Here is a 57671-nt window from a genome sequence, read left to right on the forward strand (position 1 = left end):
CCCCCCCCCCCCCCCCCCCCCCCCCCCCCCCCCCCCCCCCCCCCCCCCCCCCCCCCCCCCCCCCCCCCCCCCCCCCCCCCCCCCCCCCCCGCGGCTCCTGAGCCGCTGATTGCCGCTGTCCGGAGGGACGGAGGAGCGCAGGAGCGAGGGGGCCAGGGGGCGAGGGGTGGCGGATCGCCCTCGGCCGGCAGCCCTAGGCCGTGTTGCGAAAGTCCCGCCTGGCCCGCGACGCCTGGCACGCACACTCGCCGCGTTGTCGGAGTCATCCAAGACGTCCAGTACGAGGATGGTCCTCCGCCTTGCGATTGCACGCACCAGACGCCGCGGGCCCCGCCCTGCGGGCGGACGGCGCTACTTTCGCAACACGCCCTAGCGCAGTTCGGTGACGTCCAGCTCGCCCTCCGCGTACTGCCTGCGGATCACCTTCTTGTCGAACTTCCCGACGCTCGTCTTCGGCACCGTCGGGATGATCGCCCAGCGCTCCGGCAGCTGCCACTTCGCGATCTTCCCGGCGAGGAAGTCCTTCAGCGACGCGTAGTCGGCGGTCGAGCCTTCCTTCAACACGACCGTGGCCAGCGGGCGCTCGCCCCACTTCTCGTCCGGTACGGCGACGACCGCCGCCTCCGCGATCTCGGGGTGTGACATCAGGGCGTTCTCCAGCTCGACGCTGGAGATCCACTCACCACCGGACTTGATGACGTCCTTCGCCCGGTCGGTCAGCGTCAGGAAGCCGTCGGGGCCGATGACGCCGACGTCACCGGTCTTCAGCCAGCCGTCCTCGCTGAACTTGTCGACGGGCTTCAGGTCCTCGCCCGAGGCGCCGCCGTAGTACGCCCCCGCGATCCACGGCCCGCGCACCTCCAGCTCACCGGCCGACGCGCCGTCCCACGGCAGGAACTCACCGCCCGGGCCACGCAGCCGGGCCTCGACTCCGGCCGGGAAGCGGCCCTGGGTGAGCCGGTACCCGAACTCCGCCTCCGTACCGACCGCATGGGCCGGCGGCCTGGCCACCGTGCCCAGCGGCGAGGTCTCCGTCATGCCCCAGGCGTGACAGACGCGCATGCCCAGCTTGTCGAACGCCTCCATCAGCGACGGCGGGCAGGCGGAGCCGCCGATGGTCACCTGGGTGAGGGAGCTCACATCGCGGGGGTTCGCCGAGAGTTCGGCGAGAAGGCCCTGCCAGATGGTGGGGACGGCCGCCGCGTGCGTCGGGCGCTCGGTCTCGATCATCTCGGCGAGCGGGGCGGGCTGAAGGAAGCGATCCGGCATGAGCATGTTCACGCCGGTCATCAGCACGGCGTGCGGCAGACCCCAGGCGTTGACGTGGAACTGCGGAACGACGACAAGGCTCGTGTCGGCGTCCGTCAGCCCCATCGACTCCGACATGTTGACCTGCATGGAGTGCAGATAGATCGAACGGTGGGAGTAGACGACGCCCTTGGGGTCGCCGGTGGTGCCGGAGGTGTAACACATGGCCGCGGCCGTGTTCTCGTCCAGCTCCGGCCAGTCGTACGCGGTGGGCTTCCCGGCGAGCAGCTCCTCGTACTCGTGCACCTGGACCTGCGCTCCGTCGAGGAGGGAGCGGTCGCCCGGGCCCGAGACCACGACATGCTCGACGGTCGACAGATGCGGGAGCAGGGGTGCGAGCAACGGCAGCAGGGAGCCGTTGACGATGACCACGCGGTCGGCGGCGTGGTTGACGATGTAGACCAGCTGCTCGACGGGCAGCCGCAGATTGAGGGTGTGCAGGACGGCGCCCATGCAGGGGATGGCGAAGTACGCCTCGACGTGCTCCGCGTTGTTCCACATCAGGGTCGCGACCCGCTGGTCTCCGACGACGCCGAGATCGTCGCGGAGGGCGTGCGCCAGCCGGGCCGAGCGCTCACCGATCTCACGGTAGCTCCGGCGATGCGGCTCGCTCTCCCCGGTCCATGTCGTGACCTGCGACGATCCGTGGATGGTCATCCCGTGATTCAGGATGCGGGTCACGGTCAGTGGTACGTCCTGCATGGTGCTCAGCACGGCGTCCTCCCGGTGGGCGCACGGCGGTAAGGGTGTGCAGATTCTGCGCACATACCACGCGGTATGTCACTACCCCCGGGTACGAAAACCAGGACGAAAACTTGTCGGCGCCCGGCCGTCAGCGCACCGGGGACAGTTCCGGGTCTTCGCGGAGCTTGCCGAGGGCCCGGGAGACCGCGCTCTTGACCGTGCCGACGGAGACCCCGAGCACCTCGGCCGTCTGGGCCTCGCTGAGGTCCTCGTAGTACCGCAGGACGACCATGGCGCGCTGCCGGTCCGGAAGCTTCATCACCGCTCGCCACATCGCGTCGTGCAGCACCTGCTGCTCCGCCGGGTCGGGGGCGGGCACCCCGGACGGCTCCGGCAGCTCCTCGCACGCGAACTCGTCGACCTTGCGCTTGCGCCACTGCGACGTACGGGTGTTGAGCAGTGCGCGGCGGACGTAGCCGTCGAGCGCCCGGTGGTCCTCGATGCGCTCCCAGGCGACATACGTCTTGGTGAGCGCGGTCTGCAGCAGATCCTCGGCGTCGCTCGGGTTCGCCGTGAGGGAGCGGGCGGTGCGCAGCAGGACGGGCCCCCGCGCCCGTACGTACGACGAGAACGACGGGTAGGAGGGCGGCGGCGCGGCGGCCCTGGAAGCGGTCGCGCAGACTGGCGTGGTCATGGCTCCACGCTAGGAGCGGCCCCTGCCCACAGGGATCGGCCCCAGGTCCCGAAACCGGGTCCGCCTCAGGTTGTAGGGGCGAGGCCGGCCCCACCTCCTTTGGGTGGACGAGCCGTGGCCTCCAGGTCAGGGTCCGCGGCCCGGCCGACGAGCCCGGTCGGCGGCCCGGCAAGTGGGTTCGGTCGGCGGGCCCGGCCCCCGGCCCGGCCGACGGGCTCGTCCGCTTCGGCGGGCTGCCCTTGGACCTCCGGTGTCCGTCCTGGGCACCCTGCCTCAGTCGTCCGCGCCGAGGATCAGCCCGGAGGTGGGGACTCCCGTACCCGCCGTGACCAGAGTCCTGGCCGCGCCGGATATCTGGTTCACCGATGTGCCGCGCAGCTGCCTGACCGCTTCCGCGATGCCGTTCATACCGTGCAGATACGCCTCTCCCAGCTGGCCTCCATGTGTGTTGAGGGGAAGGGCGTCCGCGGCCACGAAGTCCGCCGCCTCGCCCGGCCCGCAGAAGCCGAACTCCTCCAGCTGCATGAGCACGAACGGCGTGAAGTGGTCGTAGAGAATGCCCACGTCGATGTCCCCCGGGGCCAGTCCCGAGGTCCGCCAGAGCTGGCGGGCGACCACGCCCATCTCGGGCAGTCCGGTGAGATCGTCGCGGTAGTAGCTGGTCATCTGCTCCTGCGCCCGGCCGGCGCCCTGTGCCGCGGCGACGATGACGGCGGGTGGCTGGGGCAGGTCCCTGGCCCGCTCGGCCGAGGTCACGACGACGGCCTGACCGCCGTCGGTCTCCTGGCAGCAGTCCAGCAGCCGCAGCGGCTCGACGATCCACCGGGAGGCGGCGTGATCGGCGAGGGTGACCGGCTTCCCGTGGAAGTACGCCGCGGGATTGCGGGCGGCATGGCGCCGGTCCGTCACGGCGACATGACCGAACGCCTCAGGAGTCAGCCCATAGGTGTGGAGATAGCGCTGGGCCGTCATCGCCACCCAGGAGGCGGGGGTGAGCAGCCCGAACGGAATGTTCCAGCCGAGCGCCGCGCCCTCCGCCGACGGCTCCCGCTGCTGCACTCCGGAGCCGAATCTCCGGCCCGAGCGCTCGTTGAACGCGCGGTAGCAGACGACGACTTCGGCAACCCCCGTCGCGACGGCGAGAGCGGCCTGCTGGACGGTGGCACAGGCCGCGCCGCCGCCGTAGTGGACCCGGGAGAAGAACGACAGCTCGCCGATGCCCGCCGCCTGCGCCACGGTGATCTCGGGGCTCGTGTCCATGGTGAAGGTGACCATGCCGTCGACGTCCGCGGGGGAGAGCCCCGCGTCGTCGAGGGCGGCCCGGACCGCTTCGACGGCCAGCTTCAGTTCGCTGCGCCCGGAGTCCTTGGAGAACTCGGTCGCCCCGATCCCGACGACCGCCGCCCGGCCGCCGAGCGTGTCGGCCCTGCGCACACTCATGATCGCCCCTCCGGAACTGCCCAGGTCACCGTCACCGTGCCGGTGACGTGGTGTCCGATCCCGTTCGCCCCGACGACCCTCACCTGTGCTGTGTCCCCGTCCACTTGGGTGACCGTGCCGGTCAACGTCATGGTGTCGCCCGGGTAGTTGGGCGCACCGAGCCGTATCGCCACCTTGCGGAGCGTGGAACGCGGCCCGAAGTGGTCCGTGATGAACCGCCCCACCAGGCCGTTGGTCGTCAGTATGTTCATGAAGATGTCCGGGGAGCCCTTCGCCTTCGCGAGCTCCGCGTCATGGTGCACGTCCTGATAGTCCCGGGACGCGACGGCACCCGCGACGATCAGGGTGCGGGTGATGGGGATGGTGAGCGGAGGCAGTTCCTCGCCCACGCGCGGGCCACTGTGTGTCGCGTCGCTCATGCCGTCTCCTCCTTCGCGAGCAACCTGCCGAGTTCTTCGAGGAGTTGGGAGCCGCTGCCCAGATAGGCATCGAGCTGGCGCCCCCACAGGAAGTGCCGGTGGACGGGGTGGTCGATGTCGGCGCCGAGACCGCCGTGCAGATGCTGTCCGGTATGGACGACCCGCTTGCCCGCCTCGGACGCCCACCAGCCGGCGGTCAGCGCGTACGTGACGCACGGCAGGCCTTCGTCGTACCGCCAGGCCGCCTCGTACGCGGTGACCCGGATCGCCTCCGTGTCCATGAACGCGTCGGCGGCGCGGAGCTGTACGGCCTGGTTGGTGGAGAGGGGGCGGCCGAACTGCTCCCGCGTCGACGTGTACGCCACGGTCCTGGCGAGCGAGCCCGCGCACACGCCCGCCTGGAGGCCTGCGAAGGCGGTACGGGCCGCGGCGAGCACCTCCTCGTACGCCCCTTCGTCGCCGACCCGCTCGCCGGGCGTGCCGTCCAGTGTGAGCCGGCCCGCCGCCCAGGGGGCGGTGGTCTCCACCCGTGCGGTCTGCGCGTCGGCCGTCCGTATCAGCCACAGGGCCCGGTCGCCGTCGGGCACGAGCACATGGGTGGCGTCCCTCAGCCACGGCACCCAGGTGACCGTCCCGGTCAGCCGCCCTTCGGCGGCCCGCACCGCACCGCACGCGGGGAACGCGCCGGTCGCGACGGCCGTCCCCTCCCGCAGGGCCGGCAGCAGCCTCGCCCGCTGCTCGTCCGTGCCGTGCCGGACCAGCGCAAGGAGTCCGTAGACACAGCTCGCTGCGAAGGGAACCTGCGCGGTCGTGCGCCCCTGCTCCTCCAGCAGCAGCACAAGGCCGAGCAGCCCGATGTCCTCCACTGCCGCGGTCAGGCCGGCCGCGCACAGCGCCTTCCACAGCTCGGCGTCGGTTCCGGTACCGGCCCCGGTGGCGACGAGCCGCTCATGCGTGGACAGGTCCCCGAAGATCCTCGCGGCGAGATCGCGGGCCGCGGCCTGCTCCTCCGTGGGTGTGAAGTCCATGCCTCAGCCCTCGCTCCCCCGGAACACCGGCAGCTCCAGCTCCTCGTCGACCCGCAGGAACTCGAGCCGGACCGGCATCCCGATCCGCACCTTGTCGTACGGCACCCCGGTCACGTTGCTGACGATCCGCACACCTTCGGCGAGCTCGATGAGCCCCACTGCGTATGGACCCGCCGAGTCAGGACCCGCCGAGTCAGGACCCGCCGGGTCGGCGGCATGATCGGACACGGTGAAGGCCGGGAAGGGCGGGTGGTGCATCACCACGTACGAGTAGACGGTCCCGTCTCCGCCCGCCTCGACCGTGTCCCACTCCGCCGAACCGCACGCACCGCACCCCGGCAGCCAGGGGAAGCGGAGCGTCCCGCACCCTCCGCAGCGCTGTATCAGCAGCTTGTGCTCGGCGACACCGTCCCAGAATCCGGCGTTGTCCCGGTTGATCACCGGGCGGGGCCGTCGGGCCTTGGGCTTCCTTGCGGCGGCCGGTGTGTACTTGAGGATGCGGAAACGGTGCGTCCCCGCGAGCTCCCCGTCCGCGCGGATGTCCATCCTGGTCGTGACGAAGTGCCCCGTCCCCAGCTTGGTCGTCTTGCGCGGCGACACCGACTCGATCACCGAGTCGTAGGTGATCCGGTCGCCCGGCCGCAGCGGTCTCAGATACTCCTGCTCGCAGTCGGTCGCCACCACCGAGGTGAACCCGGCGCCGTCGAGCAGCGCGGACAGCTCCTCGTACGCGCCCGTGCGGTCCGAGTGCCCTGAGAGACCGCCCATGGTCCAGGCCTGGAGCATCGTCGCCGGGGCGATCGCGTCCGGTCCCGCGTACGCCGGATTCGTGTCGCCCATCGCCTCGCACCAATGCCTGATCATCGGCTCGTTGACGAGGTCCTTGCCCGTGCCCGCCGTGGTCGCGACCCGCCGCCCCTCGTACGCCTTCAGCCGCATGTACAGGTCATCCGAATCCGTATTCACCGCTTCCCCCTCCGCATGCCGAGCCGCATCGTCGCGACGATCTCCCGCTGCACCTCGCTCACCCCGCCCCCGAAGGTGTTGATCTGCGCCGCCCGGTTCATCCGCTCCAGCTCCCCGTCGCCGAAGACTCCCGGTGAACCGGCCCTCACCAGTCCCGCCTCCCCCGTGATTTCCTGGCACATTCGATACACCTCAACGGCCGATTCGGTTCCCATGAACTTCACGCCGCTCGCGTCGCCGGGGGCCAGTCGACCGGCCCCCACATCCCCCACCAAACGCCAGTTGAGCAGGCGCGTTGCAGCGAGTCGGGCATGCACTTCGGCGAGCCTGGACCGCACCCACGGATCGTCAACCGGTCGGCCACCCGTCACCGGATCGGGGGTACGGGCATGCTGCAGCGCCGCCGCGGCGAAGTCCTCGGCCTGCATGCCGATCGCCGCGAGCGCAACCCGCTCGTGGTTCAGCTGGTTGGTGATCAGACCCCAGCCGCCGTTCTCCTCGCCGACCAGATTCGCGGCGGGCACGCGAACCGCGTCGTAGTACGTCGACGTCGTCGTCAGCCCGCCGACCGTCTCGATCGGCGTCCAGGAGAAGCCCGGCACGTCCGTCGGCACCAGGATGATCGAGATGCCCTTGTGCTTGGGCGCCTGCGGATCCGTACGGCAGGCGAGCCAGATCCAGTCGGCGTTCTGGGCGTTCGACGTGAAGATCTTCTGCCCGTCGATCAGCCAGCCGCCTGCCTCGCGGCCCGCCTCCCGCCCCGCAGCCCCGACCGGCCCACGGGCCGCACCCCCGACAGGCTCACCCCCGGCTTCCCGGCCCGCCTCGCCGTCGGCCGCACCACCTGCCCGCACCGCCTTCGTCCGCAGCGAGGCGAGATCCGTACCGGCCTCGGGCTCGCTGTACCCGATCGCGAAGACGACATCGCCGCACAGGATCCGCGGCAGGAAGAAGGACTTCTGCTCCTCGGTCCCGTACTTCATCAGCGTCGGGCCGACGGTGTTCAGCGTGACCATGGAGACGGGCGCGCCCGCGCGGTACGCCTCGTCGAAGAAGACGAACTGCTCGTCCGCGCCGCGGCCCTGCCCCCCGTACTCGACGGGCCAGCCGAGCCCGAGCAGCCCGTCCGCGCCGATCCGCCGCAGCAGCCGGCGCTGCTCCGCCGTGTCCTCGGCGGCCGGCGGCCCGCCAGGCATCAGCTCGCGGAAGTACGAACGGAGTTCGGCGCGCAGCCGCTGCTGGCGCTCTGTCGGGGCAAGGTGCACGGCGGCGGCCTCCCGGGCGGCGCAGGAGTGAGGGCCGGCGAGGGGTTCTCGGCTGTCGGGACCCGACTCTGCAGGTTTCTGACTGTCCGTCAGATACGTCGGAGCTGTCAAGGTCATGAACACGGCCAAGGCGTCGCCGACTCCGCCCGGATGCCCGCCCGCGAGGTGGCCCGCGTGCCCGCCCACGGGGAAGCCCGGATGCCCCCCTTGAGCAAAGAACGAGGAACGGCCTGCACGCCGATGCCGTAGCACCGCCGTACAGGCCGTTGTTCACCCCTGCTCACCCCTCAGCCAGGCCCCCTCGGGCCGCGACTCACCAGAGCTCGAAGAAGTTCACCGCGACACTGTCGTCCGATTGGTCGATCGCCGTGAAACCCGAGCCGTTCACGCTCGCCGTGTTGTTCTCGTTGGAGGCCCCGGAACCGGTGGCCACCTGCTGGGTGGTCGTCGAGTTGCCCAGGTTGTCGTTGCCCACACCGCTGCCGCTGATCACGGCCACGGCCGCGTTCGATCCGTCGTCCGCGAAGGCTCCACTGTCGGCGTGCGCCACACCGGTGAAGAGAGCGGCGGCGAGGGGCAGCGCGGCGACAGCGGCCAGGGCGCGGGCGGTACGGATGCTTGCCATGTCAATTCCTCCAGGAATTGGAAGTGCACCAGAGTGCACCGGAAGTTCAGAACTGCGGCTGAAACCCGGGCGGTTGGCCGACCGCCTCGGGTCGTTCTCACGACGTCGCGAGTCCAGAGTTGCCCACCGAATCCCTGGCGAACCACCCCGGAGGCCGCGATTCCTCCTCAAGCGTGAGGACATGTAGATAAACCCCCTCCACGCCGTTGAATCCGCAGCTCAAGCCACTCCGTACCGCCAGAACCGCCAGAACCGCCCACGGCGGCAGGAGAAGCGTTCCGGCACATTTTCCGCCATTCCCTCCCTGCCCCCCTTCCCTTAATCGAACACTCGTACGAACATAGAGCCATGGCCACCACCGACCGGCACAGCGTCACTCTGGCCCTCGCCCACGCTCTCTCCACCGCCGAGCGCGGGCTCCCCGTGATCCCCCTGTCCGCCACCAAGCTCCCTGCCCTCCCCTCACCCCACCGCCGCGACCCGCAGCCGGTCTTCTGCCGCGGCGAGTGCGGACTCCTCGGACACGGCGTGTACGACGCCACCGCCGACCCCGCCGTCGTACGGGCACTCTTCGCCGCCGCGCCCTGGGCCACGGGATACGGCATCGCGTGCGGCCGGCCACCGCACCACCTGATCGGTGTCGATCTCGACACCAAGTCCGCAGCGACGGGCGGCACGGACTCCGTCGCGGCGCTGCGCCAGCTGGCGCTCCAGCATCTGTTCACGGTCCCGGAGACGGTCACCGTGATCACGCCGAGCGGCGGGCGGCATCTGTGGCTGACCGGCCCGCCCGATGTCGTCGTCCCCAATTCGGCGAGCCGCCTCGCGCCCGGTATCGACATCAGGGGGGCCGGGGGCTACCTCGTCGGTCCGGGATCGGTCTCCGCGCACGGTGCGTACCGGCTCGCGCCCGGCTCAGCGCACTTGTCCCCCGCGCCCTGCCCCAGCGCTCTGCTGCACCTGATCGCGCCCCCCGCGCGCCCCCACCACCCGGCGCCGTCCCGCGCGCCCCGGGGCCAGGGCCTGGGCCTCGTCCAATTCGTGCTCGCCGCGCACGAGGGGCAGCGCAACACCCGGCTGTTCTGGGCCGCCTGCCGGGCGTACGAGAACGGCATCGGCGACTCCCTCGCGGACGCGCTGACCGACGCCGCCGTCCGTACCGGTCTGACCGAACACGAGGCACGCGCCACCATCGCGTCGGCGGCCCGCCTCACGAACCGCTGACCGCGCCCGTCGCACCGGACTCCCGTCCCCCACGCCTCCTCGCCCGCTCGGCGATCACGAACGTCACACTGATCAGCAGGGCCCAGGCCCCGAACTTCGCGACCGAAACCGGCTGCCAGCCGTCCAGCTGGTCCGGGTAGCTCCACGCGCCGGCATACGTCGCCGCGTTCTCCGCGACCCAGAGGAAGAAGCCGATCAGTACGAAGCCGAGCGCGAGGGGCATACGGTAACGCCGCGCGCCCACGGTGTAGCCGACCCACGTCCCGGCGGTCGCACACAGCATCGCCGCGGCCAGCACCCAGCGGGCGTCCGGCAGCCAGTGGTGACTGAAGAAGTTCACGTACACGGCGCCCGCGAGCCAGGCCATCACGGACGGCCGGTAGCCGGTCAGCCGAAGATCCAGCAGCTGCCAGGCGCGGCAGACGTAACTCCCCACCGCCGCGTAGAGGAACCCGCCGTACAGCGGCACGCCCAAGACCTTCGTGACCGCGTCCTCCGGGTAACTCCACGACCCGAGCCGCACCTTGACCATTTCGAACAGCAGCCCGACGAGATGGCATCCGGCGATCACCACGGTGTCCCGCGCGCTGTCCCAGCCCACCCAGCGCGCCACCACGGCCAGTCCGACCCCGTACACCAGCACCAGGTCGTAGCGTGCGACGGGCAGCTCGGGCAGCATCCCCGACACGGCGATTCCGCCGACGAGCGCGACCGCGAACGCGCAGCAGCGTGCCTGCAGCAGCCCGAAGCGTACGAGCTGCCGTGCCCCCTCGCCAATCTTCTCCATGCCTTGTGGACGCGCGCCGCGCCTCGGGCGGTTGTACGAGGGGCAGCACCATCTGAAGCACTCCGGTGACATGCCTCACAGGAGAAGCGCAGGAATCGAGAGCAACTGTCCACCTTGGGCGCTTTCACCCACCCTGCGAGTCGGCCTGAGTCGACGCCAACTGCCCCGCAGCCCACATAACTTGCTTCCTACCCCACCCATCCCGGTCATACGATCATCACAATCGCCACACAGTCGCGCGCCGCGTGAACAAACACCGCGGCGGCCGGCCCACGATTCCGGATCCCAGAAAAGGGTGCTCGTGACATTCCGTCGCATTCTGGCAACGACCGTCGCCGCTGCCGTGACCACGCCCGCCGTGCTGCTCTCCGTCACCCCTGCGTTCGCCGACAGCACTCCGGCCACCACCACGCAGGCCGAGAAGCAGGCCGACGAGAAGCGGGCCGCCGCGCCGGCCGGTGACCGGACCGGCAAGCCGCGGGCCGGCACCTCCTCCGTCGAAGAGCTGGAGAAGGCCGCCGCGCAGGCGCAGAAGGCGTACGACGATGCCGTGGCCGCCGAGAAGGCCGCGCGGAAGGCCGTGGATGCCGCCTTCTCGGACGACGCGCCCCACGCTCTTGCGGCCAAGGCCGCCGCGCAGGAGGCGGCCGACGCCGCGACCGCCCTGGCAAACGCCGAGAACACCCTTGCCGGCGCCAAGGCCGCACTCGCCGCGCTGCCCGAGACCGCCACCGAGGAGAGGGCGGCCGCCGAGAAGGCGGTGGCGGATGCCGAGGCCGCCGCCACGACCGCCAGAACCAACAAGATCGCGGCCGATGACAAGGCGGAGAAGGCCCGGACCGCCGCGGACGACGCCCGCGTCGCCGCGCTTCAGGCACTGGCCAAGGCCCAGAAGGCCACGGCCGAGGCCCTGAAGGCGAAGAACGCGGCCGACAAGGCGCTCGCCGACGCCAAGGAAGAGGAAGGGGAAGGCGAGGAGGGCGACTGCTCGTACGAGAACAAGCTGACCACCGTCGCCAGCGGCCTGCCTTCCAAGATCGTCGCCGGCTCCACGGTCGACTTCTCGCTCCGGGTGACCAACGGGACCGGCAAGACGCTCGACAAGGTCCTGCCGTTCGCCTACTTCCACGCGACGGACAAGAGCGGCTACAACGTCACCGACAGCGCCTTCAGCCTGCAGTGGTCCACCGCCGCTTCCCCCACCTGGAAGACGGTCGAGGAGGACAGCTACGCCGGTTCCATCAGCCCGCTGAAGGCCGGCGCCCACGCCGATGTCAAGCTGCGCCTGAAGGTCGACGGCAAGACACCGGCCGGTGAGGGTCTCGCCTTCTTCGCCGGTGACTACGTCAACAAGGACGGCTCGTGCGGCGGGAACGACTTCACCGAGTACTCCTTCGAGCTGCTGGCCGCCGGCACCAAGCCCGGCAAGGCCGACGACGCCAAGCCCGGCAAGACCACGCCGAGCACCTCGGGCACGCAGGCGCAGACCACGTCCACCCAGCCGCTGAACTCGACCACCGGCAGCCTGGCCGACACGGGCTCCGCCTCGGCACTGCCGCAGCTCGCCGCGGCGGCGGGAGCGGCCGTGGCCCTCGGCGCAGGCACCGTCGTCGTGCTGCGCCGCCGCAAGGCAGGCTCCGCCTCCTGACGCACCACCCCTCGTGTACGTGAGCCCGACCTCGCGTACGTGAGGCACGTGAGGCACCCCCTCGCGTACGTGAGGCCCCCCTCGCGTACGCGAGGAAGGGCGCTCCCCGGCAGCGGGGGCGCCCTTTTGCGACGCGGTCGCCGACCTGAGAGTGCGGTGCGTTTCACGGCACAGACGCGAGCCTCACCGCACAGACGCGAGCCTCGCGGCACAGACGCGAGCCTCACCGCACCGGCCCACGGTCACCGCACCGAAGCCGCCGGCGGACGTTCGCGTACGGCGCCGTAAGCGATGAAGTACGCCGGCACCCGGTTCAGCCACCGCGAGGTGGTGAGCAGCTCGGTCACCCGCTGCGCCCGCGCAGGGTTGCCGAACGGCGGGCGGCCCGTCAGCAGCGGTTCGATGACCCGCGCGTGGGCGGTCCGCTGCAGCGCCTGCGTGACGACCGTGGTCGGCCAGCGACGGCGCTGGACGGCGCGTACGTCCCGCAGACCGACCGCGCCTTCGCGCAGCGGTTCGACGAGATACCGGGCGGCGGCCACGGCGTCCTCGACGGCGAGGTTGATGCCGATGCCGAAGACCGGCGACATCGCGTGCGCCGCATCGCCGATGCACAGCAGACCCGGGCGGTGCCAGCGCCGGAGGCGGTCGAGGCGGACATCGAGGAGTTTCACCTCGTCCCACGACCGCAGCGCGTGCACCCGGTCCGCGAGCCATGGGACGGCGGCCGTGAAATCGGCCATGAACCGATCGAGACCGGCGGCGCGGCGCGCGGCGTCGGTGCCCTTCTGGATCAGCGCGGCGACCTGCCAGTAGTCCCCGCGGTCGATCATGGCGCTGAAGAAGCGGTCGCCGACGCCTCCCACCAGCCCGTGCGGATCGTCCTCCCGTCGCGGCAGCCGGAACCACCAGGCGTCCATCGGGCAGGTGAAACTCCGCAGCCCCAGTTCGGGCAGCGACCGGGCCAGCGAGCTCCGGCCGTCGCAGGCCACGGTGAGGGTTGCCCGCAGCTCACCGGTGCGGCCGTCCGGGGTGCGGTACCGCACCCCGGTGACCCGTCCGTGCTCCACCAGGAAGGAGGTCGCCTCGGTGCTCATCCGCACGGAGAAGGAAGGCTCCCGCCCGGCCTCGTCGGCAAGGAGGTTGAGCAGGTCCCACTGCGGCACCATCGCGATGTAGTTGTACGGGCCGCGCAGCACGCCGATGTCTCCGACGGTGACCAGCGAACGGTCCGGGCCGAGCGGCAGCTGGACCGTCGTCACCCGCCGCTGCGGCAGACCGGCGAACCGCTCGGCCAGGCCCAGGTCGTCCAGCAGCGCCAGCGTGGACGGATGCACGGTGTCGCCGCGGAAGTCGCGCAGGAAGTCGCCGTGCTTCTCCAGGACGGTGACCTCGACACCGGCCCGGGCCAGCAGCAGGGCGAGGACCATTCCGGCGGGGCCGCCACCCACCACACAGCACGTGGTCCGCTCCATCGCACCCGCTCCCTTCGGTGAAATCCAGCGATCCACCACACTGGGACATATACCCTCAAGTCCTGATCAATCCGTCGCAAGGGTTCGCGACGCACACCTCACGCGTTCACAACGCACCTCGTGGACTCGCGACGCACCTCAAGCGTTCGCCATGCACGTCAAGCGTTCGCAGCGCACCTCAGGCGTCGCGACGCACTTCGGGAGGCACGATGAGCCAGCAACCGGTCCTTCTGCCCTACGCCGACCCGGCCTTCGTCGCCGACCCCTTCCCGCTCTACCGACAGCTGCGCGAGGAAGGCCCGGTACGCCGCGCCGTCATCGCCGGCGGCCTGGAAGCCTGGCTGGTCACGCGGTACGACGACGGCCTCGCGGCGCTGTCCGACCCGCGGCTGAGCAGCGACATCCACGACGCGTCGGATCCCCGGCTCATGGAGACGCTGCCCGCGACGGAGCGCGAGTCCATGGTGAGCAACATGCTCCGCTCCGACCCGCCCGACCACACCCGCCTGCGCCGCCTGGTCTCGAAGGCGTTCACCGCGCGGAGGGTGGCCGAGCTGCGGCCCCGCGTCCAGGAGATCACCGACCGACTGCTCGACGCGATCGCGCCCACCGGCCGCGCCGACCTCGTCGCGGACTTCGCGCTGCCCCTCCCGGTCACCGTGATCAGCGAACTGCTCGGCGTGCCCGTGGACGACCGGCACGACTTCCAGCGGTGGACCGACCAGATGATCATGCGAGGGGCGAAGCTGCCCGACCCGGCCCTGGTGGACGAGGCCTGGCAGCACATGCGCTCGTACCTGACCAAGCTGCTGGAAGCCAAACGAGCCCGGCCCGGGGACGACCTGCTCAGCGCGCTGATCACCGCCCGGGACGAGGAGCGGCGGCTGGACGAGGACGAACTGATCGCCATGGTGTTCCTGCTGCTCGTGGCGGGGTACATCACCACGGTCAACCTGATCGGCGGCGGCGTCGCCACACTGCTCGCCAACCCCGGCCAGCTGGAGATGCTGCGGGACGATCCGGAACTGATGCCGGGCGCGATCGAGGAGTTCCTCCGCTACGACGGACCGGTCAGCCCCGGCATCGCCCGTTTCGCGCGCGAGGACGTCACCATCGCGGGCGTCACCATCCCGCGCGGCGCGACCGTGCTGATCGCGTCCGCCATCGCCGACCGCGACCCGTCGCGGTTCCCCGATCCCGACCGCCTGGACATCACCCGGCAGGACAACGCCCACCTCGCCTTCGGACACGGCATCCACTACTGCCTGGGAGCACCGCTGGCCCGGCTGGAGGGCCAGATCGCCATCGGCACCGTCCTGCGCCGCCTCCCCGGCCTCGCCCTCGCGGTACCCCCCGGCGAACTGCGCTGGCGCCTCGGCGGCCTCCGCGGCCCCCAGCACCTGCCCGTCACCTTCACCCCGGTCGGCCTGAAACGGTAACCGGGCGTGCTCACGGTCCCGGCGGGCCTCTTCCCGACGGGCCTCGGTCCGGGCGGGTCTCTTCCGGGCGGGCCCCGATCCGGACGGGCCTCGGTCCGGGCCGATCCGGGTCACGGCCCGGACGGAACCCCGGTGATCCCAGTGCGTGTCGCAGGAAGTACGGGACGATCAGCGCGGCGCGATGGGCCCGGACGACCTCCGACGTCCGGGCCCTTCCGCATCTCACGCACGTCCCTTTTGGCTGCTCATAACCGTTTCGCGCACTCGTTCGAATTCTGTCCGTCCGCTGTGTTAGGTTGCGGCGCCTTCCGGAGGACTGTTCCGCGTCGACCCCCGTGTGTCCGCGTCGAACGGCCTTCTTCCCATGCCTTTTTGGAGGTGCCGCGTGGCCGCACGCCACAAGCCGAACCGACGACGACCGCTCGTACGCAGCGGAGTTGCCACCGCCCTGGCCCTCGCTGCCGCCGGCGGATCCCTGCCCTTCCTCCTGTCGGACGCCCACGCCGAGACCCCCTCACTGACGGTCCCGGCCCCGGACCGCTTCCAGCCGGTCGCCAACCCGCTGTACGGCGCGGGGCCCGGCGGAGTCGTGGAGCGCACGGAGGTCAAGGACCAGAGCGCGCTCGGCTACTACCGCTGGACCCCGGACGGCGGTACCCCGGTCGACCTGCCCGCCTCGTCCCCGGCCGACGACGTCAACACGATCGACGGAGCGAGCCACGTCTCGGTCACCAGCGGGGACGTCGTCGCGATCTACGACTTCCCGAACCAGGTGCAGCTCAAGGACATGAAGTCCGGCACCACCACCAAGTACACGCTGCCCAGCGGCCACTTCTACCGTGGCGTCTTCGGCTCCGCCGTGCTCACCGCCACCCGGGACGCGGACGGCAACAAGGACGTCCTGCACGTGCTGCGCATGGCGGACGGTCAACTCACCGACACCCTCGTCACCGGCCTGACCGGCTGGGTCGCCGAGGACGGCATGACGCTCGGCGGCGACGACCGTTCGGTGGCGATCTGGTACGCGCAGCCCGACGGCACCCGGGGTGTCGGTCTGCTGGACCTGACGACGGCCGAGGTCACCCCGGCGTTCCCGGGCGCCACCGGCACGAACGCCCAGGTCGTGTTCTCGGACGCGTACGTCGCCTGGTACTCGCCCGAGGGCGGCAACACCGCAGCTCGCGTACTGCCCCGCGCCACCCCGGAGGCGGCCGACACCAAGGTCGAACTCGGCTCGGACGGTGAGGGCACCCCGCGGCTCGGGCTCGTCGGCGACTGGCTGCTGACCACGCGTCAGTTCGAGCAGAGCCAGGGCGACTTCCTGGCCCGCCAGGGCGCGCCGCTCACCGCCCTGCCGATCGCCGGCGGCGAGCCCAAGACCCTGCTGGAGCACGCCGGCTGGCGTATGGCGCAGGTTCCGGGCGGCGGCGTGACCGTCACCGGCGGCGCCTCGGCCGGGGACTGGGCGGTGCGCAGGGTCTCCGCCGGCGTCGACGAGGCGCCCGTGCTGCGTACGGTGCGCCAGGTGGCGCCCAAGGAGGGGACGCTCACGCGGATGTCGCTCACGGCCGGGCACCTGGTCACGGCCGAGTCCGACACCACGTACCTGCCGGCGCTGTTCCAGCGGCAGATCACCCCCGGCGCCGCCCCGTCGGCGGGCGAGCGGTCGCTGCTCGCGCGGCCGGACGCGCAGACCACCGGCGAGACGGCGCAGCGCGTCTACGACTCGCGGCAGCCGGTCGGCACCGGAGACGGCCGTACCGTCGTCGCCACGACCGACGCGGACGGCGCCCAGGTACTCGTCGTGCTGGCGGCGGACGGCACCAAGACCGTCGTTCCCGCCGTGGACCCGCAGACCGGCGAGAAGATGCCGACGGGCTCCGACCACTACTCGGCCGTGCGGTCGGCCTCCGGCCGCTACGTGGTGTTCGGCGACAGCGGACGCGGCCTGGAGGACCGGCAGTACGTCGTCGACCTGGACGCGTCCGGCGGGCCGAAGGTGGTCCGGGTCCGCCAGGGCCAGGGCGGTCTCGCGGTATGGGGCACCAAGCTGTGGATGCCGGGCGACTCGGAGGGCTCGCTCCAGGCCGTCGATCTCAAGTCCGGCGAGACGACGGCCACGGAGGCGATCACTGACAACGGCTGTCTGCCGCAGCGGCTGCAGACCGCCGGACCGTGGGTGTACTGGGACTGCTACCCCTCGGGTTCGATCAGCTCCGGCCACGGCGTCTACAACACGCAGACCCAGCAGTCGTCGTGGGCCCCCCGCGGCACCCTCGGCGACGGCTACGTGGTGGCGTACGACGGGGACCGCGGCCAGCTCAACCTGACCCCGATCGGGGACGCGTCGCGCACCATCGAGGCCTTCATGGTCCAGTACGCGTACCCGATCGTGGAGGCCGACCGCTTCGGCGGCGCGGTCGCGTACGCGAAGGAGAAGAGCGCCCAGATCACCGTGGTCGACTCGGGCGTCGCCACCTCCCCCGTGGCCGGGATCGAGTCGCGGGTCGATCAGTCCGTGGACCTCAAGTCCGCCACCGACGCCGTGTGGGACGCGGACTGGCAGCTGTCCAAGCCCGTCACCGACGCCCAGGTGACGGTCCGGAACAAGACCGGGCGCGCGGTGTTCACGGGCTCGGCCAAGGAGTACGCCGCCGCCGTCTCGTTCTCGTGGGACGGCCGGACCAGCGACGGCCGGTACGTCAACGACGGCACCTACACCTGGGAGCTCACCGGCACGCCCGCGGACGGCAGCGGCGGCGCCCTGAAGGTTACGGGCACGGTCGCGTTCAGCGGCGGCGAGCGCGCGCGTACCACGAGCTGAACGACGGCGCCGATCACCTGAGCGGCGACGGCAAGGGCATCTTCGCCGAATAGGAAGCCGCTGTGTGGCGCAGGTCATGCCCCCGGTGAGCGAAACGCCGGGGGCATGACCACGCCACCGGCCGGGCGCGCCCGCGCCGGGGATGACTGGCCAGGTCGTGTCTGACAATCGCCAGGCGGGATTTGTCAGACACGGCCTAGGCCGGCCCGGCGGGGTCGTGGGTGATCAGGTCTCCCGGCTGACACCCGAGGACATCGCAGATCCTCGACAGGGTCGAGAAGCGGATGGCCTTGGCCCGCCCGTTCTTGAGCACGGACAGGTTGACGACGGTGATGTCCACTCGCGCGGACAGTTCGGTGAGCGTCATGCCGCGTTCGGCAAGGAGCCGGTCGAGGTGGATCCGGATCGCATGCGGTTCCTCATCGGGCATCAGACGGTCCCTTCGAGGTCCTCTCGCATCCGGACACCCTCGCGCATGATCTTCCCCATGATCACTGCGGCGAGGCCGGCGAGGACGAGCACCAACGGCCCGGAGACCGTCGGCCCAGAACCCACCATCGGCGCCATGCTCCCGACGAGCCAGGACTGCGACCAACCGACGACGAGGCCGGCCAGCGGCGTGCCCACGGCGACGAACCAGCCGAGAGCAGAGAGCCGTTGCGACACCGCATCGGTGAACGGCCCCTGCAGCAGGACGGTCTTCAGCAGCCGGGAGAAGAGAAACAGCGCGAGAGAACCGAACAGCAGCCAGGGCAATTCGCCCCCGAGGTCGGCAGCGCGCTGCCCCGCGGAGGGACTGTCCTGGCAGAGGCGCGCGGCGCTGCTGGAGGCTTCCACGCCCTTGCCGACCGGCAGGTTGTCCGCCAGTGAGGCATTGCGCCAGAAGTCCGTCTGCACGCAGACGGCCCCGTCGTCGAGCATGTGCGTGACACCCGTGCCGATGAAGGCGATCCCGCAGAGCACCGCCAGTGCAAAGGTCACCGAGGCCAGGGTCCTCGTGAGTCGCGTGTTCACCGCATCCCTCCCCATCGATTATCGATATGCCCAAGCCTAGAGCAGCATATCGATAATCGACAAGCTCACGGCCGCCGACGAGGCCGCCCCCGGCGCGCTGAGAAGTCGACTCCCCACACACGGGCACTGCTTCAGGCTGAGGATGCGGGGACGCCTGGGGGACAACGGCAGATCGGAGCCGGGGCACAGGCAAGAAACGGTGGGACAGTGCGCATGCAGAAGGGTGTCCGGAAGATCCGGGCACCCCTTCTCACCTGGCCTTATGTGGCCTGCACGCGGTGGGTGTGGGATTTGAACCCACGGTGACATCGCTGCCACGACGGTTTTCAAGATCGCTCAAGGGGGCCACTCGCCCATTGAGACTTCACCGGCCTTCTCAGGCAAGCTGAGGTACCAGAGACGCTGGCGCAGACGGGCCCGTAAGGTTTCGCCCATGGTGACTGCGACTGTCCGCGAGTGGCGCGATGAAGAAGGGTGGGGCGTGCTCGACTCCCCCGAGACTCCCGGCGGGTGCTGGGGCCACTTCTCCGACATCCAGATGGCAGGGTTCCACACGCTGTCGCCTGGACAGCAGGTAGACCTCAAATGGGAAGCCCCCGGCTTCAAACAGGACGGGTACGACTACCGCGCCGTGAGCATCGTGCCTCGGACCGCCTGACATCCACACCTGACATCAACGACGGCGCACAGCCACGGCCCCGCGCAGATCGCGGCAACCCCGCACCCTTTGCCGGAGCATGCAGTAGCGCCCCATCGATCGAACTCCTAAAGCGGTGGCTTCCTGGCAACCAGCGGCCGCGGCCAGCTAGCGCAGGCCACGAGTGCGCTGCCGTCCTCGGTGAGGAAGAGCAGGGTGAACCGTGTCCGATTGCCAGGATCGATCAGCGCTGAGCGCACAGGCCGGCCATATTCCCTGATGAGCTGCACTGCTCGCTCCAGGCCAGGAGGTTCGAATCCGCACATCCGCATGCGCTGAAGTCGGCGACTGAAGACTCCGGCATGCGCACCAGTGGGTTGTACCCGCTCCTCCACCGAGTAGGGGGCGCCGCTGCGGAGGGCGGCCAGAGCTATCACGGACGCCTCGTCATCACCGATCAACAGCGATTCCAGCACATGCCGTTCCATGGTCACCCCGTTTGGATCGTGCGGTACAGCAGCCAGGTACCGCAACCCTAGTAACCGCCCCCGCACGGTAGCGTCCCTCCGGGCCCGCCCAGCGGCCGGTATGACCCCCGCTGACCGATCGCGCTAGAGCTACGGATCAGAAGTTCCCCGTGCCACAACCGTGCCAGATCGGACGGGGACTCACGGGGAACTGCGGCTGCTGACGGGGCCACAGCCAGTAGACGCCGAAGTCGGCATCCTGCAAGTCAGACCCCAACTCGCCCAACCTCGCTCCTAAAGTGGTTGTCCAGCCCGCTCACCGAGTCCACACCCGTTGGAACTCCGCCCTGTGCGTTAGTTCCTCCGGCGACGCCCCTGCGCATAGGGGCCGTGGCGATCATGTTCCCGCCATTCCTCGTCACGGGGGTCGCGGTCTTCGCCGCCCGCGTTGTCTCCAGGAGTCGAAATGTGTTCCCCATTGTTGACCTTGGCCAGCAGCGAGGCGAGGGGATCAGGGGGATCGTCGCTGAAGCGATCGGAGCCGCGCTCGGACGGCGGCCCCGGCTCTATCCCGTCGTGACGCGACCGTGATGTACCGCTCATGAGCAGCCCTCTCCGACTCGCTGAGATGCACTAGAGATCCTTCCCTGGAAGGTCACCGGCAACCCGACTTCGACCTTGCCAGTGCTGTGCAATCCTGCCGCAAGCCGACCGACTTTGGGCACACTCCAGACCTCAACCTCTGTCCGTGCCATGTGCGTTGGCCTCGCTGGCGAGGCTAGAAATGTGCGCCGTCAACACCGGAAGGCCTCGCGGCTCCGATTGATCGGGCAGACGCAGCACGAACGACAGCATGGGGGCGTTGTCAATCACCTGCTGACTCCGTCCTCACCCGGATCTGATGGACGGCTGACATCCACAGCTGACATCAACGACGCCGGACGGGGGCGTACACCAGCATCTCTGTCCCGCCGTGGCACCAGTCGCCAACCGCAGCCGAAGCGGGCTCGGATCGAACTCCTAAAGCGGGTGTCGCAGTTCGGATTCTCCCCCCACGCCGCAGCATCGCCATGTCGCTCGCTGCGCCACCCCGGCGCCATGGTTCGGGCGGCCTGCGCCCACTCAGTCAGAGCGGTGCCATGACCAGCTCGCCGATCACCCGAAAGCCGACCTGCGCTGCCAGCCAAGGCGCACGCTCCGCCTCGACCTGTTTGACATGGACGAACACGGTGTGAACGTCAGCGGGCTCATCCAGGTACAGGTCATGGGCATGGGCCGCCAGCGTGACGTAGGCGCCCCTGGTCCCGCCCCGGCCGAGATTGACTTCTGGCGCTGCCGGCCATCCGTTGAAGTCCCAGCGGACCATCGCTGGAGCACTTCCCGCGGCCGCCAGGAACACTTCCGCCATATGGATCGGCCGAGACCAGTCGGACAGGAGTACCGGTAGGTGGTCAGCGGCAGCTCCGCCCTCGCGGGAAGAACCTCGCCTGTCGGCTCCGTACGCCCACCAGTCAGCCTCCGGTACAACTTCGGCCAGCCTCTCCAACTCCCGGGGTGTCCGAGCAACAGCCTCCAAGTCCACCTCGACGCTACTGGTGTCAGCCAGGTCCAGAAGCTGCCGGACCACTCGGAGCGCCTCAGCCAGGTCCCCGGTTCTCAGGATCGGCTGTGCGTACGAATTCGACATGCGCGCAGTGTGCCAGTGCGTACCGCTCCTCGGCCTCTCGATTGCGTGGAGGAGCCAAGCGTGGCAAGGACGTGACGCGCCAAGCAAGCGAGTGGCCGATCCGCTCCGTGTGTGTCATCGCCCTCGTGCCCGATGCGTGCCCCACGAGGTGGGAAACCACGGTCAATGGCGGGCACTGAACCATGCGGCCAGGCTTGGATCCAGCGCCCGTTGAGCCTGGCCAGGACGCAGATCGGGCCATCGAAGCGCGGTGATTCCCAAGCTCAACCCGCTACAGGTATCCATGTCAGACCGGCCTGCGACACTGCGGCACATGTCTCTCGCCGATCTCAGTCTTGACCAGTGGCGATCCTTCGACCTGCATACCGCACGTCGCGTCGCCGAGAAGGCGGCGGCCCGAGCCGATGGCCGTGTGACCGTCGTCGAAACCATCGAGCACCTCGGTGCCCCGCTGCACCGCGTCCGCATCGAGCAGAACTCGCAGGAATTCGCGCTCATACCCGGTGGCGCAGTGACACTCGGATTCGACCTCGACGCCTGGCAGCCAACGCCCGAGCAGACCGCCGACTTCCAGGCGAGCCTGGATCAGGGATACGGCTTCGGACCCGATCTTCGAGCCCACCTCGCACAATTGCTCAGTCCACGCCGGAGCGTCGTCCTGGCCGCGGTGCTCATGGCCGTGGAGGACGAGAACCTGACCGAGCCCCCTGCCGACATGCCGGCTGTCCTCGCGGCTCGCGGCCTGCGGATGCCGACCTCCGACGAGTGGGAGCACGCCTGCGGGGCCGACGCGGACACGCTGTTCCGGTGGGGCGACACCTGCCCCATGGACCGCATCCCGTACGGGGACCGAACCGGCCCGCACGCTCAGCCGAACGCCTTCGGCCTGCGCATCGCCTACGACACCTACCGCTCGGAGCTGACGAGCGACGTCACCGCGGTCCACGGCGGAGACGGCGGCGAGTCGGTGTGCGGTGGATACGGCACTCTGCTGGCCTGGCTGCCCCTGGCCACCGCGAACCGCAACCCCTTCATGGCCGAGTTCGTGTACGGCGAGGACGGCGAAGACATGTACGAGGATTTCTCTACTCGGCCTGTGCTCACGCTCTGATCCTCAGGGCACGCTTCTGGGCCACAGCTGGGCCACACGCCCTGGTCAGAAGCGGGGCACGGGCGAGAAACCGTGAGACAGTTCGAATACGAGAGGGGTGCCCCGGAATTCCGGAGCACCCCTTCTCACCTGGCCTTATGTGGCCTGCAAGCGGTGGGTGTGGGATTTGAACCCACGGTGACTCGCGCCACGACGGTTTTCAAGACCGTTCCCTTAGGCCGCTCGGGCAACCCACCCCGCGCCGCCCCGATCATCGGGATGGCGCGTGCACAGCCTAGCCCGTCAGCCGTCGCCCTTGCGCTCGCCCAGGGTGATCGTGGTCGTGACCTCGCGGCCGTCGCGTTCATAGGTGAGGGTGACCTTGTCGCCGGGCCTGTGGTTCCAGATCTCGCTGATCAGGGTCGGGCCGCTGTCGACCGGCTTGCCGTTGAACTTGGTGATGACGTCGCCGGGCTTGAGACCCGCCTTGGCCGCAGGGCCGTTCGGGGTGACCGCGGGGGTGCCGCCCGTGCCCTGTTCGGCGATGGTGGCGCCGGTGCTCTTCTCGGTCATGTTCACCGTCGCGCCGATGACGGGGTAGACGGGCTGGCCGGTCTTGATGAGCTGATCTGCGACGTTCCTGGCCTGGTTTATGGGGATGGCGAAGCCGAGGCCGATGGAGCCCGCCGGGGACTGCTGGCCGAAGCCGTTGTTGCCGGCGGACTGGATGGCCGAGTTGATGCCGATCACGGCGCCGCTCGCGTCGAGCAGCGGGCCGCCGGAGTTGCCAGGGTTGATCGAGGCGTCTGTCTGCAGGGCGCTCATGTACGAGTTCTTGCCGCCGGAGCCGTCACCCGAGGCGACCGGGCGGTTCTTGGCGCTGATGATGCCGGTGGTCACCGTGTTGGAGAGGCCGAAGGGCGCACCGATCGCGATGGTCGAGTCACCGACGGCGACCCGGTCGGAGTTGCCCAGCGGCAGCGGTGTCAGACCGGAGGGGGCGTTCTTCAGCTTCAGTACGGCGACGTCGTAGCCCTGGGCCCGGCCGACGACCTCGGCGTCGTACTTCTTGCCGTCGGAGAAGGTGGCGGAGAGCGTGCCGCCGTCGGCCGCGGAGGCCACCACGTGGTTGTTGGTGAGGATGTGGCCTTCCTTGTCGTACACGAATCCGGTGCCCGTGCCGCCTTCGCCCTGGCCGGCCGCCCCGGACTGCGCCTCGATCGTGACGACGCTCGGCAGGGCCTTGTTCGCGACGGCGGCGACCGTGCCCGGATCGCGCTTGAAGTCGGCCGGGGCCTGGCCGGTCGCGACGGTCGTCGAGATTCCGTCGGCGTCGTTGCGCTCGGCGGCCCAGTAGCCGATCCCGCCGCCGACGCCACCGGCGACGAGCGCGGCGACGAGTACGGCGGCAATCAGTCCGCCGGATCGCCTGCGCGGGGCCGCGGGCCCGGGTACGGGCGCGCCCCAGGGGGCCGCGGGCGGCGGCGGAGGCCACCCGGCGTCGGCGCCCCGCACCCCGGCCTGCTGTCCGCCGTCGTGCTGCACCGCCGCCGGAGAGGGCGTCGGGGAGGACGCCGGGGCAGCTGTCGGTGCGGGCGGCATCTGGTGAGTCGACCGAGTCGACTCCGTCGACCGCATCGGCTGAGTCGGCGCCTCCGCCCCGGTGCGCTCCTGCGCGGCCGCGCCTTCGGGAGCGGCCGCCGGCACAGGAGGTACGGACGGGGCGGCCTGAGCCCCAGTGCCAGTGCCCTCGTTTTCAGTGCTCACAGCGTTTCTCTCCTCGATTTCACGATCACTCGTCGGCGCGTCCGGACGCGTCCGGGCGTTGCGGTTGGCTCCGATCAGCTCCGATCAGCTTTTCCCACAGGCTGTCAGGCCACTGTAAGCAGGACCTGTGCGTATTGGGGCCATCCTTTATCACGGACAATACGGACACACCCACGGCGTCCGCTTTCAGACGGTGGCACCATGACGCGGTGACCCAACTCCCGATCCAGGTCGTCGCCCACCGAGGTGCCTCGGAGGACGCTCCCGAACACACCCTGGCCGCATACATCAAGGCTATAGAGGACGGGGCGGACGCCCTCGAGTGCGATGTGCGGCTGACTGCGGACGGTCATCTCGTCTGTGTCCACGACCGCCGTGTGAACCGGACCTCCAACGGTCGCGGCGCCGTCTCCGCCCTGGAGCTCGCGGACCTCGCCGCGCTCGACTTCGGTTCATGGAAGGACCGCGAGGAGAGCCCGGACTGGAAGGACCGCGAGTTCACCTCCGTACTGACCCTGGAGCGACTGCTGGAGCTGGTCGCGGACGCCGGGCGGCGGATCGAGCTGGCGATCGAGACCAAGCACCCCACCCGCTGGGCAGGCCAGGTCGAGGAGCGGCTGCTGCAACTGCTGAAGCGGTTCGGCCTCGACGCCCCGGCCTCGCCGGCCGAGTCGCCCGTACGCGTCATGAGCTTCTCGGCGCGCTCGCTGCACCGGATCTCGGCCGCCGCGCCGGGCATCCCCACGGTCTATCTGCTGCAGTTCCTCTCGCCGCGGCTGCGCGACGGACGGCTGCCGGCCGGCGCCCGGATCGCGGGCCCCGGCATCCGGATCGTCCGCAATCACCCCTCCTACGTCGACCGACTGCACGCCGCGGGCCACCAGGTGCACGTCTGGACGGTGAACGAGCCCGAGGACGTCGATCTCTGCGCCCAGCTCGGCGTCGAGGCGATCATCACCAACCGCCCCAGGCAGGTGCTGTCTCAATTGGGTCGCCTGCAAGGGCCCTCATAGCAGCCCTCGCAGCTCTGGCAGCGGCCCTCGCGGCGGCTTTCGCAGCCCCTTGCGAGGGCGGCTCCTGCAGCGCTCCCGGCAACGCCTCACGTTCGTTACGGGGAGTGCACCGGCGCGTTCGGACCGTGTTCGATCGTTACGAGTGCGTCACCAGACACGGATTGGCCGGTTTCCGGTCCAGGCCATTGGGGCATCCACACCGTGGCGTGGGGCGAAGGAGGTCTCGGGGGTGGCGTTGGTGGTGGCACAGGAGGTGCCCACGTCGTCGAGCATGGCCGTACCCCATGGCCCTGCGGGCGTGGGTGAGGCAAGGCACCGGATGCGTGAGCAGCTGCGACGCAGCGGGGTGTCCGAATCGGTCGTCGACGATGCTGTTCTGATCCTTTCCGAACTGCTGAGCAATGCCTGCCGGCACGGCAGACCGCTCGGGCATTCGGAGATCGGGGACGGCGACATCCGCGCCGCATGGCGTGTCGACACGCAAGGCCGACTGACCGTCGAAGTGACGGACGGAGGCGGTCCTACCCGCCCGGTTCCGGCCACGCCCTCGGTCACGGCGCACGGCGGCCGTGGGCTCAACATCATCAGTGCGCTCGCCCAGGACTGGGGCGTACGGGACAGCGCGTCCGGCGAGGTCACCGTGTGGGTGCTCGTAACGGAAGGGCATCGTCGCGACGATTTCGCTACGCGCGTCACAGGCCCCCGATTCGATTTCGCGGACGCCTACGACGACGTGGACTGAGGCGAGGTGCGCCGTCTCGGGCGAGTGGCGACGAGGCGCAAGAAGGTGGCGTCCGGCGACGTGGACCACGCACTGCGGCCGCCACCACGGCCGTAACGGCTAGGCTCGCGCCCTAGACAAGCACGCCGTCATCGGGAGAAAGCCACACCATGGCCAAGAAGCGCCCCCAGACGAAGGCCACACAGCGTCGATCAGCGCCTGCGGCGCAGGCCCAGCTCACCGACGGTGAGATCCCTGTGGTGGGGGCCCGTGAGCCCTGCCCCTGTGGTTCGGGCCGCCGCTACAAGGCCTGCCACGGCCGGGCCGCCGCGCACGCCGTGACCGAGCTGGTTCAGCGCCCCTTCGAGGGGATGACCGCCGAGTGCGACTGGGTCGCCCTCCGCGAGCTGGTTCCGGCAGCGACCGTCGCACTGACCCTGAAGGACCCGCTGCCCGACGACGTCCCGTCCGTCACGCTCGCGACCGTCCTTCCGATGGCCTGGCCCGCACTGCGCCGCGAGGACGGCTCCGTCCTGCTCGCCGTGCAGAACGACATGACCTCCGGAGACCTGAGCCGCGATATCGCGCACACGCTGCAGCGCGCGCTGACCGCGAAGCCCGGCACGCCGGTCACCGGCGCGAGGACGTCCGCGGAAGGGCCCCGGCTGCAGGATCTGATCGATGCGGACGCGCCGTTCGAGCCGGTCGTCCACAGCGGCTTCGAGTTCTGGATCCCGAACTCGTCTGAGAACGCGAACCCTGAAGTGGCCGCTTCGCTGGAGCGGGCCAACGCGGCCGCGATCCCGACCATCAGGCTGACCGGCGTCGAGGCGGCGTACTGGTGCGAGACCCCGGAGAAGAACCATCTGCGCTGGGTCATGCCGCACCCTGAGGAGCGCCTGCTGGACGCGCTCGCGCGGCTGCACGCCGCGGGGACGTCGAGCCTCGGCGAGGGGACCCGACTCGTCGGTTCGTTCCGTGCGCACGGGCTGATGGTCCCCGTCTGGGACCTGCCGGCCGGGATGAGCGCCGACGAGTGCGAGAAGCCGGCCGCGGAGCTCGTGGAGCGACTGGCGGAGGCGCTCGCGGTGGACGAGCCACTGACCCCCGAGGAGCGCCGGGCGCGTGGAGGGCTCACCAACCGCCAGGTGACCCTCAGCTGAGCCGGCCGGCCCGACCGCGGTCGGCCGGACCCGGTAGACCCGGCTGACCCGGCCGCAACCGTCGCCGTCCGTACGGGCGGCGACGGTTTCTGTCACGTGACAGGTGATACCTGTCACAACGGCCCGTACGGACCAGTAATTCCTTGTCCGAATACCCGAGATCGAATTTGCGAACAGCAGATCTCTTGTTACGGTTCTTGAAGCCCGGTCGCTGGTGCATCCCCCGTCGCCAGCGACCGGGCGTTGCCATTTCCGGAATTCGGCCTACCGCCTCGCCGGGCGTCAACCGCTCGCAGCACCGGCGGAGTTGCTCCCCGATCGCAGCAGCAACGGACCGTCGGCGTGATCTCCGGAACCCGCGAACTCCGCCACCGCCGAATACTCGTCCGCTGCACCACGGGCCTTCTCACGCGGTGTTTCACAGGTTGCGGGCTCATCTCCCGCCTCGATCCCACAATGCGTCTGTACGGCTCTGCCGCCGGGGCCCATGAGGCTCAGCGCGGCACTCAGCGGCTCACTCGTGGCGTTGCGGAAGTACGTTCGCGCCCAGACGTCGGGACCCTCGCTCAGTACGCATGTCTGGGCCTCGACGCCCTCGGGTGAGCTGAGTTCCGGGCCGCAGCGTTCGCTTGTGCGTTGCCCGCCGACGGCCTCATCGGCCGCCTCTGCGGGGTCCTCGAGTGCATGAATTCCAGCCAGAATTCCCGGCCGCTCGGCCCCCTTGTGATCCGCCGTTTCGGGATCGGGCGAGCCCGCCGGTCCCGCGGAGGCGGCCAGCGGCAGCAAGGAAGCAGATACGACGGCGACCGTGAGCCCGGTCATACGCAGATTCATGGTGGGCCGAAGATATCGACGGTCACGGCATGCCCGGGCGCCGCGCGCCCAATTCCCGTACAACTGGGCCCGGCTCACACCCGTACGAGTGAGTCGCCGAGCCCGGATGCTCCGCACGTACGCGAGCCGTGTACACGAACCGTGCACGCAAGGCGTACTGGAGCCGCGTACGCGAACCTGGTGCCCGGTAAGCGAGGTGCCCGGTAAGCGGAGTGCCCGGTGAGCGAAACGCTCAGTAGGCGAGCCGCGAGCCTTCCCCGGTCTCCGGTGGTGTCATCCCGCCGGACGGCGTGCTGACGCTCGCCTCGACGAGCGCGTCGACGACCGCCTCGACGTCCGGCAGCCAGGGCGCGGCCGACCCGGGCAGCGGTGCGCGCTCCCAGCGGACCTGCCCCGTACCGGTCTCCGAGGGAGGCAGCATCAGATAGCCGCCCTCGCCGTGGAAGCGCAGTGAACTCGGCACCCGGTCCTTGGCGTAGAGCAGATCGCCGAGCTGCTCCATCGAGTACGGAGCGACGAGCAGTGACCAACGGGTCGGGGTGGCGACGACCGGGCCGAGCCGCATGCCCATGCGGTCGAGCGCGGCCAGCGCCCGGGCCCCGGCCACCGCGGGCAGACTCACCGCGCAGGGCGCGCGGCCTCCCGTGGCGAGCACGATCGGAGCCGTGGGCCGCTGGGTCCACCACCAGCGCACCATGCGCTCATCGGTGGTCGCCGCGAGGAGTCCCGGGTCGAAGGGGTGCGCGCCGGGTACGACGCACTCGGTATCGGGGCAGGCGCAGCCGCGCCCGCGATCGGCCCGCCCGCCGGCCGCCTTGAGTCCCACACCGGGAAGTACGGGCCACTGCCACGCTGTGGCGCAGGTGAGCGCCGCGTCGAGCTGAGGAGCAGGCCTCCTCTTGCGCCGGAACCGGAGCCTGCGTCGCCTTCCGAGGATCTCGCGCATGAGCGCTCGTTCCTTTCCGTTGAACGCCGAGGTCCACATCACACCCAGGTGTGCATCGCTTCACTGTGCGTACAAAGCGGCGTCTCGCCGCCCTTGCCGTAGGCATGGGTGATCCCATGGGCTGTGTCCATTTAACGCATGGCGAGGGGTGGCGCGCCCCTGGCGCTTGCTGTCCCGCTGTACTCGTCCCGCCACATGGGATGGGGGCGGCGGCCTACGGCGGTTAAGACGCCCGGGCTCCCCGCCAGGTTCCGGGGCTGTCCCAACTGCCCCTGGCCATCACCGTTTACGTACCCATCACGTCCGAAATGACTCCCCTTCGGGCTTCTACCCTGAGGGGATCGCCATGCCGAACACCCCCTAGTCGACCGCAAAACGTTGCCATGGGGGGCATTTTTTGGCCAAGTTAGCTACCGGCCGGACACCAGCAACCCCACTAGGACAATGCTGGACATCCCCCTTTGTGTGCGTGTAGATGTGGATGCAGTGATAGCGGCGCAGATTGACATGGGGGTTTGCGATGCTATTGGCCGAAACGCACCAGCGGGAAAGCCTGCTGCCATGAGCGCCCCTCACCTGCCGAAAGTGGCTGGAATCGATTCCGCGGTTCCAGCCCCCGCGCACACTGCCGCGTCCCTCACGTCCGCCCGCGTCCCGACAGCCGCGCCCGGCGCGGTGATCCAGGACCGGCTGGCCGGCTGGGTCTCCGACCTGACCACCCTCCACGAACTCACCGAGCGCCTGGCCAGAACCGCGGTCCTGGACGACGCACTCCATGAACTTCTGCGCGCGGGCGCCGCCCTGGTCGGCGCCCGCCGTGGCATGGTCGTCTTCGAACCGGCCGACGGCCAGGGGCCCGCCAGCACCGTCGGGCTCGGCCTGGCCCACGCCGACCTCGGCCATATCGAGACCGTCCCCCGCAGCGCCACCGCGTACGGCCGGATCCTCGACGGAACGAGCGCCGCCCTGGCCGACGGGGTCGCGCAGGGCGATCTGTTCCACGACGAGCCCCTCGACCCGCGCCACCGCGAGGTCGCCGCACGTCTCGGCTACGCCGCGAGCTACGCCCTGCCGCTCGCCACCGCCGAGGCCGGCAGGCTGGGCGTCGCCGTCTGGTTCTACGACGAGCCGGCCGAGCCGGTGGACCGCCAGCGCCATCTCGTCGGCCTCTACGGGCGGTACGCCACCGAGCACCTGGCCCGGCTGCTGGAGCTGGACCGGGCGCGCCACCAGATGGCCGTCATCGCCGAGGAACTGATGCCCACCCGGCTGCCCCGGGTGCCCGGGGTGCGGCTCGCCGCCCGCCATCTCGGCGGACCGCGCGGCGGCGGCGAGTGGTACGACGCGCTGCCGCTGCCCGAGGGCGCGCTGGGGCTCGCCGTCGGCTCGGTCTCCGGCTCGGGGCCGAGCGCGCTGGCCGCGATGGGCCGGCTCCGGGCGAGCCTGCGGGCGTACGCGGTGATGGAGGGTGAGGATCCCGTCGCCGTACTGTCCGATCTGGAGCTGCTGCTGCGGCTGACGGAGCCGGCCCGTTCGGCGACCGCGCTCTTCGCTTACTGCGAACCCGCCGCGATCACCCCCACCGGCGGCCAGGAGAGGAAGATCGTCCTGGCCGGCGCCGGGCACACCCCGCCGCTGATCGTCGGCGAACGGCGCACCGAGTTCGTCGAGACCTCGCTTTCGGCTCCGCTGGGGATGCTCGCCTGCTGGGAGGCGCCGAGCGTGGAGTTCTCCCCCGCATCCGGAGAAACGGTGCTGCTCTACACCGACGGGCTGCTGCGGCGCACCGGCGACCCCATGGACCGGGCGTTCGCACGGCTGCACAGCGCCGCGGCGAGCGTGCCGAGGACCGCCCGGGACGATCCGGCGGCGATCGCGGACCACGTGCTGCGGACGGTGCTGCCCGACGGGCTCGACGCGGGTGACGACGGCGAGGACGTGGTGATGCTGGCCGCCTGGTTCGAGTGACGCTCCAGTGACTCACGGGTCATGGGCCGTGCGGCCCTGGGCCCCTTCCGTACGACCGTACGATGGGTAGGGGTTCAGCGTCGTACCAACAAGGAGGCAGGCCCGTGGCAGAGGAGCTCACCCCGGAGACCCCGGAAGAGTCCGAAGAACAGCCGATCGGTCAGCGCAAGAACACGGTGTACCCGGGAGTCTCCGACGAGCTCGCGGAGAACATGAAGTCCGGCTGGGCCGACACCGAGCTGCACGGCCTCGAGCCGATCGCGCAGGCCGCGCACACCGCGCGTCGTCGCGCCGCACTCTCCGCCCGTTTCCCGGGCGAGCGTCTCGTGATCCCGGCGGGCAACCTGAAGACCCGCTCCAACGACACCGAGTACGCATTCCGCGCCTCGACCGAGTACGCGTACCTCACCGGCGACCAGACCCAGGACGGCGTCCTGGTCCTGGAGCCGGCGGAGGACGGCCACCGGGCGACCGTCTACCTGCTGCCGCGCTCCAACCGGGAGAACGGCGAGTTCTGGCTGGACGGCCAGGGGGAGCTGTGGGTCGGCCGCCGTCATTCGCTGGCCGAGGCCGAGCAGCTGCTGGGTCTCCCGGCCAAGGACGTCCGCGAGCTGCCGGCGCAGCTGCGCGAGGCGACCGGCCCGGTCCGCAACGTCCGCGGGCACGACGCCGCCATCGAGGCGGCCCTGACCGACAAGGTCACCGCCGAGCGGGACGAGGAGCTGCGGGTCTTCCTCTCCGAGGCCCGCCTCGTCAAGGACGAGTTCGAGATCGCCGAGCTGCGGAAGGCGTGCGACGCGACCGCCCGCGGCTTCGAGGATGTCGTCAAGGTCCTCGACAAGGCCGAGGCCACCAGCGAGCGCTACATCGAGGGAACGTTCTTCCTGCGCGCCCGCGTCGATGGCAACGACATCGGCTACGGCTCGATCTGCGCCGCCGGCCCGCACGCCACCACCCTGCACTGGGTGCGCAACGACGGCGAGGTGCGCGCCGGCGAGCTGCTCCTGCTCGACGCCGGTGTGGAGACCTCCGAGCTCTACACCGCCGACGTGACCCGGACGCTGCCGATCAACGGCCGCTTCACCGAGCTGCAGCGCAAGATCTACGACGCGGTGTACGAGGCCCAGGAGGCCGGCATCGCCGCGGTGAAGCCCGGCGCGGGCTACCTCGACTTCCACAACGCCGCGCAGCGCGTCCTCGCCACCAGGCTGGTGGAGTGGGGCCTGCTGGGCGACCTCGACGTCGAGAAGGTGCTGGAGCTGGGGCTGCAGCGCCGCTGGACCCTGCACGGCACCGGCCACATGCTCGGCATGGACGTCCACGACTGCGCGGTCGCGCGCCGCGAGATGTACGTGGATGCCACGCTGGAGCCCGGCATGTGCCTGACCGTCGAGCCGGGTCTGTACTTCCAGGCCGACGACCTGACCGTGCCCGAGGAGTACCGCGGCATCGGCGTCCGGATCGAGGACGACATCCTCGTCACCGAGGACGGCAACGTGAACCTGTCGGCCGCGCTGCCGCGCCAGGCCGACGAGGTCGAGGCCTGGATGGCGCAGCTCAAGAGCTGATGGACCCTCACGGGACGGAGTGCCGGCCCCAGGGCTGATCCCCGGACCGCACTCCAGGTGCCGTACGGCGAGGGCGCCCCGCTCAGACCACTCTGAGCAGGGCGCCCTCCCGCCATTTCAGCATCTTGTCGAAGCTCACCACCGCGCCCCTGCCCGGCCTGTTCCGGAGGTACACGTGATCGGCGAGCTCCTCGATGAGGCAGAGCCCGCGGCCGCCCTCGGCGGAGAGGGCGGGAGCGGCGGCGTGCCGGCAGTCCGGGAATCCGGGCCCCGCGTCGGCCACCTCGATACGGCACTTCTCGTCGTCCAGATACGCCGTCACCCTGTACGCGTCCGAAGAGGAACCGGCTGCGGCGCTCCCACCGTGTTCGACGGCGTTGGCACACGCCTCGCTCAGCGCGACCGAGAGATCGTAGGAGATGTCGGGGTCGACGCCCGCGGTTTCCATGGCACCGAGCAGAAGACGTCGGGCGAGCGGAACGCTCGCTGCCTCGCGCCGCAAATGGAGTGTCCACCAGATGCTCATGCTCCAGCCTCCTGGCTGCGGCTCGACATACCGTTACGTATTGCCGCAGGGCCGCGTTCGTAAGCGTGGAGTTGACGTGATTGCCCTCATTCGGCGGATGCGTGAATCACCTGTCCCGGTGTATGCCCACGCCAGGCGCCCGGAGCGGCGCCAAACGTGACCTTCCGGACCTGCCGCACGAAGGTGATGCGGGCAGTGCGATGATGTCCCGGCCATGTCTGCCCAACCGTCGGCCGCACTCGCCGACGCACCCGCCGGAGCCGGTCTGCGGCTGCTGAGGGCCGCGGTGTTCGCCGCGGTCTGCGTCGTGCTGTCCGCGCTGGGGCACGTACTGGCCGCGTGCGCGACCGTCCCCTGGTGGACGCTGCTCGCCGGGTTTCTGATCGTCTTGTCGGTGACGGCGCCGCTCGCCGGGCGTACGCGCTCGCTCCCGGCCGTCGTGGCCTTCCTGGCCGGCGGACAGCTCGCGCTGCATGCCCTCTTCGGCCTCGGCCAGCGGCACCTCACCGTGTCGCCGAGCGCCGACGACGCACTGATCAGGATGGCGGCCAAGCTCGTCTGCGGCGCGGGCGGCAGCGCGCTGAGCGCCGCCGACGCCCACCGGATCGTCACCGGCGCGGGCCTCGACCCGGCCACGGTGGCCCGGGCCGCGCATCCTGGACACGCCGGACACACCGCGGCCGACCCGGCCGTGGCCGTCACCTCCGCCGGGCTGCTGCCCAGCCTCCCGATGCTGCTCGGCCATCTGCTGGCCGCGCTCGCCACCGGCTGGCTGCTGCGGCGCGGCGACATCGCGCTGCTCCGGCTGGCCGCGCTCTCCGCGCAGGGTGCGCACGGCGCCACCGAGGTGGTGGCCGAGGCGGGGCTCGTCCGTGCCCTGCGGGCCGCCCTCGTGCTCGTACGGGCGCTGCTCGCCGGACTGCCGGGGGCGCCCGGCGCCGGTCCGCCCCCCTTCCGTACGTCGCTCGACGCACCCCCGCCACCGGCGGCCGGGGCACTCCAGCACACGGTGATCAGGCGCGGGCCTCCCGTGCCGTATTCGCTCGCAGCCTGACGCGGCCCACTCGACAGGAGTGGTGTCGCGCCGTACCCGCGCACGCGCGCGGGGACCGGTCACCTTCCTGCTTCTCACGTGGAGTGTTCTCTGCCATGAACCACGTCTCTCGTCTCGCCGCCGCCGGCGCTGTCGCCACCTCGTCCGTGTTCCTGCTCTGCGGCACCGCCTTCGCGCACGTCAGCGTGCAGCCGCAGGGCGAGGCCGCCAAGGGCGGCTACGCCACGGTCAACTTCAAGGTCCCGAACGAGCGCGACAACGCGTCGACCGTGAAGCTCGAGGTCACCGTCCCCGCCGAGCACCCGCTCTCCTCCGTGATGCCGCAGCCCGTGCCGGGCTGGAAGGCCGAGGTCACCAAGACCAAGCTCGCCAAGCCGCTCACCGTGCACGGCAAGCAGATCACCGAGGCCGTCTCGAAGATCACCTGGACCGCGGACGGCGGCAAGATCGGCCCGGGCGAGTTCCAGCAGTTCCCGGTCTCGCTGGGACGGCTGCCGGAGGACACCGACCAGCTCGTCTTCAAGGCCCTCCAGACGTACGACAACAAGGAGGTGGTGCGCTGGATCGAGGAGCCGAAGGAGGGCGCCGCGGAGCCGGAGAGCCCCGCGCCCGTGCTCAAGCTCTCGGCCGCGACCGGTGATCACCACGGCGGCGGCGCCGCGAGCGACGACAAGAACGCCGCGCACGGCAAGGGGCACGAGGCGGAGAAGGAGACCGAAGCGGCCTCCGCCGGCTCCACCGACACCACGGCCCGGGTCCTGGGCGTCGTCGGCATTCTCGTCGGCGTGGCCGGTGTCGCCTTCGGCGTGCTGGCCGGCCGCCGTCGCTCCGCCTGACGCCCGCCCCGTACCTCACATCGCAACATCTGGGACATATCTCCATGCGTATCAAGACTCTGACGGCTGCCGCCCTGGCGCTGGCGGCCGCGCTCACCCTCTCCGCCTGCGGTTCCGACGGCGACACAGCGGACGCGGCCCACCACTCCGTCGCCGACGTGTCGGCCGCGCCGAAGGACAAGGCCGCGACCGTGCTCGACCGGCCCTTCGAGAAGCCGAACTTCGTCCTGACGGACACCAAGGGCAAGAAGTACGACTTCCGCGAGCAGACCAAGGGCAGGCCGACGCTGATCTACTTCGGCTACACGCACTGTCCGGACGTGTGCCCGCTGACGATGAGCAACATCGCCATCGCCAAGAAGAAGCTCCCCAAGGCCGACCAGGACAAGCTCCAGGTCGTCTTCGTCACCACCGACCCCGAGCGGGACACCTCCGCCGAGCTCGGCAAGTGGCTGCCCGCGGCGGGCGACCCGTCCTTCGTCGGCCTCACCGGCGACTTCCCGACCATCCAGGCAGGCGCGCGCCAGCTCGGCATCGGCATCGATCCGGCGAAGAAGGAGAAGGACGGTTCCGTCGTCTCCATGCACGGCGCGCAGGTGATCGCCTTCTCCCCCAAGACCGACCAGGGCTATGTCCTGTACGGGGAGGACACCACCGCGGACGACTACGCCAAGGACCTGCCGAAGATCATCAAGGGGGAGAACCCGTGATCCGCCCCACCGCCCACCCGTCGCCCGGCCACCGCCCCTCAAGGAGCTTCGCGCGGCGTCCGATCGCCTCCGTCATAGCCCTCGCCGCGGGCCTGGCGCTGGCGGGCTGCTCCTCCGAGTCCGCGCCCGAGCTGAAGGTCAGCGGTGCGTTCATGCCGCAGCCCGTGGGCGACATGGCGGGCGGCTTCCTCACCGTCAAGAACAGCGGTGACACGGCGGACAAGCTCACTTCGGTCACCAGCAGCCTCTCGGACGACGTCCAGATCCATGAGACGAAGAACCAGAAGATGCAGCAGGTGGAGTCCTTCGACATCCCCGCCAATGGTGAGCTGACGCTGGAACGCGGCGGCAGCCACATCATGTTCATGGCCCTCAAGAAGCACCCCAAGCAGGGCGAAAAGGTAGAGATCGAGCTGCACTTCGAGAAGGCCGACCCGATCAAGGTCGAGCTTCCCGTGGAGGCGCAGACCCACAACCCGAAGAAGCACTGAGCTACTTGAGGGACTGACGACACACCATGACAGCCACCGCCCCGCGCTTCGGAGCCGCAACTCTTCTGCGGCTGCTGCTCATCACCGCCGCGCTGCTCGGCACCGTGCTCGCCGGCACGGCGAGTGCGCACGCCGCGCTGACCGGCAGCAACCCGAAGGACGGGGCGGTGCTCGCCACCGCCCCGAAGGACGTCACACTCACGTTCTCCGAGCAGGTCGCCATGGGGAACGACTCGATCCGGGTCCTCGACCCCAGCAGCAAGCGCGTCGACACGGGCGAGCTGAACAACCTGTGCAGCGGAAACCTGGTCAAGTACGGCGTCACGCTGCACGCGGGCCTGCCGAAAGGCACGTACACGGTCGCCTGGCAGGCCGTCTCCGCCGACAGCCACCCGATCGCGGGCGCGTTCACCTTCTCCATCGGCGCGCCGTCGAAGACGGCTGTGGAGCTGCCGAAGCAGGAGGCGGGCGGGGGACTCGTCGGCACGCTCTACGGCATCGCGCGGTACGCGGCGTACGCGGGGTTCGTCGTGCTCGTCGGCGGCGCCGCGTTCGTCCTGGCCTGCTGGCCGCGGGGCGCGGGCGCGCGGCCGATGCAGCGGCTGGTGGTGCGGGGCTGGGTGACGCTGACGGCGGCCACGCTCGCCATGCTGCTGCTGCGGAACCCGTACACCGGCTCGGGTGAGCTGGGCGACGTGTTCGACCTGGCCGGACTGCAGGCCGTACTGGAGACCAAGACCGGGGCTGCGCTGGTGTCGCGGCTGCTGCTGCTCGGTGCGGCGGCGCTGTTCGTCGCGGTGCTGTTCGGGGCGTACGCGAAGCGGGACGCGGAGGGAGAAACGGGAGACGCGGAGAGGGACGCGGAGGGAGACGCGGAGGGTTCGGTCGCGGCGTCCGAGGAGCGCGCCGAGGAACTCGCCGAGGAACTCTCCAAGGAGAAGAAGGACCTCACCTTCGGGCTCTCCATCGGCGGCACGGTCGTCGCGGCCGGGATCGCCTGCACCTGGGCGCTCTCCGAGCACGCCTCGACCGGTGTCCAGCCGGGCATCGCGATGCCCGTGGACGTACTGCATCTGCTGGCCGTGGCGGCCTGGCTCGGCGGCCTGGTGGCCCTGCTCGTGGCGCTCCACCGGACGCCTGCCGTCGAGCGTACGGCGGCGCTCCGCTTCTCCCGGGTGGCCTTCTGGTCGGTCGTGGTGCTGGCCGCCACCGGGCTCTACCAGTCCTGGCGGCAGGTCGGCTCCTGGTCGGCGCTGACCGGCACGTCGTACGGTCGGCTGCTGCTGCTCAAGGTGGGGCTGGTCGCCGTACTGGTCGGCGTCGCGTGGATCTCGCGGCGCTGGACGGCGCGGCTGTCGGAAGGTACGGCTCCGGTGGAAACCGAGGCCGAGGCCGATGGCCGGAACAGGACCAAGACCAAGGCCGGGGCCGGGGCCGGGACGGACGTGGCCGAGAGCAGCTCCGGGGCCGGGAGCGGCTCCGGGACGAAGGAAGCGCAGCCGGAAACGGACGCGTCGGGACCGGCCGACCCCGAGCGGGCCGCCCAGCTTGCCCGGCAGAAGGCCGCGGTGGCGACTGCCGCGCGCAAGCGGATCAAGGACGCCGACCCGGCGCGCTCCGGACTGCGCCGTTCCGTACTGGCGGAGGCGGGTGTCGCCGTCGTGCTGCTCGCGGTGACGACCATCCTCACGTCGACCGAGCCCGGGCGTACGGAGGAGCAGGCGGCAAAGGCCGGCGACTCCGGGGCCGCCTCCACCGCCGTACCCGACCGGCCCGTCGACATCACCCTCCCCTTCGACACGGGCGGCAAGGACGGCAAGGGCACCGCCCGGCTGAGCATCGACCCGGGCAGCTCCGGCGCCAACGAACTGCAGCTCCGGGTCAACCGCCCCAACGGGCGCCCGCTGGACGTTCCCGAGGTGAAGGTCGCCTTCACCCTGACCGCCGAGAAGATCGGCCCGCTGCCGGTCGTGCCCGACCGGATCGCGACCGGCCACTGGAGCGCGAGCAACATCCAGATCCCGCTGCCCGGTGAGTGGCGGATCCAAGTCACGGTACGGACGTCCGACATCGATCAGGCGACCATCGAGAAGAACGTGAAGATCGGCTGACGTGAGCAGCGACATGGACGTGAGCAAGGGCATGGGCGACATCGAGATCTCGCGGCGAAGGCTGCTCGGCACAGTGGGCGCCGCCGGCGCGACCGGGCTGGTCCTGGGCGCGGCGGGCGGCGCCGCCGGATACGCGGCGGCTGACGGCGACCCGGCGACCGCACTGGAGACCGTCGGCTCCGCCTCGGAGGCCTTCTACGGCGACCACCAGGCGGGCATCACCACGCCCATGCAGTCCCGCGGCCATCTGGTCGCCTTCGACCTGGCGCCGGGGGCGGGCCGCAAGGAAGCGGTCGCGCTGATGCGCCGCTGGTCCGCGACCGCGGCCCGGCTGATGGCGGGCGAACCGGCCGGGGACGGCGACACGGGCGTCGCGCTTGACGCCGGACCGTCCTCGCTGACGGTCACCTTCGGCTTCGGCCGGACCTTCTTCGACCGTACGGGCCTGGCGGCGCAGCGGCCCGTGGAGCTGGACCCGCTGCCCGCCTTCTCCGCCGACCAGCTGGACGCGCGGCGTTCCAACGGCGATCTGTGGGTGCAGATCGGCGCGAACGACGCACTGGTCGCCTTCCACGCGCTGCGTACGGTCCAGAAGGACGCGGGCGAGGCAGCGCGGGTGCGCTGGCAGATGAACGGCTTCAACCGTTCGCCGGGTGCCACGGCGCAGCCGATGACCGCGCGCAATCTGATGGGCCAGATCGACGGCACCGGCAACCCGAAGCCGTCCGAGCCGGACTTCGACCGCCGGATCTTCGTCCCGGCCGGCGGCACCGGTGGACAGCACCCGTGGATGGCGGGCGGCTCGTACGCCGTGGTCCGCCGTATCCGCATGCTGCTCGACGACTGGGAGAAGCTGCCGCTGAAGAAGCAGGAGCAGGTGATCGGCCGGCGCAAGTCGGACGGCGCCCCGCTGACCGGCGGCAGCGAGGCGACCGAGCTCGATCTGAACAAGACCGGTCCTGATGGACATCTGGTCATTCCCGACAACGCCCATGCGCGTATCTCCGCGCCCGAACAGAACGGGGGCGCGGCGATGCTGCGCCGGCCGTACTCCTTCCACGACGGAATCGCCGCGGACGGTACGCCCGACGCCGGGCTGCTCTTCATCTGCTGGCAGGCGGACCCGCTGAAGGGCTTCGTGCCGGTGCAGCGCAAGCTCGACCGCGGCGATGCCCTGTCCACGTTCATACGCCACGAGGCCAGCGGCCTCTTCGCCGTGCCGGGCGGTCCGAAGAAGGGCGAGTACGTGGGCCAGCGGCTGCTGGAGCAGTGAGCACACATCGCATTCGTCGCACCCGTCGCCGGGAGCAGCGAGGTACGCGGGCGCACTAGGGTGACTGGTATGTCCGCGACTCGCTACACGTATCTCGGCCCCGAGGGCACCTTCACCGAGGCCGCCCTGCGTACGCTCCCGGAGGCCGCGACCCGGGAGCTCGTCCCGATGGTGTCCGTGCCGGCCGCACTCGACGCCGTACGCAATGGGGAGGCCGCGGCCGCGCTCGTACCGATCGAGAACTCGGTGGAGGGCGGCGTCACCGCGACCCTCGACGAACTGGCCTCGGGCGAGCCGCTGATGATCTACCGCGAGGTGCTGCTGCCGATCACCTTCGCGCTGCTGGTGCGGCCCGGCACGAAACTCTCCGACGTGAAGACGGTAACCGGCCACCCGGTCGCACAGCCGCAGGTACGGAACTGGCTGCGCGCCCATCTGCCCGACGCCGTGTGGGAGTCGGCGGCGTCGAACGCGGACGGAGCACGGCTGGTGCAGGAGGGCCGGTTCGACGCGGCCTTCGCCGGTGAGTTCGCGGCGGCGACGTACGGCCTCGAAGCACTGGTCACCGAGATCCACGACGCGGAGAACGCGGAGACGCGTTTCGTACTGGTCGGCCGTCCGGCCCGGCCCGCGGCCCCGACCGGCGCGGACAAGACGTCGGTGGTCATCTGGCAGCGCGACGACCACCCGGGTGCCCTGCTGGAGCTGCTCCAGGAATTCGCGGTGCGCGGCGTGAACCTGATGCTGCTCCAGTCCCGGCCGACCGGTGCGGGGATCGGGAACTACTGCTTCGCCATCGACGCCGAGGGCCATATCTCGGACCGGCGGGTGGGCGAGGCGCTGATGGGTCTGAAGCGGATCTGCCCGAAGGTGCGGTTCCTGGGGTCGTATCCGCGGGCGGGCGTGTCCTCGCCGGAGCACGCCGCGCGCGTACTGAGGCCCGGGACGTCGGACGCGGAGTTCGTGGACGCGGCGGAGTGGCTGGCGCGCTGCCAGGACGGCCGCGCGTAACCCTGCGTTTTCTTTGATCCGTTCTGTCCCCGCTTTCTTCCTACTTTTTGTTACCCACAGAAGTTATCCACAGGCGTGCTTCTCGACCTGGGGACAAGTCGACAACGTAAATCGACATGGTCGACAAATCACCCCAGTCACCCCACATACATCCACAGCACGTCCGGGAGTCCGGGTCAGCCCAATTCCTTTGATCAACTCTTTGGAGCGAGGAATTCCCACCCGAACGAGTGCGTGGACCAGGTTTGGAAGGGGAATCCTCTGATCCGCATGCGACTTTCGGAATGATCAATTCCGTAGTCCACAGATCTTCCTCACACCCTGTGGATAACCCCATGAAGTGGCCCGCCCCTGTGGACAACGGACTCCAAGTTCCGCACCCCACAAGGGGAGCAGGTCAAGCAAGAAGCGGCACTTGCCCCATTTCGGCGATCGGCATCCCGTTCATTGACAGATGTCGGTCCGGATTCACCGCGACGTTCCTTAATTCCGACAACTGGGGCAAAGCGGAACGCAAACCAATATCAACTGGGGAGGTGGGAGCACGCACCGGTAGCCTGGTGGGGTGATTGACCTTCGCCTGCTCCGTGAGGACCCCGACCGTGTTCGCGCCTCCCAGCGCGCCCGTGGAGAGGACGTCGAGCTCGTCGACGCCCTGCTCTCCGCCGATGAACGGCGCAGGTCGTCCGGCGTCCGCTTCGACGAACTCCGCTCCGAGCAGAAGTCGCTCGGCAAGCTCATCCCCAAGGCTTCTCCGGACGAGCGCACCGAGCTGCTGCAGAAGGCCGAGCAGCTGAAGACCGACGTCAAGGCCGCCGACGCCGAGCAGAACGAGGCCGACGAGGAAACCCGCCGGCTGCTGCTCCAGCTGGGCAACCTGGTCCACCCGGACGTCCCGGTCGGCGGCGAGGAGGACTTCGTCGTCCTGGAGACACACGGCACGATCCGCGACTTCGCGGCCGAGGGCTTCGAGCCCAAGGACCACCTGGAGCTCGGTGAGGCGCTGGGCGCCATCGACGTCGAGCGCGGTGCCAAGGTGTCGGGCTCCCGCTTCTACTACCTGACGGGCGTCGGCGCGCTGCTGGAGCTCGCCCTCGTCAACGCGGCGATCGCCCAGGCGACGGAGGCCGGCTTCGTCCCGATGCTGACCCCGGCGCTGGTCCGCCCGCGCGCCATGGAGGGCACGGGCTTCCTCGGCCAGGCCGCCGAGAACGTGTACCACCTGGAGAAGGACGACTTCTATCTCGTCGGCACGTCCGAGGTCCCGCTCGCGGCGTACCACATGGACGAGATCATCGAGGCCGACAAGCTGCCGCTGCGGTACGCGGGCTTCTCCCCCTGCTTCCGCCGCGAGGCCGGTACGTACGGCAAGGACACGCGTGGCATCTTCCGCGTCCACCAGTTCGACAAGGTCGAGATGTTCTCGTACGTCGACCCGGACGACGCGGAGAACGAGCACAAGCGTCTCCTGGAGTGGGAGAAGCAGTGGCTGACCGGCCTGGAGCTGCCGTTCCAGGTGATCGACGTGGCGTCCGGCGACCTCGGCGCGTCCGCCTCGCGGAAGTACGACTGCGAGGCGTGGATCCCGACCCAGGGCAAGTACCGCGAGCTGACGTCGGCGTCGAACTGCGACGGCTTCCAGGCGCGCCGGCTGTCGGTGCGGATGCGTGACGGCAAGCAGGTCAAGCCGCTCGCGACGCTGAACGGCACGCTGTGCGCCGTACCGCGCACGATCGTCGCGATCCTGGAGAACCACCAGCTGGCGGACGGTTCGGTGCGGGTGCCCGAGGTACTGCGTCCGTATCTGGGCGGCCGTGAGGTCCTGGAGCCGGTCGCCAAGTGAGTTTTCCGTACCGGCTGATCGCTACGGACCTCGACGGGACGCTGCTGCGCTCCGACGACACCGTCTCGCAGCGCACGCGCGACGCGCTCGCCGCCGCCACGGCGGCGGGCGCCGCGCACATCATCGTCACGGGGCGGGCCGTCCCGTGGACCCGGCACATACTGGACGACCTGGGCTATCAAGGCCTCGCGGTGTGCGGTCAGGGCGCGCAGGTCTACCACGCGGGCGAGCACAAGCTGCTGACCTCGGTGACCCTTGACCGCCAGCTGGCTGGGCTCGCCCTCTCCAAGATCGAGGCCGAGGTCGGCCCGCTGTCGCTCGCCGCCAGCCGCGACGGCCTCGACGGCGAGGTCCTCGTCGGCGCCGGCTACCGGTTCCAGGACGGCCCGCTCCCCGCCGTCGCCTTCGACGACCCGGCCGAGCTGTGGTCCGCCCCGCTCAACAAGGTCTACATCCAGCACCCGGGCCTCGACGACGACGCCCTCACCCGGATCGCCCGCGAGACGGTCGGCAACCTGGTGGACGTGGTGATGGCCGGCCCCGGCATCGTCGAGATCCTCCCGCTGGGCCTCAGCAAGGCCACGGGCCTCTCCCTGGCCGCGCGGCGCCTCGGGGTGAAGGGCGCCCAGACCATCGCCTTCGGCGACATGCCCAACGACATCCCCATGTTCGCCTGGTCCGCCCACGGCGTGGCCATGGCCAACGCCCACGACGATCTCAAGGCCGTGGCCCACGAAATCACGGCTTCGAACGAGCACGACGGCATCGCCGTGGTGCTTGAGGAGCTGCTGGGCCGGTAGCCGTTGCGGGCGGCCGGCCCGCTGGGCCGGGGGCACCCCCGGCCCAGGCAAAGCTCTGGGGGAGAGGGGGCACAACGCCCCGGTACCAGGTGCCGCTACGGTCCGGGCCACCCTGACGGGCCCAGGACCGCCGGAGGCGAAACGCGGAGGATGCGCGGATCGAACGCGCGCGGGGTTGACCCCGACCACGGCTTAGCAAGCCGGTGCCTTACCACTCGGCCAATCCTCCGGGAGGGCGGCCCGCGCTGATGCGCGCTCGAAGCGGCCGCCCGGGCAGCAGTCTCGCGGCGGCTCGACGGAGTCCGATGATTACTCCGAAGCCTGCCGTGCGCTGCCCTGCTGGGAGCTCGACGGACTCGTACTCTCGGTCATCGCCGCACCCCTCCCCGGTCTCGGAACAGCACTCGCACGTTTGCGCGACTGCCTCAACTACTGTGCCCGCCCCGTCAGTTCCGCGCGACTGAATTTCGGGCCGTTGCGGGACGACAGCCCCGTCAGCCCTTCCGCCGCCACCACCGTCTGCGCGCCCGGCTCCAGAACCATCCCGCGGGTGGCTCGTCGGACCGCCACGGCTGCGGCTCGGGCGCCGAGCCCCGCCAGCGGGCGGCGAGCATCCGCGCCCGCGCGGACGGCTCCGCCGTCTCAGCGGCCCGTACGAAGTCCTCATCGAGGACAGCGTCGTCCCAGAACCGCGACCCTTCCGGCCCGGGGGCCCCTTCCGGCCCGGGCGCCCCTTCCGGCCCGGGCGCCCCTTCCGGTTCCTCGGCCATGGCGGCTCCTCCTCTCGCCCTCCACCCAGTGTCCTCACAGACTCGTCAGGCGGGCGTGAGAACAGGAACGCCCCCGAGGGCAGTCCCCCGGGGGCCGCCCCGGCTACTCCTCGCCCGCCAGCGTCAGTGTCCGCAGCTTCTGCCCCGCGTACCCCGTCGCCAGCAGCGTGACGCCCACGAGCAGCGCCACCGCGAGCGGCAGGCCCACGTCGGAGGCGATCATCCCCTCGCCGCCGATCTTCTCGGCGAGGGACAGCGACCACTGCTGCACGCTGAGTGTCCGCGCGCCCGGCACGAGGCTGCCGAAGAGCGTCTCCCACACCAGGGCGTAGACGAGTCCGATCACGACCGCATGCCGGCTGACCGTACCGAGCAGCAGGAACAGCGCGCTGTACGCGATCGACGCGACCAGCGCAGCGACCGTGTAGGCAATCGCGATCTGCTGACCGTTGCCGTTGAGGATGTATCCCGCGATGAAGGTGGGGATCGCGGAGAACGCCATGGTCACGGCGATCGCCACGATCAGCTTGGTGACGATGATCGTCGGCCGCTTCACCGGCTTGGCGAGCAGATAGACGATCGAGCCGTCGTCGATCTCCGGCCCGATCGCTCCCGTACCGGCGATCACACCGATCAGCGGCACCATCGTGGCGATGGCGAAGCCGCCGAGCACATCGGAGGCAATCTGGTCGTCCACTCCGTTGAACGCCCGCACCGCCGCCGCGATGAGCAGCAGCAGCCCGGGGAGGACGAAGAGGACCGCGGCCCGGCGCCGGCCGAGCAAGGCCCGGTAGGTGAGCCGGGCGACTGTCGGGTTGTACATGTCGAAGGCTCCTTTCAGGCCGCTACGAGGTACGAGAAGACCGACTCGAGGGACTCGTCCGAGGGCGAGACCGTCAGCAGCCGGATGGAGTGCTCACGGGCGACCTTCGGCAGCAGTTCCGTGAACCGCCCGAAGTCGACCGCCTGGATCCGCAACGCGCCTTCCTGCAGATCCACTTCGATGCCGGCCGTCGAGGGGTCGGCGATCAGCGCGGCGGCCAGCGCCCGGTCGTCGCTGGAGCGCACCAGATACCGGTGCGGCCGGTCGGTCATGAGCCGGCGGATCCTGCGGAAGTCGCCGCTCGCCGCGTGCCGTCCCGCCACGATCACCTCGATGTGCGAGGCGAGTTGCTCGACCTCCTCCAGGATGTGGGACGAGAACAGGACCGTGCGGCCCTCGGCACCCATCCGCCGGAGCAGTTCCATGAGCTGCATGCGCTGGCGCGGGTCCATGCCGTTGAAGGGCTCGTCGAGGAGCAGCACGCTCGGCTCGTGTACGAGCGCGGACGCCATCTTGACGCGCTGGCGCATTCCCTTGCTGTACGTCGCGATCTTGCGATCCTGCGCGTACTCCATCTCCACCGTGGCCAGCGCGCGCTGGGCCTCCTTGGCGCCCAGTCCGTGCAATTCGGCGTTGGCGACGACGAATTCCCGCCCCGTCAGGAAGTCGTACATCGCCTCGCGCTCGGGCACGACGCCGATCTGCCGGTACACCGCTTCGTTGCGCCAGATCGTCTGCCCGTCGAGGGTGACACTGCCCGTCGAGGGGGCGAGAAAACCAGCCATCATGTTGATGAGCGTGGACTTGCCGGCTCCGTTGGGGCCGAGCAGTCCGGTGACGCCCGGGCCGACCGCCATGGTCACGTCGTTGACGGCGACCACGTTGCCGAACCAGCGGGACGTGTGGTCGATAAGCAGAGTGCTCATGGGCGCAGCCCATTCCTTGGAAGGGTGGTGGTGGGTGACGGGAGGGCGATTGTCACAGCCCGACCTTTCGGTAGCGGCGCATCAGCACGGCGTACGAGCCGGCGATGAGCGCGAGGACGACCAGCAGATAGACCACGCCGGCTCCGGTGCCGGGGCCCTGTCCTCCGGGGAAGGAGGAGGTCGCGCCGAGGAAGGCGGTCTGCACGCCGTCGATGAGGGTGATGGGCGAGAAGAGGCCCAGCCACTCCACGGCTCCGCCCGAGCCGGTCTCGTGTGCGATGGCCTGGACCGTCGACACCGCGCCGTAGGTGATGGTCAGGGTGGCGATGACGGCGGCGACGCCGAAGCCGCGGCGCGGGGTGAGCGCGGCCATGACGAGGCCGAGGCCGCCGAAGAAGAGCGAAAGGAGCGCCACGGAGACCAGCCCCTGCACGAATCCCTTGGTCTGGTCGGAGAAGTCCATCTTCGCCAGCAGCGAGCCGATGTAGAGGATCAGCAGCGGGGCGCCGGTGAGGACGAACAGGGCGGAGGCCATCGCACCGAGCTTGGCGACGACGTAGTCGACTCGCTCGATGGGCCGCGAGAAGTACAGCGGCACGGTCTTGAAGCGCAGGTCCCGGGAGACGGACTGCGGGGCCTGGGCCGCCAGGAAGAGGCCGATGACCGCCTGCGTGACGATCGCATAGCGGGTGTAGTCGAGCGGCAGATCCTTCATCTTGGTGGCGACCGCGACGGCCACGATGATGGCCGCGGGCACGCACATCACTGCGAAGAGGATCATCGGCAGCACCTTGGACTTGGCGGAGCGGCCGAGTCCGTAAGCGCCGCGCAGCGACTGCGAGTAGAGCGAGCGGCGGGCGTAGGCCCGGCCGAGGCGCGCGCCTTCGTAGTTGCGGTATCCGATGTTGTGGATACGTGTGGTCTCGGTGCGGGGTGTCTCGGTGTGGGTCGTCCCGTTGCTCATCGCGCCGGCACCTCCATGGGCTGGGCCGCTGCTTGCGGGCGGAAGACCTCCGCGATGTGGTGGCGGCGCTGTTCCATCCGTACGAGGCCGAGGCCCAGGGTGGCGACGGTGTCGCGGACGGTGTCGTACGTCTCCTCGCCGGTCGCCTCCAGCAGGAGGATGTGACCGGCTCCCGGCAGCCCCTCCTCGACGCCCTCGTGCAGCGTGATGCCGGCGGCCGCCAGGGCCTCTCGGAGTGCCGCCGTCCCGTCTGGGTGGGCGTCGGAGTCGGTGACCTCGACCGCGAGCGTGGTCGTGATCTGGGTGAAGTCGCTGGTGGAGCTGGAGCGCAGCAGAGTTCCGCCGTCCACGACCACTACGTGGTCACAGGTGCGCTCGAGTTCGCCGAGCAGGTGGGACGTGACCAGGACCGAGATGCCGAAGTCGGTGTACACGCGGCGGATCAGGCCGAGCATCTCGTCTCGGCCGACCGGGTCGAGGCCGTTGGTCGGCTCGTCGAGGAGCACCAGCTGCGGGTCGTGGACCAGCGCCTGCGCGAGCTTCACGCGCTGCTTCATGCCGGTCGAGTAGCCGCCGATGGGGCGGTACCGCTCCTCGTAGAGGCCGACGTGGCGCAGGGTGTCGGCGGTGCGCTCACGTGCCGCGGTCGGCGGGAGTCCGGACATGCGCGCCATGTGGACCACGAACTCGGTGGCCGAGACATCGGGCGGCAGGCAGTCGTGCTCGGGCATGTAGCCGACGCGCTCACGGATGGCGGCGCCGGAGGTGGCGACGTCCAGGCCGAGCACCTCGGCCCGGCCTTCCGTGGCGGGGGACAGACCCAGCAGGATCTTGATCAGTGTGGACTTGCCGGCTCCGTTGGCGCCCACGAGTCCGGTCACACCGGGCCCGATGTCCAGGGAGAGCCGGTCAAGCGCGGTCACCCGGGGGAACCGCTTGCTCAGGCTTTCGGTCACGATCACAGTCACGGTTCGACGGTAGTGGCGCAGACCACACGCGACGTCAACCCTGGCGGCTGGATCCGCATCCGACTCCAGGCGTACGGGCCCGTAGGGGGCCACGCCGAAGGAGGACTTGCGCGGAGTCGTCCACAGGCCGGTGCATGACCCTTGACGCAGCCGCCGGGCATTGTCACATTCATCAGTGTCAAGTTACGGGCACTCCCCCGTGACTCTCGTACGGGGGCACCCCCCATCGCACACGAACGAGGGACGGACGGTGGCATGGCCGGCAAGACCTCAGCAGTGACCACAGAACTCGCGGCCGAGCTGCGGGGGTTCCGGGAAGTGCAGCGCCTGGCGTACGAGTGCGCGGAGGCCGTCGCGGCGCAGCTCAAGCCCGGAGTGACCGAGCGCGAGGCGGCGCGGATGCAGCGGGAATGGCTGCGCGGGCGCGGCGTGCGCGACTGGTTCCATCTCCCCTTCGCCTGGTTCGGCGACCGTACGGCGTTCGTCGGCTTCCGCATACCGCTGCAGTTCTTTCCGACCAACCGGCGGCTGGAGGCAGGAATGCCCTTCATCCTCGACATGGCTCCGGTCTACAAGGGCTTCACTGCCGACATCGGCTATTCGGGCTGCCTGGGCCTCCACCCCGTGCACGACAAGCTGCTCGACGATCTTCAGGCGCACCGCGAGCTGATTCTGCGCGAGGTGCGCGAGCGACGCTCACTCCGCGAGATCTATGAGGACGTCGACCGGCTGATGGTCCGGCAGGGGTATGCCAACCGGCATCGCGCGTACCCCTTCGGCGTCATCGCCCACAAGGTCGACCGGGTCAAGGAGCGCTCCTGGTCGCCGACGCTCTTCGGGTTCGGCACGCAGTCGCTGAAGGGGCTCGCGAGCGACGCGCTGCACGGCCACCGGGACGGCTGGTCGCCGCTGTGGTCGCCGTACAAGTTCTCCGACCACCCGCCCCAGCCGGGGCTGTGGGCGGTCGAGCCGCACCTCGGCTTCCGGGGTACGGGCGCCAAGTTCGAGGAGATCCTGGTCGTCACCGACTCCAAGGACCCGGAGCAGAGTGCGTTCTGGCTGGACGACGACCTGCCGCATGTGCGGCGCTGGAGCGAGGAGGGGTCGTGAGCGACGCACGCGAGGCCGCCGGGCCGCGGACAGAAGTGATGGCCGAGCCTCTGCGCCGAGCGGGCGGAGAAGCGAACAACCGGGAGGCGGCGTGAAGACGGGAATCGAGGGCGCGCGCCGGCGATGGGTGCGTACGGGCGGGATCGAGCTGTGTGTCGCGGAGCTCGGTGACGAGATGCAGCCGACGGTGCTGCTCGTGCACGGCTACCCGGACAGCAAGGAGGTGTGGTCCGAGGTCGCGGCCCGGCTCGCGGAGCGCTTCCATGTGGTGCTGTACGACGTACGGGGGCACGGCCGCTCGACAGCGCCGGTGCCGCTGCGCGGCGGTTTCACCCTGGAGAAGCTGACGGACGACTTCCTGGCGGTCGCGGACGCGGTCAGTCCGGACCGTCCGGTGCATCTGGTCGGGCACGACTGGGGATCCGTGCAGTCCTGGGAATTCGTCACGGTGAAGCGGACCGAGGGCCGGATCGCCTCGTTCACCTCGATGTCAGGGCCCTCGCTCGACCACTTCGGGCACTGGATCAAGCAGCGCATGACCCGGCCGACCCCGCGCCGTGTCGGTCAGCTCCTCGGTCAGGGCGCCAAGTCCTGGTACGTGTACATGCTGCATACGCCGGTACTGCCCGAGCTGGCCTGGCGCGGGCCGCTGGGCAAGCAGTGGCCGAAGATCCTTCAGCGGGTCGAAAAGGTACCGGCCGGCGACTACCCGACACCGTCGCTGCCTTCCGACGCGGCGAACGGCGCCTGGCTCTACCGCGACAACGTCCGCGCCCGGCTGCGCCGTCCCCGCTCCGACGCGTACGCCCACGCACCGGTCCAGCTGATCACACCGACCGGGGACGCCTTCCTCTCCGAGCGGCTCTACGACGATCTGGCCCAGTGGGCGCCGCAGTTGGTGCGCCGCACGCTGCCTGCCAAGCACTGGGTTCCGCGCACCCGCCCGGACCAACTGGCTGTGTGGATCACCGAGTTCGTGACGGCGCACGAGGAAGGAGGGCCGGCCTGGCCGGCTCCCGCAAGCGCGGCCGCCGGTCCGCACACCGAGCGGTTCGGCGGGCAGCTCGTGCTGGTGACGGGCGCGGCCAGCGGCATCGGGCGGGCTACGGCCTTCGCCTTCGCCGAGGCTGGGGCGCGGGTCGTCGCCGTGGACCGGGACGCGGAGGGCGCGGCGAGGACCGCGGAGTTGGCGCGGCTGATCGGCGCACCGGCGGCCTGGGGCGAGACGGTGGACGTCAGCGACGAGCAGGCCATGGAAAAGCTCGCAGAGAAGGTCGCCACCGAGTACGGCATCGTGGACGTGCTGGTCAACAATGCCGGGATCGGTCTCTCCGGCTCGTTCTTCGACACCACGAGCGAGGACTGGCGCAGGGTCCTCGACGTCAATCTGTGGGGCGTCATCCACGGCTGCCGCATCTTCGGCAAGCAGATGGCCGAGCGCGGCCAGGGCGGCCATATCGTCAACACGGCCTCGGCCGCCGCCTATCAGCCCTCCAAGGCACTCCCCGCGTACTCGACGTCGAAGGCCGCGGTACTGATGCTCAGCGAGTGCCTGCGGGCGGAACTGGCCGGCCAGGGCATCGGGGTCTCGGCGATCTGCCCGGGCATTGTGAACACGAACATCACGGCGACAGCGCGCTTCGCCGGCGTCTCCGAGGAGGAGCAGCAGCGCCGCCAGCGGAAGTCCTCCCGGCTGTACGGGCTGCGCAACTACCCGCCGGAGAAGGTCGCTGAGGCGGTCCTGCGCGCCGTCGTGAAGAACCAGGCGGTGGTTCCGGTGACTCCGGAGGCCCGCGGCGCCCGGCTCCTGTCCCGCTTCACGCCCAAGGCGCTGCGGGCGATAGCCCGGCTGGAGCCTCCACTGTGAGCGAGCGCCATGTGATCGCGCCGCGACGCAGGGTGTCGTTCGGCGCCGCGATACCCCGCTGCTTCCGGCGGTCGTACCATCCCTCGCAGGAGGGCTCGCTCCGCAGGGCCGTCGGGTATTTCGCGACATCGCCGGTGGCCCGTGCGGCGGCGGGGGCGGTGGGCCGCGCCGCCATCGGGCAGTAGGGAGTGATCGTGTCCGGGGATCAGGCAGTCGAGTACCGGATCGAGGACCTCGCGCATCACAGCGGCGCCACGGTCCGGACGATCCGTGCCTACCAGGACCGCGGACTGCTGCCCAAGCCGGAACGGCGCGGCCGGGCCAATGTGTACGGGGTCTCGCACCTCGCCCGGCTGCGGCAGATCGCCGATCTCCTCGACCGGGGGTACACACTGGCCTCGATCAAGGAACTGCTGGAGGCCTGGGACGCGGGGCGAGGGCTCGGCGGGGTGCTCGGTCTGGTCGCCGAGGTCCAGGGTCCGTGGACGGACGAGGAGGCGGACAGGATCAGTCGCGCGGACCTGGACGAGACCTTCGGGGGGAAGCCCGACGAGGACGCCATCGCCGAGGCGGTGGAGCTCGGAGTACTGGAGCGCATCCCCGGCCGGGACGACGAGTTCCTCGTTCCGAGCCCCCAGGAGCTTGCCGTGGCCGCCGAGTTGTACGCGGCGGGCGTGCCACTGCTCGCAATCTCCGGCCATCTGAGGGAACTTCGAGGCCAGGTGGAGCACATCGCCTCTCGTTTCCTGGAGTTCACCACCGAGCATGTCTTCGCCCGCTATCTCGGGCATCGGCCGCCGACGGAGGTGGACGCGGCGGAGGCTGCGGCGATGGTGCGCCGGCTGAGGCCGCTCGCACAGCAGACGGTCGATGCCGAACTGGCCCGGGCGATGCGGCTGTTCGCGACCCGGCACCTTCAGCACCACCTGAGCGCGGAAGGTCCGGTGCCACAGGGCACCGAAGCCCGATCAGTGGCACTGCCCGCCGGGACAATCCGGGCTGTACAGCGGCTGGTCGGCCCGGAGAACGCCGCAGCGTTCATCACGGCCGCGACCGAACGGGAGGTTCATGCACGGACATTGGACGCACTTACCGCAATTCATCCAGAACAAGGTGAAGTTGATCAAAAGAAGTAAATTGCCTGGCCGTTGTCCACAGAGACGCCAATTCCCTTGTGGATAACCGCACTTGGTTGTGGAACAAACATTTCGATCACTGTCGTCCGGATGAAAATCACGTGGCGGCACACCGACCTTCCACGGGACTCTGACGGCATGGACGAACAGCGCACCGTCAAGGTGTCGAAGTACCTGTCGAGACATCTGCGTCATCAGCCGGAGCAGATCGGACTCACTCTGGACGCGAACGGCTGGGTCGAGATCGGCGAGCTGATGCGGGCCGCGGCCGCGCACGGCTTCCGGTTCACCCGGGCCGAGCTGGACCACGTCGTCGCCGTCAACGACAAGCGGCGCTTCACGATCGACGGCCCGCGGATCCGCGCCAACCAGGGCCACACCGTCGAAGTCGACCTGGACCTGCCGCCCGCCGAGCCGCCCGCGTATCTCTACCACGGCACCGTCGCCCGCAGCCTGGACGCGATCCGTGCCGAAGGACTGCGCCCGATGGCCCGCCACCATGTCCACCTCTCGCCCGACCGGGAGACCGCGACCCGCGTCGGCGCACGCCGCGGCCGTCCCGTCGTCCTCTCCGTGGACGCGGGAGCGATGCACCGTGCGGGCCATGTGTTCCATGTCAGCGCCAATGGCGTCTGGCTCACGGACGCGGTCCCGCCGGCGTTCCTGCGCTTCCCGACTGATCCCGGCTGATCCCCGACTGACCTCGGCTGACCCCGACTGACCCTGCCCCGCCCCCCGGCCGCCCCCGCCTGATCCCCGGATTCAGCGGACGACCACGGCACACCACGGCTGACCTGCACATACCCCGGCTGATGCGCACAGCGGCGAGGCCGGTGACAGGACCACCGTACGCTGGAGGGCATGACGTCTCCTCTGCGCCTGAGCACCGTGATCCTTCCTGTGCACCGCTGGAACGAGAGGGGCCGGGCACTCTGGCAGCGCGCCGAGGAGCTTGGTTTCCACGCCGCCTACACCTACGACCACCTGGCCTGGCGGACCTTCCGCGACGGTCCGTGGTTCGGAGCCGTGCCCACCCTGACGGCCGCCGCCGCGGCCACCGACAGGCTGCGTCTGGGCACCCTGGTGACCTCGCCGAACTTCCGGCACCCGGTCACCCTCGCCAAGGAACTGATCACCCTCGACGACATCTCCGACGGCCGGATCACCCTCGGCATCGGCGCGGGCGGCAACGGCTTCGACGCGAACACGCTGCTGAAGAGCGACGAGGAGCCCTGGACCCCGCGCGAGCGCGCGGACCGCTTCGGCGAGTTCGTACCCCTGCTGGACAAGCTGCTGCGCGAGCCGGCCGGGACGACGTACGAGGGCACCTTCTACTCGGCGACCGAGGCGCGGAACGTGCCCGGCTGCGTCCAGCGGCCCCGGCTCCCCTTCGCCGTCGCCGCCACCGGCCCTCGCGGGCTGAAGCTCGCCGCCCGGTACGGACAGGCTTGGGTGACGACGGGCGACCCGAAGCTGTACGAGGCGGGCACCCCTGAGCAGTCGGTCGAGGCCATCGCCGGGCAGTTCACGAAGCTGGGCAAGGCCTGCGCTGACGCCGGCCGGGATGCGGCGGAACTCGACAAGATCCTGCTCACCGGATTCACCCCCGACTTCAACCCGGCCACCGCCGCCCCCCGGCTGGGCCGCCCGCTGGAGTCCGTGGACGCGTTCGTCGACTTCGCCGGCCGGCACGTCGATCTCGGCTTCACCGAGATCGTCATCCACTGGCCCATCGCCGACTCGGTCTTCGCAGCCGACGAGAAGGTCTTCGAGCAGATCGCGACGGAGGGCCTGGCACAGCTGCGCTGAGCGGCCGGGTGGTCGGTACTCAAATGTGCGCCCGCCCGCACGGCCGTGCGCCTGGTACGGAAGAATGCGTGCGTGACCTCAGCTAACGATCCTCTGCCGCTCCCCGCCAATGTCCGGCTGATCGCCACCGACCTCGACGGCACCCTGCTGCGCGACGACAAGTCGGTCTCCGACCGCACCGTCGCGGCGCTCGCCGCCGCCGAGGAGGCAGGGATCGAGGTCTTCTTCGTCACCGGCCGCCCGGCCCGCTGGATGGACGTCGTCAGCGATCATGTCCACGGCCACGGCCTGGCGATCTGCGCCAACGGGGCGGCGGTCGTCGATCTGCACGCCGGCGGGGAGCTGCTGGAGGTCCGCCCGCTGGAGCGCGGGACCGCGCTCGATGTCGTAGAAAGGCTGCGGGAGGCGGCACCCGGCACGTCGTTCGCGGTCGAGACCGCCACGGGCATCCACTACGAGCCGGCCTACCCGCCGTTCCATCTCGACCCGGGCGCCACCGTCGCCACCGCCGAGAAGCTGCTTCACGAGGAAGAGCCGGGTTCCGGCGCTCCGGTGCTCAAGCTGCTCGCCCACCACGCGGAACTGACCCCCGACGGTTTCCTCACGCTGGCCCGCACGGCCGCCGGCGAAGTCGCGACAATCACCCGCTCCAGCCCGAGCGCGCTGCTGGAGGTCAGCGGTCTCGGCGTCTCCAAGGCCTCCACGCTCGCCCTGTGCTGTGCCGAGCGCGGAATCTCTGCGGACGAGGTCGTCGCGTTCGGGGACATGCCCAACGATGTGGAAATGCTGACCTGGTCAGGCACGTCGTACGCGATGGGCAACGCCCACCCGGACGTCATCGCCGCCGCGTCCGGCCGGACCGTCGCGAACAACGAGGACGGCGTAGCGGTCGTCATCGAGCAGATCCTGGCCGCGCGCCGGGCCTAGGTCCTGTCCGGTGGATCAGGTCCAAGGGCCTGGCGGGCCGGGCCCGACGGCGCCGGCCCCAGGCCCACGGCCCGCTGGCCACGGCCCACCACCCACGGCTACAGCCAGACACCGCGCTCCCTCAGCCAGCCCACCGGGTCCACCCCCGACCCCAGATACGGAGTGAGTCGCGCCTCGAAGTGCAGGTGCGGTCCGGTCGAGTTGCCGGTGGTGCCGGTCTGACCGACCCACTCGCCGGTACCGACCCAGTCCCCCTGGTCGACCGTGACCGCGGCGAGGTGCGCATACTGCGTGTACCAGCCGTCGAGGTGCTGGACGACGACCTGCATCCCGAAGCCACCGCCGCAGGAGACGGAGACCACCCGTCCCTCGCCGACCGACCGCACCGGTGTGCCGATGCCGACGGCGAAGTCCTGCCCCGTGTGCCTGCTCGCCCAGTGCGTGCCCGAGCTGTTGAAACCGGCCGACAGTGTGTAGTGCTCGACCGGCGCCACCCAGGCCGACCCATGCGGTGGTTCCGGCTGGCTGAGCCGGACCGCGCCCGCACACTGCCCGGCGGCCGCACTGCGGTTCGCCTGCGCCTGCAGCGTCCACTGCGCCGACTCCAGCTTGGTCTCGACGCCCCGCTTGATCCGCGCCAACTCCGCGGTGCGCGCATCCAGGCGCTCCCAGGCCTCGCGGGCCTTCTCCTCCATCGCGGCGGTCCGGCGCTCGGCCTTCTCCGCCTCGCCCATCAGCTGGTTCACGGCCATCTCGGCCTTCCGGGCGACCTGACCCCCACTCAGCATCGCGTCCGGGTCGTCGGCGAGCAGCAGCTGAACGGAGAGGGGGAGCGAACCGCCACTGCGGTACTGGGCACGAGCCACCACACCGATCTCGTCGCGGATCGCCTCGAGCTCGTACCGCACGTCCGCCAACTCCTCCTCGAGCTGGTCGACTCGTACCCGCTCGGCGTCCGCGGCGCGCCGCCCCTGCTCGTACGCCTGGGTGGCCTGCGCCGCCTCCTGGTACAGCCGGGCCACCTGGGCGCTGACGCTCGGCCCGTCGCTCGCTATGGCCGGCGACGCGGGCAGCAGAGTGAAGGAGGCCAGCAGCACGCACAGCAACGGCATGAACAGGCTCCGCTGGAAGTGGTTTTGTTCGTGTCGCATGCTCGGATCGTCACATCGGATATGTCCGGTGTGCTACATTTCGCCGTTTTCATGCCGCCATCCGGCCCAGTCTGCCCGGAGGGGCGGAGGCCTCTGCCCGGAAGAGGCGGGGTCCGACGCGGCGTCAGATCCGCGACGTTCATCAGATCCCGCATCAGATCCCCGACTCCGCATCAGATTCCCGGCGGGCGCTGCGGGCGGGGCAGCCTACGGCTGGAGCGGGGCTTCCCGGATCACGGTGAGCTCGGTGGACAAGCCCTCGAGGCTTCGGGTCGCCTGTGTGGCGGCTTCGAGGCGGTCCTTCGGATCCTCAGGATCTCCGACGGAGCCCGCGGGATCCTTCGCTTCGGGCGCTGTCATGCCCCCGAGAGCAGTAATTCCTATGTGGCGTGGAAAGTCAGCTCCTTGAGCCGGCTTCCCAGGAGATCAGCGGCCCGCTCGCGCTCCAGCATGCGGCGCAGCGGGCCCTCCGCCTCCGCAAGCTCGGCGTAGGGGCCGCGCTGCACCGTCCGGCCGTCGTCCAGCACCAGCACCTCGTCGACCGCTTCGAGGCCCCGGAGCCGGTGGGTGATCAGCACCGTCGTACGTCCTTCGGTGGCGGTCAGCAGATCCGCGGTGAGCGCATCCGCCGTCGCCTGGTCGAGGTGCTCGGCCGGCTCGTCGAGCAGCAGTACGGGGAACTCGGCAAGGAGCGCACGGGCCAGGGCGAGGCGCTGGCGCTGGCCCCCGGAGAGCTGGGCGCCGTGCTCGCCGACATGGGTGTCGAGGCCGTACTGCAGTCCGTCGGCCCACTCCAGCAGCCGGGCGGCGGCGAGCGCTGCACGCAGTTCGTCCTCGGACGCTCCGGTACGGGCGAGCCGCAGGTTCTCGCGGATGGAGCTGTCGAAGAGGTGGGCGTCCTGTGCGCAGAGCCCGACGAACTGCCGCACGGTGTCCCCGTCCAGCGCCGCCGCGTCCACTCCACCGATCGTGTACGTCCCTGCCCGCGCGTCCAGGAAGCGCAACAGCACCTGGGCAAGAGTGGTCTTGCCCGAACCGGAGGCGCCGACCACCGCGATCCGCCGGCCCGCCGTGAGCGTCAGATCGAACCCGGTGAGCGCGTCCCGCTCCTGGCCCGCGTGGCGGGCCGCGAGCCCACGGACCTCCAGCGGGAACGCGGACGCGGGCGCCGGGGCCGGCGCCGAAGGCTCGTGCACCGGCGCGGGAGCGTCGATCACCTCGAAGACCCGCTCGGCGCTCCGCTTCACCCGCTGCCGGTACTGCACGGCGAGCGGAAGCCCGGTGACCGCCTCGAACGCGGCGAGCGGCGTCAGGACGACGACGGCGAGCTCGACACCCTCGATCCGGCCCGCGTGCACGGCCATGACGCCCGCGTACGCGGCGAACGCGACGGTCAGTCCACAGGCCACGGCGGACAGCCCACCGCCGAGCGCGGTGGCGGTCGCTGCGCGCGACGCGATCCGGGTGAGTCCGTGATCGGCCTTCCGTACCGCGGCCATCCGGTCCTTCAGCGCCCCGGCGACGGTCAGCTCGGCCGTACCGCGGAGCAGATCGACGACCCGGGTGGCGAGCACACCGCGGGCGGGGGCGAGCCGCCGCTCGGCATTCCGCGCGCACGCCCAGCTGACCATCGGCACGGCCACCCCGGCGACGAGCAGGCCCACGGTCAGTACCGCACCGGCCTCCGGCAGGAGCCAGGCAGTGAACCCGACCGAACCTGCCCCGACGAGGACCGCGGCCCCCGCGGGCAGCAGCCATCGCAGCCAGTAGTCCTGGAGTGCGTCGACATCCGCGACGAGCCGCGACAGCAGGTCACCCCGGCGGGTACGGCGCAGCCCGGCCGGCGCGATCCGCTCCAGCCGCC

50 protein-coding genes, 2 tRNA genes and 1 pseudogene (1 of these 53 running past the window's edge) are annotated in these 57671 nt (G+C 70.3%); 27 read left to right on the forward strand and 26 right to left on the reverse strand.

The features are described from left to right. Nucleotides 1-369: 369 nt before the first annotated feature. The 8 genes from AC0699_RS11450 to AC0699_RS11485 all read right to left on the reverse strand — a co-directional run bounded on the left by AC0699_RS11450 (nt 370) and on the right by AC0699_RS11485 (nt 8429). Nucleotides 370-2022, reverse strand: a complete 1653-nt coding sequence (locus AC0699_RS11450) for a long-chain fatty acid--CoA ligase (protein WP_478658592.1) — start codon at nt 2020-2022, stop codon at nt 370-372. A gap of 118 nt (nt 2023-2140) precedes the next feature. Then, a complete protein-coding gene (locus tag AC0699_RS11455) occupies nt 2141-2686 on the reverse strand; it encodes a SigE family RNA polymerase sigma factor (RefSeq protein WP_478658595.1) in 546 nt (181 codons plus the stop codon). A 273-nt stretch (nt 2687-2959) separates the two neighbouring features. Continuing rightward, on the reverse strand, nt 2960-4126 hold the full coding sequence (locus AC0699_RS11460) for a lipid-transfer protein (protein ID WP_478658598.1): 1167 nt from the start codon (nt 4124-4126) through the stop codon (nt 2960-2962). Further along, nucleotides 4123-4545 carry a MaoC family dehydratase gene (locus AC0699_RS11465; RefSeq protein ID WP_478658601.1) on the reverse strand — a complete coding sequence of 141 codons (423 nt, stop codon included), beginning with the start codon at nt 4543-4545 and terminating at the stop codon, nt 4123-4125. Before AC0699_RS11465 ends, AC0699_RS11460 begins: the two co-directional genes overlap by 4 nt. Then, nucleotides 4542-5573: an acyl-CoA dehydrogenase family protein gene (locus tag AC0699_RS11470; RefSeq protein ID WP_478658604.1), complete on the reverse strand. Its 1032-nt coding sequence runs from the start codon at nt 5571-5573 to the stop codon at nt 4542-4544. Before AC0699_RS11470 ends, AC0699_RS11465 begins: the two co-directional genes overlap by 4 nt. 3 nt (nt 5574-5576) lie before the next feature. Beyond that, on the reverse strand, nt 5577-6512 hold the full coding sequence (locus tag AC0699_RS11475; RefSeq protein WP_478659091.1) for a bifunctional MaoC family dehydratase N-terminal/OB-fold nucleic acid binding domain-containing protein: 936 nt from the start codon (nt 6510-6512) through the stop codon (nt 5577-5579). Nucleotides 6513-6535: 23 nt separating this feature from the next. After that, nucleotides 6536-7804: an acyl-CoA dehydrogenase family protein gene (locus tag AC0699_RS11480; protein ID WP_478658607.1), complete on the reverse strand. Its 1269-nt coding sequence runs from the start codon at nt 7802-7804 to the stop codon at nt 6536-6538. Between the two features lie 313 nt (nt 7805-8117). Beyond that, complete coding sequence (locus AC0699_RS11485) at nt 8118-8429, reverse strand: hypothetical protein (protein WP_478658610.1); 312 nt, start codon at nt 8427-8429, stop codon at nt 8118-8120. Nucleotides 8430-8777: 348 nt separating this feature from the next. On the opposite strand from AC0699_RS11485, the gene AC0699_RS11490 reads away from it, so the two are divergent. Beyond that, complete coding sequence (locus AC0699_RS11490; RefSeq protein ID WP_478658613.1) at nt 8778-9653, forward strand: bifunctional DNA primase/polymerase; 876 nt, start codon at nt 8778-8780, stop codon at nt 9651-9653. Here AC0699_RS11490 and AC0699_RS11495 read toward each other — a convergent pair. Next, nucleotides 9640-10440 (reverse strand): DUF817 domain-containing protein, encoded by an 801-nt coding sequence (locus AC0699_RS11495; protein ID WP_478658615.1) that lies wholly within the window; start codon nt 10438-10440, stop codon nt 9640-9642. The genes AC0699_RS11490 and AC0699_RS11495 overlap by 14 nt on opposite strands. Nucleotides 10441-10741: 301 nt before the next feature. Here AC0699_RS11495 and AC0699_RS11500 point away from each other — a divergent pair, with 301 nt between their 5' ends. Further along, nucleotides 10742-12088: a hypothetical protein gene (locus tag AC0699_RS11500; protein WP_478658617.1), complete on the forward strand. Its 1347-nt coding sequence runs from the start codon at nt 10742-10744 to the stop codon at nt 12086-12088. A gap of 242 nt (nt 12089-12330) precedes the next feature. On the opposite strand, the gene AC0699_RS11505 is transcribed toward AC0699_RS11500, so the two are convergent. Then, the gene (locus AC0699_RS11505; protein ID WP_478658619.1) at nt 12331-13563 is read right to left on the reverse strand and encodes an FAD-dependent oxidoreductase; all 1233 of its coding nucleotides are present in this window, start codon (nt 13561-13563) and stop codon (nt 12331-12333) included. 209 nt (nt 13564-13772) lie between these two features. Between AC0699_RS11505 and AC0699_RS11510 the strand changes: the two genes are divergently transcribed. Both AC0699_RS11510 and AC0699_RS11515 read left to right on the forward strand, forming a co-directional pair. Then, entirely contained in the window at nt 13773-15002 is a 1230-nt protein-coding gene (locus AC0699_RS11510) for a cytochrome P450 family protein (protein ID WP_478658621.1), read from the forward strand. Between the two features lie 385 nt (nt 15003-15387). Next, on the forward strand, nt 15388-17826 hold the full coding sequence (locus AC0699_RS11515) for a FlgD immunoglobulin-like domain containing protein (RefSeq protein WP_478658623.1): 2439 nt from the start codon (nt 15388-15390) through the stop codon (nt 17824-17826). A gap of 196 nt (nt 17827-18022) precedes the next feature. Here the strand turns inward: AC0699_RS11515 and AC0699_RS11520 are convergent, their stop codons facing one another. Together AC0699_RS11520 and AC0699_RS11525 are read right to left on the reverse strand one after the other, a co-directional pair. Then, on the reverse strand, nt 18023-18256 hold the full coding sequence (locus AC0699_RS11520) for a helix-turn-helix domain-containing protein (protein WP_453664807.1): 234 nt from the start codon (nt 18254-18256) through the stop codon (nt 18023-18025). Next, the gene (locus AC0699_RS11525; protein WP_478658625.1) at nt 18256-18840 is read right to left on the reverse strand and encodes a DUF2975 domain-containing protein; all 585 of its coding nucleotides are present in this window, start codon (nt 18838-18840) and stop codon (nt 18256-18258) included. The genes AC0699_RS11520 and AC0699_RS11525 overlap by 1 nt, the downstream gene beginning before the upstream one ends. Nucleotides 18841-19273: 433 nt before the next feature. On the opposite strand from AC0699_RS11525, the gene AC0699_RS11530 reads away from it, so the two are divergent. After that, nucleotides 19274-19498, forward strand: coding sequence for a cold-shock protein (locus tag AC0699_RS11530; RefSeq protein WP_478658627.1), 225 nt, complete (start codon nt 19274-19276; stop codon nt 19496-19498). Nucleotides 19499-21070: 1572 nt separating this feature from the next. Here the strand turns inward: AC0699_RS11530 and AC0699_RS11535 are convergent. Further along, the gene (locus AC0699_RS11535; protein WP_478658629.1) at nt 21071-21631 is read right to left on the reverse strand and encodes a hypothetical protein; all 561 of its coding nucleotides are present in this window, start codon (nt 21629-21631) and stop codon (nt 21071-21073) included. A gap of 313 nt (nt 21632-21944) precedes the next feature. On the opposite strand from AC0699_RS11535, the gene AC0699_RS11540 reads away from it, so the two are divergent. Beyond that, a complete protein-coding gene (locus tag AC0699_RS11540; RefSeq protein WP_478658632.1) occupies nt 21945-22742 on the forward strand; it encodes a hypothetical protein in 798 nt (265 codons plus the stop codon). A gap of 151 nt (nt 22743-22893) precedes the next feature. On the opposite strand, the gene AC0699_RS11545 is transcribed toward AC0699_RS11540, so the two are convergent. After that, nucleotides 22894-22978: transfer RNA gene (locus AC0699_RS11545), tRNA-Ser, on the reverse strand. A gap of 46 nt (nt 22979-23024) precedes the next feature. Then, nucleotides 23025-24488, reverse strand: a complete 1464-nt coding sequence (locus tag AC0699_RS11550) for a S1C family serine protease (RefSeq protein ID WP_478658634.1) — start codon at nt 24486-24488, stop codon at nt 23025-23027. A 209-nt stretch (nt 24489-24697) separates the two neighbouring features. Here AC0699_RS11550 and AC0699_RS11555 point away from each other — a divergent pair, with 209 nt between their 5' ends. The 3 genes from AC0699_RS11555 (at nt 24698) to AC0699_RS11565 (ending at nt 27385) form a co-directional block, all read left to right on the forward strand. Then, a complete protein-coding gene (locus AC0699_RS11555) occupies nt 24698-25501 on the forward strand; it encodes a glycerophosphodiester phosphodiesterase (RefSeq protein WP_478658636.1) in 804 nt (267 codons plus the stop codon). 142 nt (nt 25502-25643) lie between these two features. Continuing rightward, the gene (locus tag AC0699_RS11560; RefSeq protein WP_478658639.1) at nt 25644-26243 is read left to right on the forward strand and encodes an ATP-binding protein; all 600 of its coding nucleotides are present in this window, start codon (nt 25644-25646) and stop codon (nt 26241-26243) included. 149 nt (nt 26244-26392) lie between these two features. Next, nucleotides 26393-27385, forward strand: coding sequence for a DUF5926 family protein (locus AC0699_RS11565; protein WP_478658641.1), 993 nt, complete (start codon nt 26393-26395; stop codon nt 27383-27385). Between the two features lie 1066 nt (nt 27386-28451). Here AC0699_RS11565 and AC0699_RS11570 read toward each other — a convergent pair. Continuing rightward, the gene (locus AC0699_RS11570; RefSeq protein ID WP_478658644.1) at nt 28452-29165 is read right to left on the reverse strand and encodes a bifunctional DNA primase/polymerase; all 714 of its coding nucleotides are present in this window, start codon (nt 29163-29165) and stop codon (nt 28452-28454) included. 444 nt (nt 29166-29609) lie between these two features. On the opposite strand from AC0699_RS11570, the gene AC0699_RS11575 reads away from it, so the two are divergent. Both AC0699_RS11575 and AC0699_RS11580 read left to right on the forward strand, forming a co-directional pair. Then, the gene (locus tag AC0699_RS11575; RefSeq protein WP_478658646.1) at nt 29610-31133 is read left to right on the forward strand and encodes a PP2C family protein-serine/threonine phosphatase; all 1524 of its coding nucleotides are present in this window, start codon (nt 29610-29612) and stop codon (nt 31131-31133) included. Nucleotides 31134-31237: 104 nt separating this feature from the next. After that, on the forward strand, nt 31238-32701 hold the full coding sequence (locus AC0699_RS11580) for an aminopeptidase P family protein (protein ID WP_478658649.1): 1464 nt from the start codon (nt 31238-31240) through the stop codon (nt 32699-32701). A gap of 82 nt (nt 32702-32783) precedes the next feature. Here the strand turns inward: AC0699_RS11580 and AC0699_RS11585 are convergent, their stop codons facing one another. Next, a complete protein-coding gene (locus AC0699_RS11585) occupies nt 32784-33227 on the reverse strand; it encodes an ATP-binding protein (RefSeq protein ID WP_453657677.1) in 444 nt (147 codons plus the stop codon). Nucleotides 33228-33441: 214 nt separating this feature from the next. Between AC0699_RS11585 and AC0699_RS11590 the strand changes: the two genes are divergently transcribed. The 9 genes from AC0699_RS11590 (at nt 33442) to AC0699_RS11630 (ending at nt 43356) form a co-directional block, all read left to right on the forward strand. After that, nucleotides 33442-34281, forward strand: a complete 840-nt coding sequence (locus AC0699_RS11590) for a hypothetical protein (RefSeq protein ID WP_478658652.1) — start codon at nt 33442-33444, stop codon at nt 34279-34281. Between the two features lie 95 nt (nt 34282-34376). Continuing rightward, nucleotides 34377-35117, forward strand: a complete 741-nt coding sequence (locus AC0699_RS11595; protein WP_478658655.1) for a YcnI family copper-binding membrane protein — start codon at nt 34377-34379, stop codon at nt 35115-35117. 44 nt (nt 35118-35161) lie between these two features. Next, nucleotides 35162-35827, forward strand: coding sequence for an SCO family protein (locus AC0699_RS11600; RefSeq protein ID WP_478658658.1), 666 nt, complete (start codon nt 35162-35164; stop codon nt 35825-35827). Between the two features lie 62 nt (nt 35828-35889). Then, a complete protein-coding gene (locus AC0699_RS11605; RefSeq protein ID WP_478659093.1) occupies nt 35890-36318 on the forward strand; it encodes a copper chaperone PCu(A)C in 429 nt (142 codons plus the stop codon). Nucleotides 36319-36344: 26 nt separating this feature from the next. Further along, nucleotides 36345-38429 carry a copper resistance CopC/CopD family protein gene (locus tag AC0699_RS11610; protein WP_478658660.1) on the forward strand — a complete coding sequence of 695 codons (2085 nt, stop codon included), beginning with the start codon at nt 36345-36347 and terminating at the stop codon, nt 38427-38429. 31 nt (nt 38430-38460) lie between these two features. Then, nucleotides 38461-39702, forward strand: coding sequence for an iron uptake transporter deferrochelatase/peroxidase subunit (gene efeB, locus AC0699_RS11615; protein ID WP_478659095.1), 1242 nt, complete (start codon nt 38461-38463; stop codon nt 39700-39702). Between the two features lie 69 nt (nt 39703-39771). Beyond that, entirely contained in the window at nt 39772-40713 is a 942-nt protein-coding gene (gene pheA, locus AC0699_RS11620) for a prephenate dehydratase (RefSeq protein ID WP_478658662.1), read from the forward strand. A gap of 565 nt (nt 40714-41278) precedes the next feature. Continuing rightward, complete coding sequence (gene serS / locus AC0699_RS11625; RefSeq protein ID WP_478658665.1) at nt 41279-42556, forward strand: serine--tRNA ligase; 1278 nt, start codon at nt 41279-41281, stop codon at nt 42554-42556. After that, a complete protein-coding gene (locus tag AC0699_RS11630) occupies nt 42553-43356 on the forward strand; it encodes an HAD family hydrolase (protein ID WP_478658667.1) in 804 nt (267 codons plus the stop codon). The genes serS and AC0699_RS11630 overlap by 4 nt, the downstream gene beginning before the upstream one ends. A gap of 144 nt (nt 43357-43500) precedes the next feature. Here the strand turns inward: AC0699_RS11630 and AC0699_RS11635 are convergent. From AC0699_RS11635 to AC0699_RS11660, 6 genes are all read right to left on the reverse strand, one after another. After that, nucleotides 43501-43585, reverse strand: a tRNA-Ser gene (locus tag AC0699_RS11635). A gap of 265 nt (nt 43586-43850) precedes the next feature. Continuing rightward, entirely contained in the window at nt 43851-44126 is a 276-nt protein-coding gene (locus tag AC0699_RS11640; protein WP_478658669.1) for an SGM_3592 family protein, read from the reverse strand. A 103-nt stretch (nt 44127-44229) separates the two neighbouring features. Beyond that, nucleotides 44230-44949 (reverse strand): ABC transporter permease subunit, encoded by a 720-nt coding sequence (locus tag AC0699_RS11645; protein WP_478658671.1) that lies wholly within the window; start codon nt 44947-44949, stop codon nt 44230-44232. Nucleotides 44950-44963: 14 nt separating this feature from the next. Beyond that, nucleotides 44964-45875: an ABC transporter ATP-binding protein gene (locus tag AC0699_RS11650; protein ID WP_478658673.1), complete on the reverse strand. Its 912-nt coding sequence runs from the start codon at nt 45873-45875 to the stop codon at nt 44964-44966. Between the two features lie 52 nt (nt 45876-45927). Continuing rightward, a complete protein-coding gene (locus tag AC0699_RS11655; protein ID WP_478658675.1) occupies nt 45928-46839 on the reverse strand; it encodes an ABC transporter permease in 912 nt (303 codons plus the stop codon). Further along, nucleotides 46836-47801 (reverse strand): ABC transporter ATP-binding protein, encoded by a 966-nt coding sequence (locus tag AC0699_RS11660; RefSeq protein ID WP_478659097.1) that lies wholly within the window; start codon nt 47799-47801, stop codon nt 46836-46838. Before AC0699_RS11660 ends, AC0699_RS11655 begins: the two co-directional genes overlap by 4 nt. Before the next feature lie 261 nt (nt 47802-48062). Between AC0699_RS11660 and AC0699_RS11665 the strand changes: the two genes are divergently transcribed. From AC0699_RS11665 to AC0699_RS11695, 7 genes and pseudogenes are all read left to right on the forward strand, one after another. Continuing rightward, on the forward strand, nt 48063-48917 hold the full coding sequence (locus AC0699_RS11665) for a M24 family metallopeptidase (RefSeq protein ID WP_478658678.1): 855 nt from the start codon (nt 48063-48065) through the stop codon (nt 48915-48917). 91 nt (nt 48918-49008) lie between these two features. After that, on the forward strand, nt 49009-50784 hold the full coding sequence (locus tag AC0699_RS11670; protein ID WP_478658680.1) for an SDR family oxidoreductase: 1776 nt from the start codon (nt 49009-49011) through the stop codon (nt 50782-50784). A gap of 41 nt (nt 50785-50825) precedes the next feature. Continuing rightward, a pseudogene (locus AC0699_RS11675) lies at nt 50826-50969 on the forward strand (metal-dependent hydrolase); the annotation flags it as partial. A gap of 9 nt (nt 50970-50978) precedes the next feature. Continuing rightward, the gene (locus tag AC0699_RS11680) at nt 50979-51920 is read left to right on the forward strand and encodes a MerR family transcriptional regulator (protein WP_478658683.1); all 942 of its coding nucleotides are present in this window, start codon (nt 50979-50981) and stop codon (nt 51918-51920) included. A 138-nt stretch (nt 51921-52058) separates the two neighbouring features. Beyond that, the gene (locus tag AC0699_RS11685) at nt 52059-52610 is read left to right on the forward strand and encodes an RNA 2'-phosphotransferase (RefSeq protein WP_478658685.1); all 552 of its coding nucleotides are present in this window, start codon (nt 52059-52061) and stop codon (nt 52608-52610) included. Nucleotides 52611-52781: 171 nt separating this feature from the next. After that, nucleotides 52782-53729 (forward strand): LLM class flavin-dependent oxidoreductase, encoded by a 948-nt coding sequence (locus AC0699_RS11690; protein WP_478658688.1) that lies wholly within the window; start codon nt 52782-52784, stop codon nt 53727-53729. A 72-nt stretch (nt 53730-53801) separates the two neighbouring features. Further along, entirely contained in the window at nt 53802-54656 is an 855-nt protein-coding gene (locus tag AC0699_RS11695; protein ID WP_478658690.1) for a Cof-type HAD-IIB family hydrolase, read from the forward strand. 98 nt (nt 54657-54754) lie between these two features. Here AC0699_RS11695 and AC0699_RS11700 read toward each other — a convergent pair whose 3' ends face one another. The 3 genes from AC0699_RS11700 to cydD form a co-directional block, all read right to left on the reverse strand. After that, nucleotides 54755-55807, reverse strand: coding sequence for a murein hydrolase activator EnvC family protein (locus AC0699_RS11700; RefSeq protein WP_478658692.1), 1053 nt, complete (start codon nt 55805-55807; stop codon nt 54755-54757). A 207-nt stretch (nt 55808-56014) separates the two neighbouring features. After that, a complete protein-coding gene (locus AC0699_RS11705; RefSeq protein ID WP_478658694.1) occupies nt 56015-56167 on the reverse strand; it encodes a hypothetical protein in 153 nt (50 codons plus the stop codon). Nucleotides 56168-56187: 20 nt separating this feature from the next. After that, nucleotides 56188-57671: the 3' end of a thiol reductant ABC exporter subunit CydD gene (gene cydD, locus AC0699_RS11710; RefSeq protein ID WP_478658696.1), read on the reverse strand. Its footprint extends 2089 nt past the window's final position; only the last 1484 of its 3573 coding nucleotides appear in the window; the start codon falls outside the window, past its right edge; it ends in the stop codon at nt 56188-56190.

The sequence above is a fragment of the Streptomyces sp. NPDC043870 genome (genome assembly GCF_056435785.1).

Excerpts from the sequence above, each read along its gene's own strand:
- AC0699_RS11460 (WP_478658598.1), bottom strand. The coding sequence starts at position 4,126 with ATGAGTGTGCGCAGGGCCGACACGCTCGGCGGCCGGGCGGCGGTCGTC.
- AC0699_RS11475 (WP_478659091.1), bottom strand. The coding sequence starts at position 6,512 with ATGCGGCTGAAGGCGTACGAGGGGCGGCGGGTCGCGACCACGGCGGGC.
- AC0699_RS11520 (WP_453664807.1), bottom strand. The coding sequence starts at position 18,256 with ATGCCCGATGAGGAACCGCATGCGATCCGGATCCACCTCGACCGGCTC.
- AC0699_RS11510 (WP_478658621.1), top strand. The coding sequence starts at position 13,773 with ATGAGCCAGCAACCGGTCCTTCTGCCCTACGCCGACCCGGCCTTCGTC.
- AC0699_RS11610 (WP_478658660.1), top strand. The coding sequence starts at position 36,345 with ATGACAGCCACCGCCCCGCGCTTCGGAGCCGCAACTCTTCTGCGGCTG.
- AC0699_RS11485 (WP_478658610.1), bottom strand. The coding sequence starts at position 8,429 with ATGGCAAGCATCCGTACCGCCCGCGCCCTGGCCGCTGTCGCCGCGCTG.
- pheA (WP_478658662.1), top strand. The coding sequence starts at position 39,772 with ATGTCCGCGACTCGCTACACGTATCTCGGCCCCGAGGGCACCTTCACC.
- AC0699_RS11535 (WP_478658629.1), bottom strand. The coding sequence starts at position 21,631 with ATGTCGAATTCGTACGCACAGCCGATCCTGAGAACCGGGGACCTGGCT.
- AC0699_RS11640 (WP_478658669.1), bottom strand. The coding sequence starts at position 44,126 with ATGGCCGAGGAACCGGAAGGGGCGCCCGGGCCGGAAGGGGCGCCCGGG.
- AC0699_RS11700 (WP_478658692.1), bottom strand. The coding sequence starts at position 55,807 with ATGCGACACGAACAAAACCACTTCCAGCGGAGCCTGTTCATGCCGTTG.
- AC0699_RS11650 (WP_478658673.1), bottom strand. The coding sequence starts at position 45,875 with ATGAGCACTCTGCTTATCGACCACACGTCCCGCTGGTTCGGCAACGTG.
- AC0699_RS11540 (WP_478658632.1), top strand. The coding sequence starts at position 21,945 with ATGTCTCTCGCCGATCTCAGTCTTGACCAGTGGCGATCCTTCGACCTG.
- AC0699_RS11595 (WP_478658655.1), top strand. The coding sequence starts at position 34,377 with ATGAACCACGTCTCTCGTCTCGCCGCCGCCGGCGCTGTCGCCACCTCG.
- AC0699_RS11455 (WP_478658595.1), bottom strand. The coding sequence starts at position 2,686 with ATGACCACGCCAGTCTGCGCGACCGCTTCCAGGGCCGCCGCGCCGCCG.
- AC0699_RS11495 (WP_478658615.1), bottom strand. The coding sequence starts at position 10,440 with ATGGAGAAGATTGGCGAGGGGGCACGGCAGCTCGTACGCTTCGGGCTG.
- AC0699_RS11690 (WP_478658688.1), top strand. The coding sequence starts at position 52,782 with ATGACGTCTCCTCTGCGCCTGAGCACCGTGATCCTTCCTGTGCACCGC.
- AC0699_RS11590 (WP_478658652.1), top strand. The coding sequence starts at position 33,442 with ATGTCTGCCCAACCGTCGGCCGCACTCGCCGACGCACCCGCCGGAGCC.
- AC0699_RS11575 (WP_478658646.1), top strand. The coding sequence starts at position 29,610 with ATGCTGGACATCCCCCTTTGTGTGCGTGTAGATGTGGATGCAGTGATA.
- AC0699_RS11505 (WP_478658619.1), bottom strand. The coding sequence starts at position 13,563 with ATGGAGCGGACCACGTGCTGTGTGGTGGGTGGCGGCCCCGCCGGAATG.
- AC0699_RS11655 (WP_478658675.1), bottom strand. The coding sequence starts at position 46,839 with ATGAGCAACGGGACGACCCACACCGAGACACCCCGCACCGAGACCACA.
- AC0699_RS11470 (WP_478658604.1), bottom strand. The coding sequence starts at position 5,573 with ATGGACTTCACACCCACGGAGGAGCAGGCCGCGGCCCGCGATCTCGCC.
- AC0699_RS11705 (WP_478658694.1), bottom strand. The coding sequence starts at position 56,167 with ATGACAGCGCCCGAAGCGAAGGATCCCGCGGGCTCCGTCGGAGATCCT.
- efeB (WP_478659095.1), top strand. The coding sequence starts at position 38,461 with ATGGGCGACATCGAGATCTCGCGGCGAAGGCTGCTCGGCACAGTGGGC.
- AC0699_RS11645 (WP_478658671.1), bottom strand. The coding sequence starts at position 44,949 with ATGTACAACCCGACAGTCGCCCGGCTCACCTACCGGGCCTTGCTCGGC.
- AC0699_RS11585 (WP_453657677.1), bottom strand. The coding sequence starts at position 33,227 with ATGAGCATCTGGTGGACACTCCATTTGCGGCGCGAGGCAGCGAGCGTT.
- AC0699_RS11490 (WP_478658613.1), top strand. The coding sequence starts at position 8,778 with ATGGCCACCACCGACCGGCACAGCGTCACTCTGGCCCTCGCCCACGCT.
- AC0699_RS11665 (WP_478658678.1), top strand. The coding sequence starts at position 48,063 with ATGGCCGGCAAGACCTCAGCAGTGACCACAGAACTCGCGGCCGAGCTG.
- AC0699_RS11570 (WP_478658644.1), bottom strand. The coding sequence starts at position 29,165 with ATGCGCGAGATCCTCGGAAGGCGACGCAGGCTCCGGTTCCGGCGCAAG.
- AC0699_RS11465 (WP_478658601.1), bottom strand. The coding sequence starts at position 4,545 with ATGAGCGACGCGACACACAGTGGCCCGCGCGTGGGCGAGGAACTGCCT.
- AC0699_RS11530 (WP_478658627.1), top strand. The coding sequence starts at position 19,274 with ATGGTGACTGCGACTGTCCGCGAGTGGCGCGATGAAGAAGGGTGGGGC.
- AC0699_RS11685 (WP_478658685.1), top strand. The coding sequence starts at position 52,059 with ATGGACGAACAGCGCACCGTCAAGGTGTCGAAGTACCTGTCGAGACAT.
- AC0699_RS11565 (WP_478658641.1), top strand. The coding sequence starts at position 26,393 with ATGGCCAAGAAGCGCCCCCAGACGAAGGCCACACAGCGTCGATCAGCG.
- AC0699_RS11600 (WP_478658658.1), top strand. The coding sequence starts at position 35,162 with ATGCGTATCAAGACTCTGACGGCTGCCGCCCTGGCGCTGGCGGCCGCG.